The organism is Zooshikella sp. RANM57 (genome assembly GCF_050749885.1).
GTDB lineage: Bacteria > Pseudomonadota > Gammaproteobacteria > Pseudomonadales > Zooshikellaceae > Zooshikella.
Map to the genome: position 1 here is coordinate 229,850 of NZ_JBOIUB010000008.1, position 57,671 is coordinate 287,520.

The 57,671-nt window shown below is 39.1% G+C and carries 42 protein-coding genes (2 of these 42 running past the window's edge); 24 read left to right on the plus strand and 18 right to left on the minus strand.

The window, feature by feature from the left end; translation table 11 throughout:
- Positions 1-534: the start of an FAD-dependent oxidoreductase gene (locus ACQ96U_RS17745; protein WP_431722602.1), read on the minus strand. Its footprint begins 717 nt before the window's first position; the window shows 534 of its 1,251 coding nt (coding positions 1-534); its start codon is at positions 532-534; the stop codon falls past the left edge of the window.
- Positions 535-2,049: 1,515 nt separating this feature from the next.
- Between ACQ96U_RS17745 and ACQ96U_RS17750 the strand changes: the two genes are divergently transcribed.
- Positions 2,050-2,340 carry a MarR family transcriptional regulator gene (locus tag ACQ96U_RS17750; RefSeq protein WP_431722603.1) on the plus strand — a complete coding sequence of 97 codons (291 nt, stop codon included), beginning with the start codon at positions 2,050-2,052 and terminating at the stop codon, positions 2,338-2,340.
- 484 nt (positions 2,341-2,824) lie between these two features.
- Here ACQ96U_RS17750 and ACQ96U_RS17755 read toward each other — a convergent pair whose 3' ends face one another.
- Complete coding sequence (locus tag ACQ96U_RS17755; RefSeq protein WP_431722604.1) at positions 2,825-3,784, minus strand: RsmB/NOP family class I SAM-dependent RNA methyltransferase; 960 nt, start codon at positions 3,782-3,784, stop codon at positions 2,825-2,827.
- Between the two features lie 329 nt (positions 3,785-4,113).
- On the opposite strand from ACQ96U_RS17755, the gene ACQ96U_RS17760 reads away from it, so the two are divergent.
- From ACQ96U_RS17760 to ACQ96U_RS17775, 4 genes are all read left to right on the plus strand, one after another.
- Entirely contained in the window at positions 4,114-5,019 is a 906-nt protein-coding gene (locus ACQ96U_RS17760) for an SdiA-regulated domain-containing protein (RefSeq protein ID WP_431722605.1), read from the plus strand.
- 93 nt (positions 5,020-5,112) lie between these two features.
- Positions 5,113-6,522 (plus strand): carotenoid oxygenase family protein, encoded by a 1,410-nt coding sequence (locus ACQ96U_RS17765; RefSeq protein ID WP_431722606.1) that lies wholly within the window; start codon positions 5,113-5,115, stop codon positions 6,520-6,522.
- 147 nt (positions 6,523-6,669) lie between these two features.
- Positions 6,670-7,521 (plus strand): glutamate racemase, encoded by an 852-nt coding sequence (gene murI, locus ACQ96U_RS17770; protein WP_431722607.1) that lies wholly within the window; start codon positions 6,670-6,672, stop codon positions 7,519-7,521.
- Positions 7,522-7,640: 119 nt separating this feature from the next.
- On the plus strand, positions 7,641-9,140 hold the full coding sequence (locus tag ACQ96U_RS17775; protein WP_431722608.1) for an aldehyde dehydrogenase: 1,500 nt from the start codon (positions 7,641-7,643) through the stop codon (positions 9,138-9,140).
- A gap of 15 nt (positions 9,141-9,155) precedes the next feature.
- Here the strand turns inward: ACQ96U_RS17775 and ACQ96U_RS17780 are convergent, their stop codons facing one another.
- From ACQ96U_RS17780 to alr, 3 genes are all read right to left on the minus strand, one after another.
- Entirely contained in the window at positions 9,156-9,836 is a 681-nt protein-coding gene (locus ACQ96U_RS17780; protein ID WP_431722609.1) for a TIGR00153 family protein, read from the minus strand.
- A gap of 140 nt (positions 9,837-9,976) precedes the next feature.
- Positions 9,977-11,341: an NAD-dependent succinate-semialdehyde dehydrogenase gene (locus tag ACQ96U_RS17785; protein WP_431722610.1), complete on the minus strand. Its 1,365-nt coding sequence runs from the start codon at positions 11,339-11,341 to the stop codon at positions 9,977-9,979.
- Between the two features lie 195 nt (positions 11,342-11,536).
- A complete protein-coding gene (gene alr / locus ACQ96U_RS17790; RefSeq protein ID WP_431722611.1) occupies positions 11,537-12,637 on the minus strand; it encodes an alanine racemase in 1,101 nt (366 codons plus the stop codon).
- 282 nt (positions 12,638-12,919) lie between these two features.
- On the opposite strand from alr, the gene lrp reads away from it, so the two are divergent.
- Complete coding sequence (gene lrp / locus ACQ96U_RS17795) at positions 12,920-13,411, plus strand: leucine-responsive transcriptional regulator Lrp (protein ID WP_431722612.1); 492 nt, start codon at positions 12,920-12,922, stop codon at positions 13,409-13,411.
- 113 nt (positions 13,412-13,524) lie between these two features.
- On the opposite strand, the gene ACQ96U_RS17800 is transcribed toward lrp, so the two are convergent.
- Positions 13,525-13,857, minus strand: a complete 333-nt coding sequence (locus ACQ96U_RS17800) for a PilZ domain-containing protein (protein ID WP_431722613.1) — start codon at positions 13,855-13,857, stop codon at positions 13,525-13,527.
- Between the two features lie 472 nt (positions 13,858-14,329).
- Here ACQ96U_RS17800 and pdhA point away from each other — a divergent pair, with 472 nt between their 5' ends.
- From pdhA to ACQ96U_RS17840, 8 genes are all read left to right on the plus strand, one after another.
- Positions 14,330-15,424 carry a pyruvate dehydrogenase (acetyl-transferring) E1 component subunit alpha gene (pdhA, locus tag ACQ96U_RS17805; protein WP_431722614.1) on the plus strand — a complete coding sequence of 365 codons (1,095 nt, stop codon included), beginning with the start codon at positions 14,330-14,332 and terminating at the stop codon, positions 15,422-15,424.
- 2 nt (positions 15,425-15,426) lie between these two features.
- Positions 15,427-16,416, plus strand: coding sequence for an alpha-ketoacid dehydrogenase subunit beta (locus ACQ96U_RS17810; RefSeq protein ID WP_431722615.1), 990 nt, complete (start codon positions 15,427-15,429; stop codon positions 16,414-16,416).
- Entirely contained in the window at positions 16,413-17,516 is a 1,104-nt protein-coding gene (locus ACQ96U_RS17815; protein ID WP_431722616.1) for a dihydrolipoamide acetyltransferase family protein, read from the plus strand. The genes ACQ96U_RS17810 and ACQ96U_RS17815 overlap by 4 nt, the downstream gene beginning before the upstream one ends.
- 114 nt (positions 17,517-17,630) lie before the next feature.
- Positions 17,631-19,553, plus strand: a complete 1,923-nt coding sequence (locus ACQ96U_RS17820) for a PrkA family serine protein kinase (protein ID WP_431722617.1) — start codon at positions 17,631-17,633, stop codon at positions 19,551-19,553.
- A gap of 24 nt (positions 19,554-19,577) precedes the next feature.
- On the plus strand, positions 19,578-20,852 hold the full coding sequence (locus ACQ96U_RS17825) for a YeaH/YhbH family protein (protein WP_027707365.1): 1,275 nt from the start codon (positions 19,578-19,580) through the stop codon (positions 20,850-20,852).
- Positions 20,849-22,381 carry a SpoVR family protein gene (locus ACQ96U_RS17830; protein WP_431722618.1) on the plus strand — a complete coding sequence of 511 codons (1,533 nt, stop codon included), beginning with the start codon at positions 20,849-20,851 and terminating at the stop codon, positions 22,379-22,381. Before ACQ96U_RS17825 ends, ACQ96U_RS17830 begins: the two co-directional genes overlap by 4 nt.
- 342 nt (positions 22,382-22,723) lie before the next feature.
- Entirely contained in the window at positions 22,724-23,200 is a 477-nt protein-coding gene (locus tag ACQ96U_RS17835; protein WP_431722619.1) for a hypothetical protein, read from the plus strand.
- Between the two features lie 547 nt (positions 23,201-23,747).
- Positions 23,748-24,758, plus strand: a complete 1,011-nt coding sequence (locus ACQ96U_RS17840) for a tryptophan--tRNA ligase (protein ID WP_431722620.1) — start codon at positions 23,748-23,750, stop codon at positions 24,756-24,758.
- 86 nt (positions 24,759-24,844) lie between these two features.
- Here the strand turns inward: ACQ96U_RS17840 and ACQ96U_RS17845 are convergent, their stop codons facing one another.
- From ACQ96U_RS17845 to ACQ96U_RS17860, 4 genes are all read right to left on the minus strand, one after another.
- Entirely contained in the window at positions 24,845-26,635 is a 1,791-nt protein-coding gene (locus ACQ96U_RS17845; protein WP_431722621.1) for an alkaline phosphatase D family protein, read from the minus strand.
- Between the two features lie 202 nt (positions 26,636-26,837).
- Complete coding sequence (locus tag ACQ96U_RS17850) at positions 26,838-27,962, minus strand: ABC transporter permease (RefSeq protein WP_431722622.1); 1,125 nt, start codon at positions 27,960-27,962, stop codon at positions 26,838-26,840.
- Position 27,963: 1 nt separating this feature from the next.
- Complete coding sequence (gene rbbA, locus ACQ96U_RS17855) at positions 27,964-30,705, minus strand: ribosome-associated ATPase/putative transporter RbbA (RefSeq protein ID WP_431722623.1); 2,742 nt, start codon at positions 30,703-30,705, stop codon at positions 27,964-27,966.
- Between the two features lie 49 nt (positions 30,706-30,754).
- A complete protein-coding gene (locus ACQ96U_RS17860) occupies positions 30,755-31,729 on the minus strand; it encodes an HlyD family secretion protein (RefSeq protein ID WP_431722624.1) in 975 nt (324 codons plus the stop codon).
- A gap of 254 nt (positions 31,730-31,983) precedes the next feature.
- Between ACQ96U_RS17860 and ACQ96U_RS17865 the strand changes: the two genes are divergently transcribed.
- The 3 genes from ACQ96U_RS17865 to ACQ96U_RS17875 all read left to right on the plus strand — a co-directional run bounded on the left by ACQ96U_RS17865 (position 31,984) and on the right by ACQ96U_RS17875 (position 37,097).
- Positions 31,984-32,601 carry a DUF924 family protein gene (locus ACQ96U_RS17865; protein ID WP_431722625.1) on the plus strand — a complete coding sequence of 206 codons (618 nt, stop codon included), beginning with the start codon at positions 31,984-31,986 and terminating at the stop codon, positions 32,599-32,601.
- A 206-nt stretch (positions 32,602-32,807) separates the two neighbouring features.
- A complete protein-coding gene (locus ACQ96U_RS17870) occupies positions 32,808-33,845 on the plus strand; it encodes an ABC transporter substrate-binding protein (protein WP_431722626.1) in 1,038 nt (345 codons plus the stop codon).
- Positions 33,846-33,878: 33 nt separating this feature from the next.
- Entirely contained in the window at positions 33,879-37,097 is a 3,219-nt protein-coding gene (locus ACQ96U_RS17875) for an ATP-binding protein (protein WP_431722627.1), read from the plus strand.
- Positions 37,098-37,211: 114 nt separating this feature from the next.
- Here ACQ96U_RS17875 and ACQ96U_RS17880 read toward each other — a convergent pair whose 3' ends face one another.
- The 3 genes from ACQ96U_RS17880 to ACQ96U_RS17890 all read right to left on the minus strand — a co-directional run bounded on the left by ACQ96U_RS17880 (position 37,212) and on the right by ACQ96U_RS17890 (position 42,444).
- Entirely contained in the window at positions 37,212-38,852 is a 1,641-nt protein-coding gene (locus ACQ96U_RS17880) for a Vps62-related protein (RefSeq protein ID WP_431722628.1), read from the minus strand.
- Between the two features lie 231 nt (positions 38,853-39,083).
- Positions 39,084-40,400: a ComEC/Rec2 family competence protein gene (locus tag ACQ96U_RS17885; protein ID WP_431722629.1), complete on the minus strand. Its 1,317-nt coding sequence runs from the start codon at positions 40,398-40,400 to the stop codon at positions 39,084-39,086.
- A gap of 265 nt (positions 40,401-40,665) precedes the next feature.
- Complete coding sequence (locus ACQ96U_RS17890) at positions 40,666-42,444, minus strand: choice-of-anchor I family protein (RefSeq protein WP_431722630.1); 1,779 nt, start codon at positions 42,442-42,444, stop codon at positions 40,666-40,668.
- 458 nt (positions 42,445-42,902) lie between these two features.
- On the opposite strand from ACQ96U_RS17890, the gene ACQ96U_RS17895 reads away from it, so the two are divergent.
- Entirely contained in the window at positions 42,903-43,715 is an 813-nt protein-coding gene (locus tag ACQ96U_RS17895) for an NPP1 family protein (protein ID WP_431722631.1), read from the plus strand.
- A 174-nt stretch (positions 43,716-43,889) separates the two neighbouring features.
- Here ACQ96U_RS17895 and ACQ96U_RS17900 read toward each other — a convergent pair whose 3' ends face one another.
- Genes ACQ96U_RS17900 through ACQ96U_RS17910 form a run of 3 tightly spaced genes read right to left on the minus strand, consistent with a single transcriptional unit; the run spans position 43,890 to position 48,832 of the window.
- Positions 43,890-44,801, minus strand: a complete 912-nt coding sequence (locus ACQ96U_RS17900) for a nucleotidyltransferase domain-containing protein (protein WP_431722632.1) — start codon at positions 44,799-44,801, stop codon at positions 43,890-43,892.
- Between the two features lie 25 nt (positions 44,802-44,826).
- On the minus strand, positions 44,827-46,230 hold the full coding sequence (locus tag ACQ96U_RS17905) for a 3' terminal RNA ribose 2'-O-methyltransferase Hen1 (protein WP_431722633.1): 1,404 nt from the start codon (positions 46,228-46,230) through the stop codon (positions 44,827-44,829).
- A 19-nt stretch (positions 46,231-46,249) separates the two neighbouring features.
- Complete coding sequence (locus ACQ96U_RS17910) at positions 46,250-48,832, minus strand: polynucleotide kinase-phosphatase (protein ID WP_431722634.1); 2,583 nt, start codon at positions 48,830-48,832, stop codon at positions 46,250-46,252.
- Positions 48,833-49,158: 326 nt separating this feature from the next.
- Here ACQ96U_RS17910 and ACQ96U_RS17915 point away from each other — a divergent pair, with 326 nt between their 5' ends.
- On the plus strand, positions 49,159-50,061 hold the full coding sequence (locus ACQ96U_RS17915) for a TIGR01212 family radical SAM protein (protein WP_431722635.1): 903 nt from the start codon (positions 49,159-49,161) through the stop codon (positions 50,059-50,061).
- 42 nt (positions 50,062-50,103) lie between these two features.
- Here ACQ96U_RS17915 and ACQ96U_RS17920 read toward each other — a convergent pair whose 3' ends face one another.
- Positions 50,104-50,370: a hypothetical protein gene (locus ACQ96U_RS17920; protein ID WP_431722636.1), complete on the minus strand. Its 267-nt coding sequence runs from the start codon at positions 50,368-50,370 to the stop codon at positions 50,104-50,106.
- A 182-nt stretch (positions 50,371-50,552) separates the two neighbouring features.
- On the minus strand, positions 50,553-50,924 hold the full coding sequence (locus ACQ96U_RS17925; protein WP_431722637.1) for a Mor transcription activator family protein: 372 nt from the start codon (positions 50,922-50,924) through the stop codon (positions 50,553-50,555).
- A gap of 796 nt (positions 50,925-51,720) precedes the next feature.
- On the opposite strand from ACQ96U_RS17925, the gene ACQ96U_RS17930 reads away from it, so the two are divergent.
- The 5 genes from ACQ96U_RS17930 to potA all read left to right on the plus strand — a co-directional run.
- On the plus strand, positions 51,721-52,359 hold the full coding sequence (locus ACQ96U_RS17930) for a LexA family protein (protein WP_431722638.1): 639 nt from the start codon (positions 51,721-51,723) through the stop codon (positions 52,357-52,359).
- Between the two features lie 482 nt (positions 52,360-52,841).
- Complete coding sequence (locus tag ACQ96U_RS17935; protein ID WP_431722639.1) at positions 52,842-54,470, plus strand: M12 family metallopeptidase; 1,629 nt, start codon at positions 52,842-52,844, stop codon at positions 54,468-54,470.
- A 334-nt stretch (positions 54,471-54,804) separates the two neighbouring features.
- Positions 54,805-56,151, plus strand: coding sequence for a glutamine synthetase family protein (locus ACQ96U_RS17940; protein ID WP_431722640.1), 1,347 nt, complete (start codon positions 54,805-54,807; stop codon positions 56,149-56,151).
- A gap of 234 nt (positions 56,152-56,385) precedes the next feature.
- The gene (locus tag ACQ96U_RS17945; protein WP_431722641.1) at positions 56,386-57,501 is read left to right on the plus strand and encodes an extracellular solute-binding protein; all 1,116 of its coding nucleotides are present in this window, start codon (positions 56,386-56,388) and stop codon (positions 57,499-57,501) included.
- Between the two features lie 111 nt (positions 57,502-57,612).
- Positions 57,613-57,671, plus strand: partial view of a polyamine ABC transporter ATP-binding protein gene (potA, locus tag ACQ96U_RS17950; RefSeq protein WP_431722642.1) — the start only. 1,081 nt of this gene lie beyond the right edge of the window; 59 of the gene's 1,140 nt are visible here — the first part of the coding sequence; it begins with the start codon at positions 57,613-57,615; its stop codon lies off the right edge, out of view.

A 57,671-nucleotide genomic window follows, 5' to 3' on the forward strand; every position in this document is an offset into this window, starting at 1 on the left:
AGACGCACCATCTGCGCCAACTAACAGGTGTGCGGTTAGTTGAGTTGTATCATTTAACGTCACTGTTGGATTTGACTTGTCTAGTGTCAACTGTTGAATTTGAGTGGGGCAGTACAGGTCTAGCGTTGCTTGTTTAGGTATTTGTAAGTGCAGTGCCTGTTGAATAATGTTATTTTCGATAATATAGCCAAGTGCTGATAGCTTAGCCTGGTTGGCAGAGAACAGTGTTTTATTTAGACGATGGTTGTTGATGCTTAACTCATGAGCAGAGAGTTGCTCCCAAACAGCCATTTCTTTGTATGGGCATGCTCTCATGGCAAGGATGTTATGCCATGCCTTAACATGCTTAAGAACACAAATACTGGCTTGGCTGAGGGCTGATACTCGAATATCTGGAGGTAATAGAGGATCAAACGCTGGACATGGATGCTTTTCAACCAGAGCAACTTTGATTCCTTTGTTGCTTAAAGCAAGTGCCAATGTTGTACCGACCATGCCCGCACCAATAATGATAACATCGTATTGTTGTTGCATAATCAACTGTAGTCCTCTCATCAACTGCAAGCGTATTGACAGTATACCTTAGTTAGAGTTGATATTGCTTGAAATATACTTCTGTAATTGACCAGGTATGGTAAAGAAGACATGTGTCTTAAGATTTAAGACGCCTCTAAAAATAGTAATTTTTTTGTGAGAGCAAGGAAGCACTGCACGGAAGACCGCAGTGTATAAGGAATACATGAGGGCTAAGCAACCTTAAGTATTTAATAAGCGCTAGCTGGGGCAAGTGCTTAGGTTGATGAATCTGTACTTAGTCAAATAATTCATGCTTGCCATGAAGTGGTTGCTGCCTTGGGCTCTGGGTGTATATTTCAATATAGCTATAAAGAAGTCAACTGTAGTCTATAATAACTACAGTAAGCACTATATTAACCTTACATTATTTGATATAAGTTGCTCGTTAAAGCCCACCAAGTTACTGTTCTAAAAGCACGTTATTTATAATGAGCGATACTATCCTTAGTTTATACATGTTTGATATTTTCAGTAAAAGTTGACGGGATATCTTTCATTCGTATTAACACGAGAGAGTTGCAATAATTCTAATCAAGACGTTGTGATTATTATTTGACTTAACATGGTCCAGTGTCAGAAGAAGTGATTGTCGAAAAGAACCAATTATTCATATTTTGTATATTGGCACATTGTTTAAATAAATAGTCAAATATGAATAGTTGATAAAAAAAATATTAACAAATGATTTTATGTTGGTAAAGAACTAATAGACTAAGTTGATATGGCGTTTTTTCATGTATAGAGTATACAGCTCTATGGCGCTATTATCAGCATTATTGGTAAGTACTCTGCGTAGAAGATTTCTCTTTTATTTTCCCTATTGTTGGCTCTATAAGTTTGGAAAGGTTTCCAGCCCAGAATGTATATGGCTTGGCTGTGGTTCGATATGATGAGTTGTAAATCTGTTCGGAGCAACGTTGGAAAGATAACCGGCAATATTTACCAATTACTCCTTTTTGAAGCTATACATAAACTGATTTCTAATAAATAATTTGAAATGTAACTAACTTATTGATATAAAAGCAAAAGATTTGATCAAATATTAATGTACAACTAAACATACAGCACAAACTTGGGGTAAAGATTGTTAATTACAGATTGGGTTCACTAGCTGTTTTAACTGATGAATAAAACCGGAAAAGATCAGGTTTTGCTATATAGTTAGGTATTATCTATTTCATTAGGGCCTTAAACGTTGGTAGAAAGTGAGCCTAGCGTTTAGCTATTTTCTTTAACGTGTTATAAATACTGCGTTTAACAACAGTATCTACAGAAATTAACAATTGCTTTCATATTTTTAATCTGAAGTACATTTAACACATTGCAAAAATATACATACTAGACCTTGTCATTAGACTATAATAATTATGTTATTGCTACTGGCATGGACTGTTGTACGTCTAAACCGCGTACATTTCTCCAACGAAGCATTACCTAGTAATACAACATTGACCAATTAGCTGATAGACCACTATGAACACTAAAAAGTTGATTAATCTGTCCAATCAGTACCCACGGCTTACCGTGCGTACGTTAGCGACACTCATGGCTATCGGAGAAAATGAAGGTTGCTCCGTGTCAGAGCTATCGCACTACATGGGTGTCAATGAAAAAAATGTTGCCACCACAATAAGGCGTTTAGAAGAAGGTCGCGCTGGTAATCCGGGTGATAAGTTAATTCGGGTTAAACAGTATCCTGATGATAAGCGCTATAAGTTAATTCATTTAACTGCAAAAGCGAGACGAATTTTAGCTAAACTTTAATAGCTAATAATGCAGGTGATGTAGATCTCCTGCATTTTTTCGTCTACCAATATTCATAATATTTATTTTAACTTGTTACTAATATTAATTAAATTGATTTTACTTGTGTTATTGACTATTTAGTTACTGATAACTTCAAAGGCTATTTTGAATAGGTCGACTTTCTTTCCTGGTTGCTCCATTAGTTGAACATCGTTTTTTTTCCCATTGTTTAGTTTTCTATCCTACACAGCTATTGTGAAAAAATAACGGCACGTGAGGTTTTATTCCTCGCGATACATATTTATTGTAAAGGACATTAACGTTATCTACTTTGCTTATGAGCGATATCCTAAGCTGTGGGTGACGTCTTTCCTGAAATAAATTACAAGTGTTATATATTATAAGTGAGGGTTATTTTACTTGGGAAAGGAGCTGCCAATGAGCCAAACAATAGTTGTTTGACTCATTTACCATTTGCATTATATCTAGCATAGCGCTGAGGTTAACAAGAGGTGTGCTTTCTTAGCTTACAAATAAAGAATCCATCCATGATGTTGTCAGGTAGAATCCTTCGACTGTGTGTTAAAGCATCAGCATATGTCTTATTCTGCCAATGAGTGATACCAGCCATGGTATTGGAAAAAGGTAGCTCGATAGGTTCAAGACTGACACATGAGTTGTATTTTTTGAGGAGATGATTCACTACATGTTCATTTTCTTCAGGGGAAAATGAGCATGTGCAATAAATCATGACTCCACCCACTTTTAAACTTGTAAGGGCTGACTGTAGTAAGCGTTTTTGCTTGTGGGCGACTTCAGAAACTTTTCGAGTTGACCAATGTTCCCAGCTAGAAGCGTCGCGTAGTGAAAACCGGGCTTCAGATGAGCAAGGAGCATCCAGTAATACACGATCAAACATTTCAGGGCACTTATTACCAACAGAACGCCCATCAGCCAAATAGGTTTTCACCATACTGGCACCTTGTTGATCAAGATTTGCTTTAAGCTTAAAAAAGCGATTTTTAACCGCTTCTACTGCAGATAGACGACCTTGGTTTTCCATCATCGCTGCTATTTGTAGTGTCTTCCCACCTGGCGCAGCCGCCAGATCAAGTACAGTTTCCCCAGGCTGAGGTGCTAAAAGGAAAGGGGCAACCATACTGGATAGGTTTTGAATATAAATACGTCCTTGGTAGAAAGCATCTGTTTCTGTGAGTGCTCTTCGCTGATCCGGAGGTATATGAAATGCGGTTGGTAGCCAGGAGACAGGGGTGAGATTGAACTGTGCAGAGCGGAGTTCATCAGTGGTATCCTGAATGCTTCCTTTTAACGTGTTGATACGAAAAGTAGTGGGTTTATCCACACTAAAACTATTCAGCACTTGCTCAAGTTGTGTCTCGTCTAAAAGCAAGGAAAGCTTTTCCAAAAAGGCTGGAGGTAATTCTGTGATAGGACTATGCATTGAATATCCAGTCTGTCAAAAGTAAATCAATTACAGCCTCAGTTAACGATGTTAGCAGATAGATGCTCCCTTCTTTCTTTTCGCTCTTGAAAGTTTACAAATGAATGAAGATAGAGCTGGTTAACACTAATGAGACTGCAAAGTGCTCAGGTGTGGAATTATCTGATTAGCACAATCTCTAAGCAAGCATAGTGAATTGCTACCAAGTTTTATTTTGAAGTAATAGTAAAGAGATGTTTGCAGTGAAACATATACCCATCGTAGAGAGTAATGTTGCCAGTATGCAAGCTCATTGTTGCTGTGTTAGTTGTCAGCAGGAATAAGACATTATGCGGTTGTTAAAGCGAAGTATCATTATTCTATTAGCACTATTTCTATGCTGGACGGGAGAGTATGTATTTGGCTGGGGGTCGAGACTGCAGTCAATCGTGTTATTGCTAACAACATCAACACAAGAGCAACAACAAAGCATATGGTTACCCAGTTATAGTGTTGATATAGAAGCATTACCGCTTAGTGGTGCGGATAAGAATGTTTCAGGCATCACTTACTCATCAAAACAAGACAGCTTGTTTGTCATTGTTAATCAGCCACCAACGGTACTTGAGGTGGATAAGCAGGGTGGGGTTGTCAGAAAGATACCACTTGAAGGTTTCCATGATACGGAAGCGATAGCCTATATTGGTGATGATCAGTTTGCGATCGCAGAAGAACGTGAGCAACGTATTACCTTAGTTGAGATTACTAACGACACTGACAAGATTAAGCGAGACAGCCAGCCACAAATACAGCTTGTTTTTGGACCAAAGACCAATAAAGGCTTTGAGGGGATAGCTGCGGATCAGTCTGCAAATCGTATCATTGTAGTTAAGGAGCGATCTCCATTAAGAATATACGAGATCTTCCGTCTTAAGCACGAAGAAACAGGTAACTTCAGTCTACGGGTTGAAATGCCTGAGAACTTACGCTGGTCTTCTTTGTTTATGGCTGACTTATCTGGTCTGCACTTTGACCATAAAACACGTAACTTGCTGTTACTCAGTGATGAGTCTAAACGGCTGACTGAGGTGAATGCTTCTGGTGAAACTGTTAGCTTGTTGGAGTTACGCCATGGTTATGGCGGTTTGTCCCGTAATATACCTCAAGCTGAGGGGGTGACACTGGATGATGAAGAAAACTTGTATATTGTCAGTGAACCTAATCTGTTATACAGGTTTCGTAAAGTAGTTCAGTAAGCATCAAGTTTGAGGATGTTATCAGTTTTATATATCTAGCACTTAGTGAGGGATTACCAATTCAAAATACGGCTATGGATGGGGACATAAAACATGGAACGTTTTACTTTCACCGGGCACGATGATAACCCTTTTTTACAGGGACCCTATGCGCCTGTTTCTTCTGAATGTGTCTTAACCAACTTCAACATAACGGGTCGAATTCCTGATGACTTAGCAGGTGTTTATTTACGCAACGGACCTAACCCAAAATACAATCCTGCAGGTATTTATCACTGGTTTGATGGTGATGGTATGGTGCATGGCTTTTATTTTCAGAATGGAACGCTAACGTATAAAAATCGCTGGATTAAGACTAAAGGGCTGATAAAGGAGCAGCAGCAGGGGAAAAGCTTGCTGCCGGGTGTTTTTTCAACAGTTAGTCCAACGGAAACAAAAGATACTGCCAATACCGATATCATTGTTTTTAATAAACGTGCCTACGGACTTTGGTATAGAAGTGGAATGCCTTATGCGTTAGACCCTGTAACACTTGAAACGCTGGGAATTGATAGCTTTTCAGACACACTTCATGCCCCCATTTCTGCGCATGCAAAGGTAGATCCTCTACACAATGAGTTAAGAGTATTCAGTGTTAGTATGAAGCCACCCTATTTGTCTTATGGGGTGATTAATGAGGAACATAAGGTCAGCCATTGGACGCCTATTGAACTGCCAGGTTTACGTCTTCCGCATGATATTGCTATTACGACACACTACTCCATAGTTATGGACTTACCTCTTTATTACATACATGCGCCTAAAGGTTTGCGTAGTCATTTCGATCGTTCCTTACCCGCAAGGTTTGGCATTATCCCTCGTTTGGGTAGTACCCAGCATATTCAATGGTTTGAGGCAGAACCCTGTTATATCTATCATGTAATTAATGCGTGGGAGCGGGAGTCAAAAATAGAGATGCTGGTTTGTCGGGTGACAGATCCAGTGCCTCCGTTAGAAGATAAAGCAAGTGATTCGCTGCATAGCATGATCAACTTTCTGGGGAAAACATTAAAAACAGCGCAGTATTACTACTATTGCTTCAATTTAAAGACTGGCTCTGTAGAAGAGCAGCCTCTGGATAGTCGTATTAGTGAATTTCCTGTGATAAATCAACGCTATATGGGGCAGCCAAGTCGCTATTCTTATCATGTTTTACTGGATGACGTGGATTTACCCTTATTTTCAGGTTTGATCAAGTACGACTATTGGGGAGAGTATACTGAGACTGTTATGTGGTCAAAGCCCTATGTAGGGAATGAGCCAGTATTTGCACCAAGAAATAATGCAAATAGTGAAGATGATGGCTATGTTTTGACCATCTTAACAAGTTGTCATCAAGACCAAAGCAAGCTGCTTATCCTTGACGCCAAGAAATTAACAGCACCCCCATTGGCAACGATTGATATTCCAGTTCATATCCCTATAGGGTTTCATGGTTGCTGGGCGGAAATGAGTCAAATTTAGTCAGTATAAGTATGTCAACCCATTGGTATCAGCAATCGCTCAGGCTAAAATGCTTGCTTAAAAATAGCAGGAAGCGCATGAGTAGATAATCCTACGCATATGTGACTTCAGGCTTCTAGTTCATCTTTGTTAGGGTCAGATGTATCTGTGGCTAAAGTTGTAATTTTTGATTCAGGTGTTGGCGGACTCAGTATTTTCAGTGAGCTTGTGAGATTGATGCCTGAAGTCTCTGTTGTTTATGCTTCAGATAATGCTGCTTATCCCTATGGGGATAAGAGTGAGTGCTATTTGAAAACCCGGGTAAAAGCGTGTTTGGATACACTTGTCCAGTATCATCAGCCTGATATGGTTGTTGTTGCCTGTAATACGGCGAGTACCGTTGTGTTACCTGTGCTTCGTGCCCATTTCTCATTACCTGTCGTAGGTGTTGTACCTGCCATTAAAACAGCTGCTCAGGTGACTAAAAATGGTGTTATTGGGTTGTTGGCGACACCTGGCACTGTGACCAGAGCTTACACTGAAGACTTAATTATTCGCTTTGCTAAGCAGTGTGAAGTGATTAAGGTGGGCTCACGTATTTTGGTTGATTTAGCAGAAGCTAAGCTGCGTGGCCAGGCGGTTGACTTGAGCTGTCTTAAACAAGAAATGTTACCTTTTGAACAAGCATCCATTTACCCAGATACAATAGTGCTTGGTTGTACTCACTTTCCTTTATTAGTGGATGAATTACAACAGGTTTCAAGTGTATCAACGCAGTGGGTTGATTCAGGTGCAGCCATTGCGCGTCGTGTTAGAACGCTATTAGAACAACAAAAAAAGCTTAAACCTGAGCATGCTGGTATCTATCAAGCAATGTTTACAGCCAATACTCCAGCCGTGACTCAATTAAAACCTTATTTGTTTCAACTTGGATTTAGTGCTTTAAGTATTTTACCTGTTAATGAGGCATTTACAGTGTTTTCTGAGCCCAAGACGGCGAATGCGGTTACTATTTCCTAAGCTGTAAATTAAATCTTTGCTAACGCCACATTTTTATTCTCTTATAATAAAAATATCCCTATATCGTTGTGATAATGCTTTATTTCAAGGATATTTTTTTAGAAGAAAGGAGAGAACTGATGGCGTTAGGTACGCAAGAAGTGTGGGAGCTGGCTGCTAAGCAACTCAGTATTCCAAATCAAGCATTTATTGGCGGCGAGTTTGTTTCTTCCCAAAGCCAACAAACATTTTCTTGCATAAACCCTGCAAATAATCAGTTACTGACTGAGGTGGCATTATGTGATGTGGCTGATGTGCATAAAGCGGTCACCAGTGCATCAACTGTTTTTCAACAAGGAGACTGGTGTCGTCAATCACCACACCAACGTAAAAAATGTTTATTAAAGCTGGCTGATTTAATAGATAAACATGCCGATACGTTAGCACTACTTGAAACACTGGATATGGGTAAGCCTATAAAAGATAGCCGGTTACTCGATATTCCTTCTGCCGCAACTTGTGTTCGTTGGTATGCTGAAGCAATTGATAAAATATACGGTGAAATTGCGCCAACGGCAGAAGATCAGTTAGGACTTATTACCCGTGAACCTATTGGCGTAGTGACTGCGATCGTCCCCTGGAATTTTCCATTATTAATGGCTTGCTGGAAAATAGCACCTGCATTGGCTGCGGGTAATAGTGTTATTTTAAAACCTTCTGAAAAGTCTCCCCTTACTGCTCTTAAACTCGCTGAATTAGTCACTGAAGCTGATTTTCCACCAGGAGTATTTAATGTGCTACCTGGTTATGGGCATACTGTGGGTAAAGCGCTGGCGTTACATCCACATGTTGATGCATTGGCATTTACTGGCTCCACCACAGTAGCCAAGCAGTTATTAATATACGCTGGGCAGTCCAATATGAAGAGGGTGTGGTTGGAAGCAGGTGGGAAAAGCCCAAATATAGTCTTTGCTGATGCGCCAGACTTAACACATGCAGCAGAAGCTGCGGCGAGTGCTATTTGCTTTAATCAGGGCGAAGTGTGCACTGCCGGTTCAAGGTTATTTGTGGAAAAGTCTATCGCCAGTGAGTTTTTATCATCGGTTCGAGTGGCAATGGATAAGTGGCAGCCAGGTAATCCGCTTGATCCTGAGATAACACTGGGCGCTATTGTTGATGCACAACAACTTAAAAAAATACAGCAATATATCGAGCTAGGTCAAAAGGAAGGTGCAGATCTCTTACAAGGTGGTCAAAGAATACGACAAGAGTTGGGTGGTTTTTTTATACAGCCAGCACTATTTGGTAACGTTGAAAATACAATGCGTATTGCTCAGGATGAAATATTTGGGCCTGTATTGGCAGGAATTACATTTACCGATATTAACGAGCTAGTCTGCCAAGCAAACAATAGCCAATACGGATTAGCGGCAGGGGTATGGACCCGTGATTTAAATAAAGCGCATCTTATTGCGAAGCAATTAAAGGCCGGCTCAGTTTGGATTAACAATTATTTTGGTGGTGATATGACGGCACCTTTTGGTGGATATAAACAGTCTGGAATAGGGCGAGATAAATCATTACATGCGTTTGATAAATACACTGAAATGAAAACCACGTGGTTTTCATTTCAAGGATAAAATCTACTGTTAAATTTACAATTTAACTAACATTACTTCTAAGCACATAGCGATATTTCTGGCTGTACGGGCTAACTCATCTAAGCGGTCAATCATTTGATACAACGTAATGGCATCTAAGGCTGAAAGTTCATTCTCTAAGCTGTGAGTCATACGACGGGAGCTTCTTACTTGAGAGCGAATTTTATCTTCATGCTCTTCAAGTGTGTCTATAATTTTTTTGACAAGCTCTGACTCCTTGCCTCGAAATCCAAGTTCTAGTAGTTCATCTAACTCAGAAACACTTTGGTGCGTTAGTTTAACGGCCTCAATACATAAACTAAGCAAAGCCATAATTGAAGGTTGTAATGAACTGGGAATATTCACTTGCCTGGCAGTTATTCGACCCACAATATCATCAGCTGTATTCGCAGCAGCATCCTGCTGGTAAATAAGATTAAACAAAACCTCTCGGGGAACGGGCGTTAAAATACCAGAGGGCAAGCGTGATAAAATTTCTCGTTTTAAGAGATCTGCTTCGTGCTCTAAATTAACCATCTGTTGTTCGAAGTTTTCAGCTTTTTCCCAATCTCTCTCCATCACACATTGGAAAAATGGCGCAAGTAAATTAACGCAGGATAATACAATGTTCATATGCTGCTGCATTGGACCAAATGCGGACTTGGCAAACAGATCAGAGATGACACTTTTAATCATGAGGCGCTAATCTCCATAACACGCTTTTTTATGAGATTAGCAGTGATCGAGCGATTTAACTTTAGTTTAAGGTGTTAGTGTTTAACATGCTGATTTTAAACAGCTAACACCTATTTTCATGGAAGAGTCACTAAGTGACGCTACTGAATCCAGATCGTTTTAATATTGGTGAATTCTTGTATACCATGCGCTCCAAGCTCTCGCCCGTAGCCTGAATTTTTTATGCCACCAAAGGGTAAAGCACAATGGCTTTTTACAAAACTGTTAATAAAACATGACCCTGCGTCGATACATGAGGCAATCTGTTCAGCTTTATTAATGTCTTTACTCCAAATACTTGCACCTAAACCATAATGGCTTTGGTTGGCAAGCTGAATGGCTTCATCAGAATTTCTCACACGGATGACACTGGCGACTGGTCCAAATAGTTCTTCCTGAAAGGCACTCATATTAGGGCTGACGTTATCAAGTAGTGAAGGGAGATAGAAGTTGCCATCACGATCAGGAATTTGGCAACCAATAACATCCTTAGCGCCTTCATCGAGTGCACAGAGTACTTGGTTGTGTAGATCATTTCTAAGATCTATTCTGGCCAGTGGTGCTAAGGTGGTTTGATCATCGCTAGGGTCACCAATCATGAGTTTTTGCATACGATTAATCAGCCCTTGGATAAAATCATCTGCAACCGAAGGCATGACAAAAAAACGCTTAGCTGCAATACATGTTTGGCCGGCATTCATGCAGCGAGATGTAACTGCAGCGTCTACAGCTTGTTGAAGATCAGCATCATCACAGACAATGAAAGGATCAGAGCCTCCCAGCTCAAGCACTGATTTTTTTAAATGTTGACCTGCTAGCGAGCCCACACTTCGTCCCGCAAATTCACTTCCAGTTAGGGTCACACCACGAATACGTTGATCTTTAATCAGTTCATTGGCTGTTTTTGAATTAACAAGTAGTGATTGCATACAGCCATCAGGGAACCCGGATTCCTGTACAAGTTGTTCAATGGCTTGAGAGCACTGTGGCACATTAGAGGCATGTTTTAACAGAAGTGTATTACCCGCCATCAAGTTGGGTGCTAAGGCACGAAATACCTGCCAAAAGGGATAGTTCCAGGGCATGATGGCTAACAGAGGCCCTAACGGCTGATAGCAGATATAGCTACGCTGTGCTTCTGTGTTGATTGTTTGAGGTGCAAGGTAATTTTCAGCATGCTCTGCATAGTGTTCACATACCCAGGCACATTTTTCTATTTCAGCAATCGCCTCATGATGTAACTTGCCCATTTCTTCAGTAATGACACCTGCGAGCGTCTTTTTACGATGTTTTAGCTGTTCACAAAGCGCCCGCATAGGAGTGGCGCGTTGAGCCATGGTCCGTTTTGACCACATATGAAAGGTCTGCTCTGCCAGTTGCAGTTTTGCTTCCAGTTGACTGGGTTGTAACAGTGAATAAGTGGCGATGACTTCGTTAGAGAAAGGATTAATAGTTTGTATGCTCATAAGAATCTTTTTCTGGTTTATATGATTACCCGCTGTTATGGGAGATATATTACAGATTGGGTCTTTTACAGCGATCTCCATATCGTGCGGTATCCTTTGTGTCGGTGAGAGACTTTTAACTGCAAAGGATACGCTTCACTATAGCTTTACATGCTTATTAATGTACTGGCTGAATACTTTTTATGTTTTAGCCCGTTACTCACCTGTTGTGTTTCCAATGTAGTGGCGGGGGACACGCTGGGTAATTTTAGTTAATAACTCATAGCTGATGGTATTGGCGTGTGCAGCGATCTCATTAACGGATAGCTGAGTACCCCATAGCTCAACGGTATCGCCAATATTAGCTTGAGGACAATGGGTAAGGTCTACAGTGATCATATCCATAGAAACACGCCCTATAATAGGGCAACGAATACCATGAATAACCACAGCCGCTCCTTCTGCGATATAACGTGGGTAGCCATCGCCATAGCCAATGCTGACAACACCCATAGGTAAAGACTTACCAACTTGGAATGAAGCACCATAGCCAACAGTTTCTCCAGCCTCCAAATTTTTTGTAGCAATGAGTTCTGCAGTAAGGGTCATGACTGGCTGTAACGCAGAGGCTTGGGGGTGTGGGTATGCAAAGGGTGATGAACCATACAGCATGATGCCAGGTCGTAACCATTGGTAATGACTATCAGGCATAGTCAATATGGCAGGTGAGTTGGCAAGACTAGCCGGTGGATTGCCTAGCGTTTTAATGGTTTGAGCACAGCAGGCAAGTTGCTTTTTATTCAAAGGATGATCGGGCTCATCAGCACAGGCAAAATGTGATGTACAAATAATGTTTTTAATGTATGGCCGCTGCGTTAGCTCTGTAAAAGCGGTAATGAATTGTTCTGGCGAAAACCCTAAACGATGCATACCTGAGTCAAGTTTCAGCCATACGGTGAGCGCTTTGTTTTGTGGGTGTTTATGTAGAACTTCAATTTGTTGTTGGGAGTGGATCAACGGCTGTAGATTGTAATGACTAATTGCCTCAAGCTCTTCGGCAGAGAAAAAGCCTTCTAGCAGCACAATAGGGCTTTTTATATTGGCTTGTCGGAGTTGAAGCGCTTCTTCAACACTGGCGACTGCAAAGCCATCAGCCTCCGCATCCAGTGCCTTTGCTGCGGCAATCGCACCATGTCCATAAGCATCAGCCTTAATCACAGCAAGTGCTTGGGCGTTATTGGCTGACATTTGCTTTGCATATTGGTAGTTAGCCAGTAAGGCATTGAGATCAATGGTGGCGCGGATTGGGCGAGTCATGCTACTTCACTGTTTTACAGGTTAAAGTCAATACATTAATCCGTTTTGCGTTGAGAGGGAACCCTATGCGAAGGGTTGGTCAATATAAATATGTCGTTGTTGTTATCACTTGTTTTAATATATCAAACAAACACCACATGATACCTATTGTTGTGAGTATAATAACGCTCAGTAATGAAGTCTTCTGGGCCATTTAATGGAGAGAGGCATTATTTAGCCGAGTGAGAATATTAATTGTGGAAGTACGAGTTTCCTTCCCGTTGACTGAAAAGTTTAAACAGAATGCGTAACAAGAAAGAAACAACAAGACAAATCGATCGCATTGATAGAAAAATACTCAAAATATTACAACAAGATGGTCGTATTTCTTATGTGGATTTGGCGGAACAAGTTGGCCTAAGTACAACACCGTGTATGGAGCGGGTGAAGCGCTTAGAAAGAGAAGGTTTTATTCAGGGGTATGCTGCAAAGGTTAATCCACAGTTACTACAAGCTGGATTGTTGGTTTTTGTTGAGATTAGTCTTTATTCTAAGTCGGCAGATATTTTTGATGAATTTCGACGAGCGGTAGTCAAACTACCCCATGTTTTGGAATGCCATTTAGTATCAGGAGACTACGACTATTTAATCAAAGCAAGAATTTCAGAAATGGCATCCTATCGGAAATTACTTGGAGATATCTTATTAAAACTACCTGGAGTAAGAGAGTCAAAAAGCTACATAGTAATGGAAGAAGTAAAAGAAACTTTAATAATACCTGTTTATGATGTTTAAGTGACAGGAATGGATTAAATATTCAAAACTAAAAGGCATAGTTTAGTCTGAACAAGGAGGAGTGGTAATGATAAGTCCACATAAAATATATGGGGTAAGTTTAGGTATTTGGGTTAATAGCCATTGATATAGCTGTCCAAAGTTTTCGAGTTTTGATCATCAATTTGTTCAATATGGAAGCTTGCGCCAAACTTACTGGAAAAATTAGAATTTTGACACCATAAGCATTCTGCCTTTAGGCAGACGGTATCATGCGAAAGCATTGGCTCAGGAATGTGGAGAATCAAGTTGATGGTTTGCTTTGGTTGAAGCTGATGATCGGTCAAAACCATAAAATGATCAATGTTTAAGTCTAGAATTCTACCCAAATACTCTCCAGTATCAGCATTCTCGACTGTGACGGGGTGTCCTTCGCGACGATGTCTTTGGGAGTGCGTTAGAGCCATATGATGAAAGTCCTGTCATTAGTATTATAAAAATAGTTCACCAAAATTTAACTTTAACTTTTTCTTTTCAAAAATCTATCCTTAACCAAACATTCTTTCCAAAAAATAATCTAAAACATTAAGTGCCTAGTAAGAAATAGCAATATAGAATTAACATTTCTTTATTATTTATTTTATTTATTACGTAAGGAGCTAAGCATGGAGGTGGTTACAACATCTCTGCGTATAAGGCTTTAATGTATGTATTTTTCTAGTTTTCTTTATTGATAGTAAGTAGTAACTAAACTTGGTTATTTTAACTGGCAATCAATTTAGTGTTTATTATGAAATTAAAATTTAATAATTTTAACGCAGTTATTAACAATTAATATGGTTTGTCCCAAAAGCAATTTACCCATTTGTTTTTGGGATGATAGCTGATGGTCAGTTATCCACAGACCGTTGGCTTCTTATATAACAAGAGGGCTGGCTTATGAAGCGAAACCCGGCATGTGCCATTGAATATGTGCAGTACTTGAATGAGAAAGCTGAGTTAACAAAACCTATACCTAAGTGGGCTGAACAACCTAACCAGCTTCTTCACTATTATCGTGAAATGGTGATGGCTCGCCATGCAGACCAAAAGGCGATCAGCTTACAGCGTACCGGTAAGCTTGGTACTTATCCTTCAATATTGGGCCAGGAAGCCATTAACGTGGTTATTGGTTCTGTGCTTAATAAAGACGATGTCTTTGTGCCCTATTACCGTGATCATACCGCGATGGTAATGCGTGGCATGAAGCAGGCTGATGTTTATCGCTATTGGGGAGGGGATGAACGCGGCAGTGCGAATCCTGACGTTGGTAAGGACTTACCTTACTGTGTACCCATTGCTACACAAGTTTCACATGCGACAGGTGTTGCTGCAGCTATTAAGATTCGGGGTGAGCAACGTGCTGTACTCTGTACCTGTGGAGATGGCGCCACGTCAAAAGGTGATTTTCTCGAAGCCATCAATTTAGCGGGTGTATGGCAGCTACCTATAGTGTTTCTTATTAATAATAACCAGTGGGCGATATCTGTACCTCGGAAGATTCAGTGTGGCGCACCTACGCTCGCTCAAAAAGGAATTGGTGCAGGTGTTCCAGCGTTGCAAGTCGATGGCAATGATGTCATTGCGCTGCATGAGGTTGTGTCGGAGGCTTTGCAGCGGGCTAGATTACATAAAGGTGCTACAGTCATAGAGGCTATTAGCTATAGGCTTAGTGACCATACGACTGCAGATGACGCAACTCGATATAGAACCAATGAAGAGTTGAGAGATGCTTGGCAAAGAGAGCCCATTAAGCGGTTGCAACATTACCTTCATCAACGAGGAGATTGGGATGAAAGTAAAGAGCAGCGTTTGCAAGCGCAAGTTGCTGATCAGGTACAGCAAGCCGTTGATGAGTATTTACAAACCCCACAACAGTCCATAGATGATCTTTTTCTTTATCACTATGAAGAGCTCCCTACAGGCTTAGCAGAGCAGCTTAGTGAAGCTGATATGGCAAACCAGTTACAAGAAAAAGTAGGGCTGAGGGGGTAATAATGACTGAGCAGAATCGAATTACGCTGGTAGAAGCTGTGAATCAGGCACTCCACTGCGCTATGAGCAAAGATGAAAATGTGGTGGTGCTAGGAGAAGATGTTGCGGTGAATGGAGGTGTATTTCGCGCAACAGTTGGCCTGCGGGATCGTTTTGGTATCAAGCGTGTTATGGATACGCCATTAGCTGAAGCATTGATTGCGGGTGTTAGTATTGGGATGGCATCACAAGGATTAAAGCCAGTCGCTGAGATTCAGTTTCTTGGCTTTATCTACGCAGCAATGGAGCAATTGGTATCGCATGCGGCCAGAATGCGTAATCGTACCCGTGGTCGATTAACATGTCCTATGGTAGTACGTGTACCCTTTGGTGGTGGAATTCATGCCCCAGAACATCACTCGGAAAGTACAGAGGCGCTGTTTGCCCATGTTCCAGGTTTAAGGGTGGTGATTCCCTCTTCGCCACGACGCGCATATGGCTTACTGTTATCTGCAATAGAAAATCCAGACCCTGTGATTTTCATGGAGCCCAAGCGAATATACAGAGCCACTAAGCAAGCTGTGCCTGATGATGGTAAGTCTTTACCTCTCGATACTTGCTTTACTCTACGGCAGGGAACTGACGTGACATTAGTAAGCTGGGGGGCCTCAATATTGGAGACTATGCAAGCGGCAAAACGCCTGGAGGAAAAGGATATCTCGGCAGAGGTCATTGATGTTGCCTGTATAAAACCATTGGATATCGACACCATTCTTTACTCAGTAAAAAAAACAGGTCGCTGTGTTGTTATTCATGAGGCGGCGAGGAGTTTTGGAGTGGGCGCTGAGATTGTAGCTCAGCTTCATGAGCAGGCATTTTTTGACTTGCTAGCACCTGTCAAACGGGTGACAGGTTATGATGTCACGATGCCTTACTATCAAATGGAAAAGCATTACATTCCAACTACTGAGCGCATTATTTCTGCTGTTGAACAAAGCATGGAGCAAGCATGAAATTTTTTAAACTACCAGATTTAGGAGAAGGCATTCCTGAAGCTGAAATAGTAACTTGGCATGTTAAGCCTGGAGACACCATTGAGGAGGATCAGCCACTTGTATCAGTAGAAACAGCAAAAGCTATCGTTGAGGTGCCTTCACCACAGTCGGGACAAATAGCTAAACTCTTTGCAAAAGAGGGGGATGTGGTTCATACCGGAGAACCTTTAGTTGAGTTTGCGAATGTAGAAGAAGATGACACAGGAACCGTCGTTGGCAAAATAGAACAGGCTAGTGACCAAGAAGAGGAAGAACAGTTTTATATAGGTGCGCCACCAGAGTCTCGATCTGAGCAAACACCAAGAGCCGCACCTGCCATCCGTGCATTTGCCAAAAAAATGGGCGTGGATTTACGTCAAGTAACTGGCACTGGGCCAAATCAGCAAATCCTTGCTGCTGACGTTGAAGCGGCAGCGGCTTCGACGGCAATTGGCGGGGAGCCTGTTCGAGGCGTCAGACGACAGATGGCTATTAATATGGCCAAAGCTGATCAGGAAGTCGTACCTGTCACTATTTTTGACGATGCAGACATTGAACATTGGCAAGAAAAGGAAGATATCACTATTCGCTTGGTTTTAGCGATTGGTCATGCATGTGAGGCTGAATCTGGCTTAAATGCTTGGTTTGATGGGGCACGGATGACACGAGTACTCCATAAGCATATTGATTTGGGGGTGGCGGTAGATACCGAAAAAGGGCTTTTTGTACCAGTGTTAAGGAATATTACAGGTCGAAGCCGAGAGGATTTGCGAGAAGGATTAAATAGATTACGTGCTGATGTGAAAGCAAGAACAATCCCTCCATCAGAGCTACAAGGTGCTACACTAACTCTTAGCAACTTTGGCACCATTGCAGGACGATATGCCAGTCCTATAGTTGTTCCTCCAACCGTGTGTATTTTGGGAACAGGTAAAATTCGGCGTGAGCCTGTTGTTGTAGCCGATCAAGTTAGTATTCATAAAATTATACCCCTTTCCTTAACATTCGATCACCGCGCAGTTACTGGGGGAGAAGCGGCGCGATTTCTGCATGCAATAAAAATGCATCTTGAGTCCTGAAAAATCGAAAAACATATATACTTAATTTAAGAACAACATTTCTTTAAAAAACTAGTCTAACGGGTTGAGAAGCTAGGTCATTTCTAATCAGTAGGGTTTCAGTGGGTGAGTGCAATGGATATTTTTGATACTGTAAAAAGCAGGTATATCAATACCCAGCAGGAAGAGATGTCATTACATGAATATCTCGAATTTTGTAAAAAGGATCCTATGGCGTATGCAAATGCAGCTGAGCGCATGTTAAATGCAATTGGTGAGCCTGAATTAGTTGATACGTCATTTGATTCAAGATTGAGTCGAATTTTTTCTAATAAGTTAATAAAAAAATACCCAGCCTTTAAAGAGTTTTATGGCATGGAAGAATCTATTGAACAAATAGTTTCTTACTTTAAACATGCGGCACAAGGTTTGGAAGAGAAGAAACAGATTTTATATCTATTAGGTCCTGTTGGTGGTGGTAAGTCATCACTTGCAGAAAAACTCAAACGTTTAATGGAAAAAGTACCTTTTTATGCCATAAAAGGTTCTCCTGTATTTGAATCTCCTTTGGGATTATTTAATCCTGATGAAGATGGACAAATATTAGAAGAAGAATATGGTATTCCAAAGCGTTATATTAAAGGGACTATGTCTCCATGGGCAGTTAAACGTTTGAAAGAATATGGAGGAGATATTTCTAAATTTAGAGTGGCACGCCTTTATCCTTCTCTTGCACATCAAGTTGCTATCGCAAAAACCGAACCCGGAGATGAAAATAACCAAGACATTTCTAGCCTTGTCGGTAAAGTAGATATTCGACAGTTAGAAGAATACGCACAGAATGATCCTGATGCCTATAGCTTTTCTGGGGGATTGTGTCGATCAAACCAAGGCTTGTTAGAATTTGTGGAAATGTTTAAAGCACCCATTAAAGTGCTGCACCCATTATTAACAGCAACACAGGAAGGTAATTATAATAGTACTGAAGGTATGGGGAGCATTCCTTTCGAAGGAATTATTCTTGCCCACTCAAATGAATCTGAATGGCAAAGTTTTAAAAATAATAAAACAAATGAGGCATTTATAGACCGTGTGTACATTGTTAAAGTGCCTTATTGTTTGCGGGTTACTGAAGAAATTAAAATTTATGAGAAACTATTACTACATAGTTCTCTTCGTGAAGCACCTTGTGCACCTGATACGCTTAGGATGTTGGCACAGTTTTCTGTACTCTCGCGGCTAAAAGAACCAGAAAATTCTAATATTTTTTCAAAGATGCGTGTTTACGATGGACAGAATCTGAAAGACACAGATCCTAATGCTAAATCACTGCAAGAGTATAAAGATGCAGCCGGTGTTGATGAGGGGATGGAAGGGCTATCAACACGTTTTGCATTTAAAATCTTGTCAAAAGTCTTTAACTTTGACCCCAGTGAAGTCGCTGCTAACCCAGTACATTTGCTGTATGTTTTAGAGCAGCAAATTGAACAGCAACAATATCCGCCTGAAGTGCATGAACGTTATTTACGTTTTATTAAAGAGTTCTTAGCACCTAAGTATATTGACTTCTTAAGTAAAGAAATTCAGACAGCATACCTCGAGTCATACAGTGAATATGGTCAAAATATCTTCGATCGTTATGTGACTTATGCTGATTTCTGGATTCAGGACCAAGAGTATCGTGATCCAGAAACAGGAGATATCTTAGATAGGGCTGCTATCAATGATGAGTTAGAGAAAATTGAGAAACCAGCCAGTATTGCAAATCCAAAAGATTTCCGGAATGAAATCGTTAACTTTGTACTTCGTGCTAGAGCAAATAACAAAGGGAAGAATCCATCATGGCTTAGCTATGAAAAAATGCGTACTGTTATTGAGAAAAAGATGTTTTCCAATACAGAAGATTTATTACCTGTTATTTCTTTTAATGCGAAGGCATCAAATGATGATCAACGGAAACATGGTGAATTCGTTAAACGTATGATTGAGCGTGGTTATACTGAGAAGCAAGTAAGGCTATTGTGTGAATGGTATATCCGCGTAAGGAAATCACAATAAAATTAGACCATTACGGGTGCCACCATGACTCATATTATTGACAGACGTTTAAATGGTAAAAATAAAAGTACGGTAAACCGACAGCGTTTTCTAAGGCGTTACAAAAAGCATATCAAGCGTGCTGTAGCCGATGCTGTTAATAAGCGTAGTATTACTGATATTGAAAGCGGTAGCCAGATTACCATCCCTAATAAAGATCTGTCAGAGCCAAACTTTCAACATGGTCGTGGTGGTTTTAATAATATTGTTCATCCTGGCAACAAGGAATTTGTTAAGGGTGATAAAATTAGGCGCCCGGAAGCAGGAGCTGGTCAAGGTCCAGGTAGTGGTAAGGCGAGTAATCAAGGTGAAGGCATGGATGAATTCACCTTTCAGATTAATCATGAAGAATTTCTTGAATATATGTTCGAGGATCTCGAATTACCTAATTTAGTCAAGAAACAATTAAAAGAAACGATTGCATACAAATTCAGACTTGCAGGTTTTTCAAGTAAGGGGACACCAGAAAAACTAAATATTATTCGTTCTTTACGTAGTGCCCACGCAAGGCGAATAGCTCTCAGTGGTTCCGAGCGGAGAGAAATCAGGCAGTTAAAGCGTGAACTGAGGGAAATGGAAGTTAGCCCAGAAGAAGCAGATCAAGAGCGTGTTGAGTTTTTAAGGGAGCGAATTAAAGAACTCAATGCAAAGCTGAAACGTTTGCCTTTTATTGATGAATTTGACTTGAAGTATAATAACTTCATTAAAACACCCGTACCTAGCACAAAAGCCGTTATGTTTTGTGTAATGGATGTCTCTGGTTCAATGACGCAAGAAATAAAAGATATCGCTAAGCGCTTTTTTATATTGTTGTATTTATTTTTGTGCAGAACATACAAAGAAATTGAAGTGGTATTTATTCGGCACCATACATCAGCAAAAGAAGTTGATGAAAATGACTTTTTTTACTCAAGAGAAACGGGTGGTACCATTGTTTCCAGTGCATTGGAATTATCAAGAGATATTATCAGGGAGCGTTATTCTCCCGCACAATGGAATATTTATATTGCCCAGGCCTCTGATGGTGATAATTGGGAGGGTGACTCAAGTATATGTAGTAACATTCTCGTTAATGGCATTATGCCTCTGGTACAGTATTTCGCCTATGTAGAAATTACTGACAGACATCACCAAAATTTATGGCGAGAGTATGAAGCAGTTTATGAAGCCTTTCACGAAACGTTTGCTATGCAGCAAATTAAGACGGTAAGTGATATTTATCCTGTTTTCCGTCGATTATTTGAAAGGAAGGAAGCATGAAAAAAAAGCAACCTATTTCTACGGGGTCAGAGTGGACATTTGAACAAGTTGAGCGGTATGACAAAGAAATTGGCAGGGTTGCTGAGCACTATGGTTTGGACACTTACCCAAATCAAATTGAGATCATTAGCTCTGAGCAGATGATGGATGCTTATGCTTCTACAGGCATGCCACTCATGTACTCTCATTGGACGTTTGGTAAGCATTTTTTACATACCCTACAAAACTATCGTCGTGGTCATATGGGTCTGGCTTATGAGATAGTCATAAATTCAAGCCCATGTATTGCTTACTTAATGGAAGAGAACACCATGACAATGCAAGCATTGGTTATTGCCCATGCCTGTTATGGTCACAACTCATTTTTTAAGGGTAACTATTTATTTAAAACCTGGACTGATGCAACATCAATTGTTGACTATCTGCTTTTCGCAAAAAATTATATAGCTCAATGTGAAGAAAAGTATGGTATTGATGCTGTAGAAGATCTGTTAGATTCATGTCATGCGTTGATGAATTATGGTGTTAATCGCTATAAACGGCCTGCTCCAATTTCAACAGAAGAAGAAAAAGCACGACAAATTGAGCGTGAAGAATATCGGCAGAGACAAATAAATGAATTATGGAATACCATTCCGAAGAATTTAGATAAAGATAAGGATGTAGAAGAAAAGAAATTCCCAGAAGATCCTGAAGAAAATATTTTATATTTTTTCGAAAAGAATGCTCCTTTGCTTGAAACATGGCAGCGGGAAATGATTCGTATTGTGCGTAAAATTGCCCAGTACTTTTATCCACAGCGGCAAACACAAGTCATGAATGAAGGGTGGGCATGTTTTTGGCACTATACATTACTTAACCATTTGTATGATGAAGGTCTGGTAACAGATGGTTTTATCATGGAAATGCTACATTCTCATTCTAATGTTGTCTTTCAGCCCGCTTTTGATGATCCACGTTATAGTGGTATTAACCCCTATACACTGGGTTTTAATATGATGATGGATATCAAGCGTATTTGTGTCGATCCAACTGAAGAAGATAAGCGTTGGTTCCCTGATATAGCAGGATCAAACTGGCTAGAAACATTGAAGTTTGCCATGGAAAACTTCAAAGATGAAAGTTTTATTTTGCAGTTTTTGTCACCCAAAATCATGCGCGACTTGAAGTTATTTGCCATTGCTGATGATGAGAATCTACCTTACCTTGAAGTTTCAGCTATTCACGATGATGAAGGATATCGTTTAGTTCGTGAAGCTTTGGCATCACAGTATAATATTGGTAATCGCGAGCCCAATATTCAGGTTTACAATGTGAATGTGAGAGGTGATCGCTCTTTAACATTAAGGCATTACCAGCACGATCATCGTCCTCTTGGAAAAACAACCGCTGAAATGCTGAAACATGTACATAACTTGTGGGGTTTTGATGTTCACTTAGAGTCGATTAGAGATGATAAAGTGCACAGTAGTTTCCATTGTCCCCCAAAAGAAGTTGAAGAAGAGCGTAGTTTAATTGAACTCACTTAAGTGCTATTTACTAAATAGCACATACTAAGAAGTACCTCGATAATTTTAAAGGCTACTGAATTTTGTGTGATGTGTACAAAGTAGCCTGTTAAAGCTTCAGCTTTTAGACAAAAATACTCCAAGAGACTGTTCTTTTCCTCATTTACACTTGATTGTCGGCTATAGTCGAGCTTAAGCTGTTACTTTGTGACAAATTATGTAATTTGTGGTCTATGTTTTTAGTACCTTTTCATTTTAGATATACCTGATGTGAAGGGTATACGCCCAGCTGTTAAAGAAGTTTGAGAAACTGTGGGTAAGAAAAGCGTTGGATAATATGACCATGTTTGGGGAAATAATGCTATGAAACTGAGTTATGCCATCTATACTGCTGTCATTACAGTGTTGTTGGCAGGTTGTCAGACTGGCACTCAAGTGAAGCCTAAAGATGATGCTGAGACTGTAACGAATCAACCTGAAGCAGTAAATCAGGTACAAGATATCTGGAGCTTTGATCGTACACACATTGTTAAATGGACACTGTGGAGTTATGACAGCGAGGTAGATCTGGCGGCAATATCAAAACTGGAAGAACAAAGTATTCAAGATGCCTTTAATAGTTTCAAAGATGGTGAGTATCGTCAGTGGAAGAATGAGACACTAGGGACTATGGGATTCACTGCTGGAAGTAAATATCAAAATGGTGAAGGATTGAGTTGCCGTAATTACAGTATCACTGTTGAAATAATAAATGATGCAGGACAGGTACAACAATTACAGCGGCCTGCGATTGCTTGCTTTAGTGAAGGTGCATGGGAGTTTGATCGCTCAATTTTATGAAGCTGGTACTGATCAGCTTCATTACTTACGTGAAGTTAATCAATATATTAAGTTGTAAGTCAAAGTAAGCATTTGAAATGCTGGCTAATATTATTATGTGTTTGAATAAAATAACGTTGTTTTACAAGCAGTTATAGGAGCTACTGATTGATAGGTTTGTTTTGAGGAAGAAAAAAGACTAGACCTGTCAGAGAATTGGCGTTATAGTTCGCGAATCTAACAAAAAAGAAGCCCTGACCGATTTGGAGGGGATCAGGGCAATGAAAGTGTACCAATTAGGAGTCAAGCGAGTAACTTAACTGGGTATAAGTATAGATTATCAAGTCAAACAACAAATTCGTACATGTACCCAATTGATTGTGGAAACTACCTATCATACACAAATAATGATTAAAATCCCTTTCTTTTGGTGGCCTTGAGGCCACTTACATTTCTTAAAATCTACGAGTTTTCATTGTAGGCCTCATATATCTTTTTCAGTTTAGGTATAATTCTCTGCCTGAATAAAAGATCGATTTCCAGCAGGTTTCATCAAAAAGAATATGTTATGAAAAAGACCCGTGTTTTAACTGGTATTACGACCTCAGGGACACCACATTTAGGTAATTATGTGGGAGCGATTCGTCCTGCTATAGAAGATAGCCGTAAAGAAAATGTTGAGTCATTTTTCTTCTTAGCGGATTATCATTCGATTATTAAAACTCGAGATCCAATCAGAGTCCATCAATCTACTCGAGAGATTGCGGCTACCTGGTTGGCACTAGGTCTTGATGTTGATCGAGTCACTTTTTATCGACAGTCTGATATTCCTGAAATTACAGAGCTGTGTTGGATCTTGAACTGTATGACTGCAAAGGGTCTGATGAACAGAGCGCATGCTTATAAAGCCGCTGTTCAACAAAACATTGATGATGAAGAAGCTGATCCTGATAAAGGAATAACAATGGGGTTATTCTCTTATCCTGTGCTAATGGCGGCAGATATTTTGATGTTTAATGCACACAGGGTACCTGTTGGTAAAGACCAGATTCAACATTTGGAAATGGCAAGAGATATAGCCGCTCGTATGAATCACCACTATAAGGTTAAGTTTGCCTTGCCTGAAGCCGTTGTGGATGAAAATACGGCCGTATTGAATGGGCTTGATGGGCGAAAAATGAGTAAAAGTTACGATAATGTTATCCCTCTTTTCGCACCAGAGAAAAAGCTGCGTAAGCTTATCATGAAAATTAAAACAAACTGTCTTGAGCCTGGTGAACCAAAAGATCCTGACACCTGTACGTTGTTTCAAATCTTTTCTGCATTTGCGGCACCCAGTGAAGTAGAAGAAAAGCGTCAGCAATACTATAACGGTGCAGGTTGGGGGGAACTGAAGCAACAGTTATTTGAATACCTCAATGAACAGTTACAAGGGCCAAGAGAGCGCTATGAAGCTCTTATGAATGACCCTCAGTATGTAGAAACAGTGTTAAAAGCAGGCGCTGAAAGAGCTCGAGTTGAAGCCAAACCATTTTTACAAAAAATCCGCCATGGTATTGGTATTAGACCAATAGATTAAATATCTTTGCTGAAAAAAGATTTATTATGAAAAACAAAAAAAGGCTGTTGGTTGCAGCCTTTTTTTGTACCGAAATATCAGCTAAATTAGCTGATATTTCGAGTAGATTTTTTAAATAACCAAGGTAGTTCTGTATATTTATGTACATGAGATATAGGTCGTTTAGTCAATCCATTACCTGTGCTTTCTTTGCTAACGCCGTAAACTACCCACTCACAATGATCACGGAAAAACTCCAGTGTAGCATAACCATGATCATTAGCATTAAAGGTCTTAATATGTGGATTATTAATACGAACAGCGCCTTCACTAAACAAACGGAGTAACTCTGGCTTTTTAACTTCGTATTTAAGATGTTGTTCTATACCATCTAAAAATGTTGTTGATGTGACAGATGGCGTCATAAATTCAACACCTACTAAGTTATTATCTAATCCTGTATTAAGCGATTTTTCATAATCAACTTTTAAGTAGGAGGATATATTACAATGTAGATCACCCGTAAGTACCACAAAGTTATCAACATTATAATTTCGAACAAACTCAGCTAATTGGCGGCGTTCATATTGAAAACCATCCCATGAGTCAACTGTAAGTAAAGCTAATTCCTGGCCTAATAAAGTTGCAGCTAACCTTCCCATATAAGTTTGGTTACCTAAAACATTCCATACTGTTTTAGAACTACTTAAATTATTAAAAAGCCACTCTTTTTGTTGGTAACCTAACATAGAATTTTCTGCATCATACTGATCAGTGCAGCCGATTGGAAAATAGCGTTCAAATATCCGATTATTACCACAAGGTGGAGCTGTGCGATAGCTTCGTGTATCTAACATATTAATGGTGACCAAATCACCAAATGTAAAATGACGATAAATACGTAAAAACTGGTGTGGATGTGTCTTATCGTAAGTGAGTGTTGCACGCGTAGGTGTGTATTCAAACCATGCCTGCTGTGCTGATAATTTAAGTGAACGTAATAAATCTACATTATTACCAAATTCACTGTCTTTAGTAAATGGGTGATCAGGTGCACCTAATGTATCTCGAGCATAGTCCCAATAACAATCATTTGCGGTTTCATGATCATCACTGGTCATTATCCAGGTATGTGCTTCTAAACAAGTGGTTAAATGTTCATCCTGTCGATATCGGCGATAAATATGTCTATAGTCATCCAAGCTAGACGCGTAACCCGCCTCGCTCGGTAACTTTATCTTTCTGTCTTCGTATTTATTGGCTTGAAAGCTTTTATCTCCAGTACTTTCGTAAATAAAGTCTCCTAAGTGAACTACAAAATCAATTGAGCTGTCTTTTGCAATAAAGTTATATACACCATAATAACCATTTGTAAAATCTTGGCAGGTTAAGACAGCTATTTTTAAACTTTTTTGAATGCTATGGTCTGATGATGTTGTTCGACATCGGCCAATTTTGCTTGAAGTATTTTTATAAATAAAACGATAATAATAAGTTTGATTAGGCGCAAGCTGCCCATCCAGATCAATTTTTACAGTATAATCTAATAAAGAATTTAATTGTTCAGGGTGCACTTCACCTTGTAAATACAGTGATTCGCAACGATTATCAAGACAAACCTGAAAGACTATTGGTTCATATTCACTGTACTCTGCAGGGTTGACTCTTGTCCAAAGAATGACACCACTGTCCGTTGGATCTCCTGATGCAATAGATTGTGGGAAAATTTTGTTGGCGTTATTGATATTTATAAGGCTATTGTCAGGCAATGGATAATCACTATCGCGAGCAACTAAATTAGTCGGTAGACTTTTTGCTTGACTGGAGCTAATTATATAAGGTGAAGCTAATCCAGCACTCATTAGGCCAATAAACTTGCGACGGTTTAGGGCTGACATACATTTTCCTTTATTATTGTCATTTTGCTTGGTGACCGAAAAGGAAAGTAGCAGCTGAATGTTAATGTTTCTTTAAATAAATATTATTCTTATGTATGGACTGATTTTTTCGCAAGCTGTAGCTGTTCTAAAAATAAAAAGATAATCAATTCGTATATTATGTATTTTTAATGTAATAAAATGAAGAAATGTTAAATTAAATTCATGATAAGTTTTTACCAACTGTTTTTCTTAATCGTTGTAGTGATACTGAAAAGAAAACTATGCCAATAACAATGATCGTGAGTAAGGAACTCCAAACTACAGTTAAGTCTGCCTGACGAAACAAGACTGCACTACTGAATTCAACAAAATGAGTTGATGGGAAGACTTTCATTAGGTATTGAATTGCAAAAGGCATATTATCTAAAGGTGTGATACCTCCAGATAGTACATTCATAACAACAACGATGGGTAGAAACAGTAACCCAAGCTGAGGCATTGAGTTTGCGACTGTACCCAAAAAAATGCCTAATGAGGTTACAGCAAACAAGTAACTGCATGTGCCAATGATAAATAACCCTATTTCACCTCGAATAGGAATAGATAGTGCTTCACCAATAATTAATTTCAAAGATAGAAGTGATGCTACAACAATGACTAGCCCATTTGACCAAATTTTAGCAAGCATAATTTCTGCTGGCGTTAAAGGCATTACTAATAGATGTTCAATAGTGCCATGCTCTCTTTCTCTAATGAGTGCTGCACCCGTTAGTACGATAGCAAGCATACCAATAACATTAATAAACTGGTTTACTGACATAAACCAACTGCTATATAGGTTTTCGTTGAATCTAACTCGAATATTCAAATTGATGAGATCTGGCTCTGAGGCTTCTTGGTTAAAAAATTGCGTAACTTCGTGAGTTATTATTTGATTAATATAATCTAAACCAATGACGGCTTGGCTCATAGCGGTTGCATCGATATAAACTTGAACGTTGGCTTCATTTCCATGAGAAATATTTTGGGAAAACTTGCTGGGTATAAGTAAGACAAAGGTATAAATACCTTGGCTCATCGTTTTGTCAATTTCATTAAACTGGATAATATGTGGTTTTTGAAAGTAAGGTGGTAGAAGAGAAGTAAATAATTGACGGGATAGGGGTGAATTATCTTCATCTACAACAGCTATCGCTGCATTACGCATTTCCAATCCTGTTTCTTTGGCAGGAACATAAATAAAAACAGTAAATGCGAATGTCATAAGAAAAAGCATGACTTTATCTTGACGCAAGCTGGCTATTTCTTTTAGACCCAGCCAAAAAACAGATTGTAGAAACTTCATATTACTGTTCCTGTTTGGGTAAAAATAAAGCACTGAGTAATGTGAATACGATGAAGAAACCAATAATTGCGAGGAAATTTGGTTTGAGATCAGCCCAAGTAGCTGCTTTAGTAAAAATACCCACTGTGATGTTTAGATAATACGCGGCAGGGAAATAGGTTGACATCACTGAAGCACCTCCAGAAAGGGAGGCGACAGGACTTATTAAGCCTGAGAAATTAATTGATGGAATGATAGTAATAATCAAAGTACCAAACAAGGCTGCAACTTGAGTCGTGGTGAATGTTGAAATGAGTAAACCTAAAGCGGTGGTTGCAACAACATATAGTCCAGAACCAATAAATAACAACCAGAAACTACCTTTAACAGGAACCCCAAAAAATAGCCAAGTTACAAGAAACAATGATATAAAGTTAATAAATGAAAGTGAGATGTAAGGCAGTTGTTTCCCCCATAAAAACTCAAGACGGGTAGTGGGGGTTGCATAGTAATTTGTAATAGAGCCTAACTCTTTCTCACGCACCACGGCTACTGCCATAAGCATGGCAGGAATAAAGGTCAGGAGTGTTGCCATAACACCGGGCACAATGGCATAGATACTTTCAATGCTTTGATTATAACGAAAACGAGGTTCAATCTTTAACTGTTGGTAAGTTTGGCGAGGACTGATTTTGCTTAACTGTTGCAGGTAGTTTTGATGAACACCCTGCACGTAACCGCGAATGGTTTCTGCTCTAAATGTCATCGCGCCATCAATCCATATCCCCACTTCGGGAGACTCCTTTTTGAGTATTTGCCGTCCAAATTGGGGAGGGATTTCAATCACCAGCTCAACTTCACCCTTAGCAAGTGCATGTTCAGCTTGTTGGTCATCGTTTACAAAAAGTTGCTGTTGAAAATACTTTGATCCTTCAAATGCTTCTAAGTAGTGGCGGCTGTATTGGGTTTGGTCCCGATCTAATACAGCATACTTCATATGGTTTACATCCATAGAAATACCGTATCCCATAACAATCAATAAAAAAATGGGACCCAGTAATGCAAATAAGAAACGGATAGGATCACGCTGAATTTCCATGGTTTCACGCTGAGCATAAGCCCATAAGCGTTGCCAGGATAATAGAGAGGCTTGTGAGTGTTTACTTAACGTAGATGGAGACGGTTTATTGCTAATATCACTTGATTTGATATGTTGTGCTTTTTGAGGCTCTTCTGTGTGCTCATTTTCTTGTAGATATTGAATAAATGCTGCTTCTAAATTAGCTGCATGCTTTTCCCTGATAAGCATTTCTGTCGTACCAGCTGCCAGCACTTTTCCTGCGTGCATCAGTGAAATTCTATCGCAACGTTCAGCCTCATTCATAAAATGGGTTGAAATAAAAATTGTTACGTTTTCCTTTCGTGATAGTTCTGCCAGTAATTGCCAAAACTGATCTCTGGCTATTGGGTCAACGCCAGAGGTCGGCTCATCAAGGATAAGAATTTTAGGACGATGAATGATGGCAACAGCTAACGACAAACGTTGTTTAATACCAAGTGGTAAGTCTACAGTGAGCTCATCTGCCACATTTGCTAATGACATACGCGAAAGTAATTCATTTATCCGACTTTTCGTTTCATCATGTGACAGTTGAAATAAACGGGCATGTAATAATAAGTTTTGCTGAACAGTAAGTTCTTGGTAAAGAGAAAAGCTCTGGGACATAAAGCCAATGTTTTTGCGATGCGAAAGACTTCTGCTATTCATTGGTTCGCCAAATAACGTAGCTTTACCTTCTGTTGGTGGTAATAAGCCCGTTAGCATTTTCATCGTAGTGGTTTTCCCACAGCCATTAGAGCCAAGAAAACCAAAAATTTCACCTTGATAGATACGAAAATTAACCTGATTAACAGCGGTAAAATCACCAAAACGTTTTGTTAACTGGCTAGCTTCAATTGCAATTGGTTTGCTGTTTTGTTGATAAGAAGGAATGCTTAAAATAGTTTGAGGTGTGTGCTCAGGCTGTAGTGCTTTAAAGGCTTCGTCGAGATTTGCTGTTTGAGTTTGTTGGCAAAGTGCTTCAGGACTTCCTGTTGCTAAAAGTTTGCCATTATAGAGTGCGGCGAGCCAGTCATAACGCTCAGCTTCTTCCATATAAGCCGTTGCAACAAGAATAGTCATATCGGGTGTTCGTGTTTTTATACGGTTAATTAACTCCCAAAACTGCAAACGCGATAATGGATCAACACCTGTTGTAGGCTCATCTAAAATAAGTAAATCGGGATCATGAATCAGTGCACAGCAAAGCCCAAGTTTTTGCTTCATTCCACCTGATAATTTACCTGCAGGGCGATTAGCAAAAGGGGCTAAGCCTGTAGCGGCTAATAATTCCTCAATATGCTGTCTGCGCTGCTGGTGATTCTGGCGAAAAAGCTGGCTAAAAAAACGCAAATTTTCATAAACCGATAATGTTGCATAAAGATTTTTACCAAGACCTTGTGGCATGTAAGCTATACGATGGTATAACTGGCTTCGAACATGGTTAAGCTTGATATCTTGAGAAAATAAGTGAATTTTTCCCTGTTGAATTTTTTTAACACCAGCAATTAAACTTAATAATGTTGACTTGCCAACCCCATCTGGACCAATTAAACCCGCGATAGTCCCTTTGTCGATACTAAGTGAAATGTCAGATAGCGCTAACTGTTGCTTATAATAATGGGTGACTTGATTGACTGATACGACTTCATCTGGCTTATTCATGAGAGAGCCTTTATTTCATCGCGATAAAGAGCACTTTGTAAGACAGCATTCAAAGAATATCGGACCACTTTACTTCAGGATTGAGCTTTATATAGGCCATACCAGGCATACCTGGTTTGATTAGATCAATATGGTCTTTTAAAAAAGCGTCGTTTACACTGACTTTAATTCTAAAGCGCAACTTACTGCGTTCTTCTCGGGTTTCTACAACTTTTGGGGTAAACTGAGCCAGAGGGGAAATAAAACTGACCTTAGCAGGGATGTGTAAATCATGGACTGCATCTAAAACAATACGTGCATCACTACCAACAATCACCTTTCCGGCATCTGTCTCACTTAAGAAGACAGTCATATAAACATCCGACAAGTCAATTATGGTTAAAATTTTACTGCCACTTGCAACGATTTCTCCAGGCTCTGCAATGCGATAGAGCACTCTCCCTGAAACAGGAGAAGTAATGCTACTGTCTTCTAAATCGGCTTTAAGACGCTCAGCAGAAGCTTGTGCCGCCTGTATTGAGGCATCAGCCACTTCGACCATGGCTTCTGCAGCGGCACAGGCTGCTTGAGTGGTTTCCACTTTAAGTTGAGCGGTGTCTAAATCATCTTCCGAGGCAAAATTGCGCTGAATAAGGTCTTGTGTTCTTTGCAGTTGTTTTTTGGCGTATTTACACTCGCTGTTCCGCTCTTCAACGATTGCCATGGCTCGTTGGCGTTCGACCTTTGCTTTTAGTACTTGAGACTCTGCTTGTTTAAGTTGAGCTTCAAGTGTTTTGGTATCCATTTTGACAACGAGCTGATTTTTAACAACTTGGTCTCCCTCTTTGGCTGTAACTTGTTCTATACGGCCAGGAAGCTTGCTGGCAATATGAACATCATTGGCTTCTAAGCGACCATTACCCATTGCAAAATAGGCAGGAGCACTTGCATAGTAGAAGGAATAATAGGTCAAACCTAATACACCACTCAGTACCAGCAAGCCAAAAAGCCAGTATAGAATAGGTGACTTTTTGCTAGTATTCATCGAATTGACCACCTAATAGTCCGTTATAACATACTAACGATATGTGCTTTATCCTGTATATCTGTTATTTATATATCCTTCGTGCAGAATATACCTATAACGAATGACTTAGTAGAGGCTACGTCAATTAATTAAAGAAACCAGTTATAAATGACGAAAGTGAAGAGCGTTGTATACAAATACAAAAAGTCATTCGCAAGCTGTGTACTAATGCCAAACAAGTCGTCTATTTACTACTATCTGGAGTGATATGCATGAAAGAAAAGCAACCTAATGAAGTGGTTACTACTTGGTTTGGTGCACTAGATTCAGAGGGTACTGTCACTTCAGAGATACGTAGCAAATGGTTTAATGCAACAGCTGAACATGATGATGAATTAAGCAGCATGTTTGAATCATGGGTATTTGCAGCTGCGGATGGCAAGCTTAATAACTGGGAGGAAAGTGCAGAGGGGCGATTAGCGCTAATCATTTTGTTAGACCAAATCCCAAGAAATATTTACCGCTCAACAGCGAATGCATTTAAATATGACACAATTGCTCTTAACCATGCTAAACAGGCTGTACTGACAGGACAGCATAAACAGCTTCCATACTTAATGCGTGTTTTCTGTTATATGCCATTTGAACACTCCGAAAGTCTGCTTGATCAACAACAGGCTGTGCGACTGTTCAAAGAGATTGCTGATGAAGTTGAGTCTTCATCTCCTTTATACTCTCAGTTACACTCATTCTATGACTATGCGGTGCAACACTTAGCGATCATTGAGCAATTTGGTCGATTTCCTCACCGAAATAAAACGCTAGGGCGTTTGTCTAGTCCAGAAGAAACAATATACTTGGCAGAGCAAGGTACAAATTTTGGACAATAAATCTGTATATCTCTCAGCCACGTTTGATGGATAAATATCAATGCCATCTAATGTTGAGCAATTACAATAGCGGTTTGATCGATGATGTACGGCAACTAAAGTGTAAGTATCATAGTATCAATGCATTAGCTAACATTTTCATAGTCACAGCGGCGGTTTTAAGTGAACTCAATCAAATCATGATATTTATCAGGTTGATCGTTTTTATGTTAGGTAAAAGCCAGCAGAAAAATAGTAAGACAAATAGATTGAAGTGTACTTGGTGGTTTTGTTTACTCCTTGTTTTAGCTGAATCAGTAATAGCTCAAGAAAGGGAAAGTCATGTTGTTGTTTACTCTGTTACAAGTTTTAGTAACGAAGTAAGTAAAGCATTTAGAAAAAAGACTGGAATTAAAGCGCATATTTATAGAATGAATGGCAGTGGTGCAACACTAGCAAGGTTAGAAGGCGAGCGAGATCATCCCAAAGCAGATGTTTGGATAGGTGGTAGTATAGGTGCTCATGCGCAAGCTGCTTATAGCAGCTTGCTTCAGTGTTATCGCCCAAACAATTATGAAGAGCTTGACCCCGAATTTCGTAACCCATTGGGCAATAACTGTGTGACAGGGCTTTATACTGGGGTCTTAGGTTTTATAGTAAACAAAGATATATTAAAGGAAAATAAGCTGCCTGTTCCTCGCACTTGGCAATCACTTCTTGAAAGTCAGTACCATGGCTTAGTGGGTATGAAAAGCCCAATGGTATCAGGAACAGCCTATACGACAGTAGCAACATTAGTTCAAATGATGGGTGAAGAAGTTGCTTTTAACTATCTCAAAAAGCTTCATAATAACCTTGCGGGGTATATAAACTCACACTCAAGACTTACCTCTCAAGGACGCTTAGCGATAACGATAACCTTCCTGCATGAATGGGTTGAAGAGAAACATAAGTTTCCTAGAAAAAATATAGAAATTATTGTACCTGAAGAAGGAACAGGACATGAAATAGGTGGACTCAGTTTAATTAAAAAGGGGCCAAATCCAATTGCAGCAAAAAAACTAATAGATTTTATTCTCTCTGAAGAAGGGCAAAAACTATTTATCAAGTCAAACTATCAAAAACCCGTTCATTTAAAAATGCAAAAGTACTCTAAAGCACCTGAAATTGATATTAATAAATTAATAGACTATGATTTTGCATGGGCAGGGAAAAATCGCCGTAGGCTGATTGAGCTTTATAAAAAAAGAGTGTTAAGAAACTAGAACAGTCGTCCTTTACTTAAATGATTTATTAATATGTTGCGAGATTTTTTCAATAACTTAAGCTTGAAGAATAAGCTTACTTTTACCTATTTGGTAATTAGTATAGCACCTTTTATCATCATTTCCTTTCTAATGCTGAGCTACTTTACAAAGAATCTAGAACAGCAAGCATTTAATCAGCTATCATCATTAAGGGATGTCAAAAAAAGTCACTTGGATGAGTACATTAAACAAGTCCAAGATCAAATACAATATCTTGTTGGTAACATTGATAGTAAGTTTGATAGTACAAGTAATACTTATATGTTAAATTATTTGGCTAGTTTTAGGGAAGATATAAAGCCTTTAGCAGAAGCTGATAAAGATGATTATAATGTCTTACAGAAGTTGTTTATAGTCGGTACGGAATCTGAGAAAACTGACATAAAGGCAAATAGAGATTATTATGATTATACGCATGAAGATATTCATCCTTTCTTAAAAAAAATAGTCGATCAGTTTGGCTTTGATAATTTATATTTGGTTACCAATAATGGAAATATTGTTTATTCTGTAATTAAAGAAAAAAGTTTTGGTCAAAACTTAGTGAGTGGGGAATATTCTAATACTGGTTTAGGAAAAGCGTTTAAAAGCGCAAAGCAGGCTGTAAATAAACATATAGAGAATAATATTATATTTATAGATTTTGATAAAATTGACTCCAAAATATCATCATTTATTTCTGTGCCACTTTATGAATATCGTAAGTTTCAAGGGGCTGTAATCTTTCAGTTACCTTTTGAAAAAGTTGACAAAGTAATGTCTGCCAGGACTGGGCTGGGTAGTACGGGTGAAACATATCTTGTTGGACAAGATCATTTCATGAGATCTAATGGATATCGCGCGCCTGATAGGTATTCACTTGAATCAACCGTTTCTGGTAATAGTACTTCTTCAGTATCAACAGTGGCTGTTAATGAAGCATTGAACGGTAAAACGGATATCTTAGTTACAACATCTTATTTAGATGATGAGGTATTAAGCGCTTATACTCCTATCAATGTATTTAATATGCGTTGGGCGCTTGTTGCAGAAGTTACCACTAAAGAGGCATTTGCAACGATTAAACAATTGCAACAACTTGCTATTTTAATAGCAGTTGTTGTCATTGGCGTGATTTTTTTAATTGGTTATTTAACTGCAAGCACTATTGCTAAGCCTATCCTTGCGTTAACCACTATTGCAGAAAAAATAGCAGGAGGAAACTTACAGCAAGCAATAAATATACAGCGTAAGGACGAAATTGGTAGTTTAGCGAGTAGTTTTGCTACAATGAGAGAGGCAGTTGCAGATAAAATACATAAAATTGAGCAGCAAAACATAGAACTTAAAAAGCTTGATGAGTTTAAAAATGATTTGCTAGCCAATACAACTCATGAGTTAAAGACACCATTAAATGGTATTATTGGTTTGGCTGAGTCGCTGGTTGGCCGTGTACCAGACCGCTATAATAAAACATTAGTTAATATTATCAATAGTGGTCGCAGGTTATCTAACTTAGTCAATGATATTCTTGATGTAGCAAAGCTTAAACAAAAACAAATTCAATTAAAAACACAACCATTAAACCTTCGCCAAATTGTTGACTTAGATATTTCAATATCTGCTTCGTTAATTGGTAAAAAACCAGTTTCTTTAGTTAACTTGGTGCCCAATACCATTTGTGTTTGTGCTGATCAACATCGACTGCAGCAAATATTTCAAAACTTGATTGGCAATGCCATTAAATTTACCAATAGTGGCGAAGTTAAAATATTTGCTAAGCCTAGTAAAAATATTGTAGAAATCATTGTCAGTGATACTGGGATTGGTATTAATCCAGAAGATCAAATGCGTATTTTTGATGCTTTTGAACAAACTGACTCTGGCGCTAATCGTAGTTATGGTGGTACTGGTTTAGGTTTGGCGATAACCAAGCAACTTGTGGAGCTTCATGGTGGAAATATTCGAGTAGAATCTACACCAGCAAAAGGAACACGTTTTATTTTTACTCTTTCTATCAGTGATGAGTTACCAAAAATTAATCATGATTTAGCACAATATCAGGAGTCAAGCCTAGAGGCTCCTGTTGAGTTTAGTGAGATACTTGAATCTCCCCAAATAAACCAAGGTCAAGTAAAAGACTTTGTTATATTAGCGGTGGATGACGAACCGATTAACCTGGATATTATTTTAAATCACTTAAGTGAAAGTAGTCTTCAGGTTATTCCTGCCCATTCTGGGGAAGAAGCGTTAATCTGTGTTAGGGAGAAAAAACCAGACCTTGTGTTATTAGATGTTATGATGCCAGAAATGGATGGATATGAAGTTTGCCAAATATTACGTGAGGAGTTTACAAGTTATGATTTGCCCATCATCTTTCTAACGGCTCGTAATCAGTTGAGAGATCTAGTACATGGTTTTAATATGGGGGGTAATGATTACTTAACTAAACCATTCTTTAAAGATGAACTGTTAGCTAGGGTTAAAATTCAATTAGAGCTACTAACGCATCGCAAGCGTATGAGCCAGTTGCATCAGTTTTCAAATAATATTTGTGAGTTTAAGTCTCATGAAGAAATGGTGATGGCGACTTATAAGTTACTGGTTAATGACCCCTTAATAGATGATGCAGCTACATTTTTTGAAGGGAAAACGCTCAGTAATAGTGCATCAACTGACAACTTGCTAGCTCGTTATCCATCATGCTTAGAACAAGAAGCAGAATTCATTGAGACTAGTCATAAGTCAGTTGCGATGTTTGTTAAAATATCTAGTTATTACACATTAGCTGCGTCTTTTCCAAAGTCTTCCTCTGAAGAGTGGATACGTAACATAGCACTACAAACACAAAGAAGCGTTGAGCAAATACGTCGTATAAGCGCAAACCCAGATAATGCACTTATCCAAAAGCATATCACACCCATTCTACATAGCATTCTCTATATCAAGGTTGAAAAAAACTATTGTGTTGTGGTTAAACTGATCAACGATGATATAAAGGAAGAAATTATCCGAATTCCACTTAAGAAGATTCTTTTTTTCATCGAGAGTGAACTTTTATTTCAGGTTCACCGATCCTATATAGTCAGCCCTAGTAGAATAAAATCCATTAGTAGCAGCCAGCTAACTATTTATCTGGAGTTTGATCAGCAAGTTCCATTAGCAAAGAAATACTTACCTGAGCTTAAAAAACACTATCCAGAAAAATTTAAAGGTGCTTTGCTGGTGTAGCATTTCTGATCTGTAAAATGTTTAACCCTCTTAACTACTAGGTAACTAAGAGGGTATATCGGAGACAGTTTAACCTACTTTATACTATCTATTGTGTATAACTCAGTGGATGGTTTAAAACTCATTATTGTTCCAATCGCCTTTAGTACCAATGTTGGTTGGACCACCTTGGTTTTCTTTATAGAATTTAGAGAATAGGGCAGCACCAATTGAAGCAGCAGGAGAACCTCCTATGAAAGGACCAAAGAAGTCTCTTGCTACTTTTTCAGCTTGTTCAATGGTCATATGAACATCTTTGACAGGTCCCCATCTGAATTCCATTTTTGCCCAGTCAACAGGGCTGTAGTTTACAATATGGTATTTACCATCTTCGTAACTGTTAAAACGATTGCCTCTAGCTGTGTAGTTCTTTAGATCAACATCAAGGTGTCCAATACACTGCCCAAAGATTTCCTGTATACACTTATGCATAACTCTATGATTATTATCACTCTGGTTAGCATAGCTAGCATGCCCATTTTTTGAAGAATAAATAACGATGTGGGTGCCATCCCATTCAAGTTGATTAGGTGCTCTTTTTTCTCCGTAATTATGCTGAGAGAAATAGACTGAAGTGAGAGACTTATTACTATTATCAAAACGAAGTGTTACATGTTCCCAGTCACCTGTATGTTCACCAAATGGCTTTAGTTCACCAGTATGATTATAAATCTCTCCGAAACGCACTTTAGCAGTACCTGGACCATTGTATGCGTAAAAATACCAAAACTGGATGTCTGTATAACCAGGGATAGTATCCTTAATGTGAACGATGGCTTTTGCCGCATTTAGGTCGCCAGGTCTAGAGGCACTATCATTAGCGGGTTCTAGCCAGATATTATTGTTAACATCGCTATTAATGTTACCTGCAGCTTTTATGTAGTCATAATTGGCTTTAAAAGTATCCGTTGTGGTTTTTATTTTATTGCCTTTAGAGTTAACCAGATAAGCTTGATTGATGTATCTAAAAGGTGAGTCTAGTTTATATCTTTCATCTGGGTGCAAGTATAAAATGGGACCATGCTTTTTAACCAACTCCGTCACTTCTGCCTGCGATAGTTTAGCTGCTAATATTGAAGCTTTTTTAAGTACGTTAAATAGTGAACTTCCACCAGGAGCAGAGTGACTATTATTCCCCACAAAAGAATTAACACTGATTCCATTTGAGTCTTTTGCTACAATTTTCCAAGAACCAAAGTCATCATCAGCACCTGTGCCACTATCATCCCAAATCCAACCCCCTAGCTTTCCTGAAACAACAAGATCGCTTTTGACACAGCGCACCTCATCCAAGGAAGGTTGACCATGGTGTCGACTAACAACGGTACCTAAGCATTTGTAGCCATTGGGTGGATTTGGTTGCCAAAAAGAACCGTCCCAGTCTGCCCCTGAACCTGAGTCTTTCCAAATTCTTGAATAGCTGACGGGTCTAACGAGTGAGCCTGGCACCAATTCCTTCACTACAACAGATGCTTCAGTAGGATGGCCATATCCACCATGCCCATAATGACCTAGCCGATAAAATCCTGCTGGCGGTTTAGGGCTATAATAGCTGCCATCATGATCTCCTCCAGAGCCTTTGTCCCACCATACCAAGTCATATTCGTTGACGTACTTTATTTCTAAGGAGTTAGCTGTTGGGTCATTATTAGCGTAACCTGTGGCTGCTGTACTAATACAGGCGACAAGAGCAGTAAACGTAAGTATTTTGTTCATAAAATTTATCCCTATTTTATGAGGTCCGATAATTAACCTGAAAATGAAGCTTACTTTAGAAAAACGTTATTATCGCTTTTCGATATGTTTACCACTCTATCCTGCGGACTAGGGTAAATCTAATAGTTTGGGATTAAGTCATTGGTTTTGGGATAAAACAAAAGCTTGCTGGGATAACGTATGAGTCTAATGGGATAAGACTGGCAGGGTATCGTTATCACAGTCAGCAAATTATCTCGACTCAAATGGCCCAAACACTGCAGTTACTTTCCGTTCGATTGTTGAATCATCTAATAGAATAACTTGGTATTTTTTTCCTGCTTCATAGACTCTAACAACAATATGTCCTTGGGTTGAAGTGTAAGCTTTGCTTACTTTAGAACCAATGACATTCTTCGTTGCGGCTAACAAGTTGTTTGCACAAATATAACGCTTTCCAGGATAAAGTGATGTTGATGAGATACGGCTTAATACTTCATCATTGGGGTGATCAGATGACCAGCTTTGCTGAATCCAGACTTTAGGGCGAATAGTTCGAACAAAGAAGGTGCTTTGAGAGTCACTATTACCATGATGATTCAGCGTAGCAACATCGACAGGACCAATAACAGGGGCTACTTTAGCTTCTTCACTGGAAAAGTTAGGAGAAGCGTAGTCATCATTACCTGAAATATCACCTCCAGTATAATAGTCAAATGCTCCATAACTGATACGCAGGCCAATACTGAGATTGTTTTCACCTGGTATTTTATCATCATCAAACAGTGAAAATGTCGTATTGTACCATCCTGTCCATGCCTTTCCATTGCCATGAATATTAGCAACGGAGAATGCAGGGTAATTATTGGGGTGATTTTTCAGCTTGATTTGCTGTTTAGAGCCGACATCAATTCTTTGTACTTGCATACCTTGTGTCTTATGACAATCAATAAATTGCCAATAAGCTTTCATGGTTTTTATAAAAGACTGATCATCAAAGTCTTGAGAAGAATACATTTTCTTCTTGTAAGCTTCCGACAACATGGATTCAGGTAATGAATAACCAGGATAGGCTCTATCAATCAAAGTTTTTATAGGAATAGACTCGGCAACTTCTGTTATACCAGAAACTTGGAAGTCACCTAGCTTAGAACGTTTTGAGGTTTCATCAATTTCACGCATATGATCTTCGTGAAAATGTGTGATCAAAGCATAATCTAAGTTGGCTGTCTCCTTTTTTGGATGAAACTGACGTATGTAGTCAATAATCCACTCTCCAGCTGTCTTTGAATCATCTGGTACAAGCTTTGCGTTTCTTGCTGTTAAGGTTCGAGGTCGAGACTCAGAGATATCCCCTGCATCAATTAATAATGTCGTACTGTCAGGAAAGACAATAAATGCGGCATCACCACGCCCTGTATTAATATGATGAATATCTAAATAACCAGTTTGCCATTTTGGTAAATCATTACCTACTAAGCTTGAATTTATGGTTTTAGCTATTATTTTTGATGAAAAAATAATCAGTATGCTGCTGATAATATAAAGAAAATTACGTGCACAAGTCATTTCAAAATACTTCTTATCCCTAACAGGGGTTATGTTATCCCAAATAGGTTATTATGGGAGAAAATAATATTATTTCTCCCATTTTTGTTTTGTGTATAAAATTTTTCTTATTCAAAAAAGACTAAAATTTGTGTTATACCCTTCACGAATGATTTCTAGGTTTTGTTATCTTCACTCCTCACCCCAATCACCTATTAATATAGGATCATGGGGCTTCATCACTCGATGGCCGCACCTAAAAACCATTCGTATTGGGTATAAAAAACTAAAAATTAATTTGGTAAACAGAGGTAGTACCGCTTACTTCGTTACCAACGGAAAGAAAATGTTGCCCATTGCGCTGGAAGTATTCTATTGATTCTGGACCAAGATCTCCGGCTTTAGGGTTATAAATGCCGTTATCGCACTCACCATTATTAACTTTGGTGCATACACTCTCATTGTAGTTCCGATGGTTAACATAAGTAATGAACTTAACCATTGCAGGATCAGAAATATCGTAAACCATGATGCCCCCTTGGCGTTCTAAACCAATAAATGCGTAGTGGCGGCCATTAATATAAGCGACTTCAATAGCCTCTGGTTCGACACCTTTATCATCACTACGGTCATCACCGCTATCATTGTTGTCATTAGTGCTATTAAAGTGTTGTTTTTCGCTGGTTAGAACAATTTTTGCAAAGTCATCACCACTATCATAAACAAGCTGACCATGTTCATCCCAAATGGAAAAAGAACGAGCGCCAAATAATTTTACTGGTTTGTTTGCAGGTATTTTTTTATTAGGTTTAACCAGCTTGAGTCGGCCAAGTTTTTTCTTATCTTTAAGTGATTTTGCTAAAGGGTGGTCTTTCGCGATATTCAGTTCTTTGCCACGTATTTCATCTGAGTGAGCAATACAAAAACCTTGTTTAGTGGTGTAGTCATTTGTGCCTTTGAAATCGTCACTGTCCCAAAAGTAGCCTAATTGATCACATATATGTTGAGTGGTGGTAAAACCATACTCTCTTCCATCACCCTCGTTGGCCGTTACAATATACGTTTTTCCATTAACCGTATAACTGGCAATACTGTCAGGCATATATAGGCTTTCAAGCTGTGGGTAGTATTTAAGATGACCAGCGACGTTGTCTTTATTAGATGCATCTAACCCATAAGATGCCCATGATTTACCTCCAAGGCCAAAAATAGTATCAATTCGGGCAGATTTTACATCAATTTTAGCCAGTGCATTGTTTTCCTGTAATGAAGCAAAAAGCTTTCCGTTGGTAGTAAATGTTAAATACTCTGGTTCAAGGTCTTGAGCAACTGTAGCATTCGGGCCAGAAATACGAACAGTGTTTGGTAGCTCATGATGGCGAGAATTGCCTGCATTAAATGCTTTAAAGTTTATTTGCTTGACCTCAGCATTTAATGCTCCATGGCTTAAGTCAACAAGGGTAATACTACCCTCAGGGTCTACTTGATAGTTTGAACTTGGTTCCCCTTCATTTGCAGTAGCAATATAGCGACCGTCTTTTGAAAAGCTGACCATATCAGGTAGCGAACCAGCAGGAAACGTATTAATCAATGCTAGAGTATCTGAGCGATATAAACCTATAATGCCATGTGCTTGCTTATTTTCATTTTCGATAGCAACGGCAATAAGCCCTTGATGCGTTGCAACACTATTTGCCGCACCAATTTTAATGCCAGCATGCTTACCTGCTGATTGTAGATTAATCGCGCCTGTAGAATAAGGCTTGCCTTGATCATTTAAGCTTATGATATCTACTTGCTTGGCCTGGGCATTGACTACATAAAGTTTGTCTGTACAACTATCATAGCTGACAATTTCTGCTGCTGAGGTAGCAAAATCAGCATCCGCGATTGATGTTCCTATTAACGTTAAACCACTAACAGGTGCTGTACTTTGTGCTGAAGGTTGAGATGCATGACACTCAATTTCTGGTTTTTTGATCTGCTGTGAGTCATTTGAAACGCATGCACCAATGTATGTACTTGTTAGGCATATTGTTAGTATGGACTGTAGTTGTGTTTTCACAAAAGTTGGTTCCTTGTAACGAAGGTGATAAAAGAATAATACTATTATGTAATTAAATTGTTACATGCTGACTTATATTTACTGGTACTATTCGTTTTTTTATTTTTTAGGTTTGATTAAGTAATCGGTTGTAATAATTATTGTTACTTTGAATTATTTACAATAACCGTATAAATGATAAAAAGTAATGACTGCTATTTTGGCTTAATGAAACTGTAAATGTATTTGTGCTATTACAATAAAAATGATTGAGTAAGTGTGGCATAAATAAGTTATTAAAAGATATACATGTTGATACCCTTTATAACTTGTTTGTAAATATACCTATAATATAGTTTAGTCATTGAAACGATAACATAATTGTTATCAACAAACGTACCATTAATTTTATTTTTTTATAAGAATAATAACTACAGCCCTTTGAATTATAGCTCATCGTTTACAAAGGAACCTTTTAAATGAGGATTAAAGCTACATCATATATTTCTGTTGCAATGAGTGCGTTGTTAGTGACAATGACGCATGCGGATGACTTTAATAAGCTTGATCAAGCAGTCCCTGCTAATAATATTATAAACACTCAAGAGCCTGTTTTTGACTTTGATACCGATGGCTGTCTTCCTGCAGCAGGTATAAGTCGAGATGGACGAAAAAACCCAGGATTAAAAAATTCGGGTGGGCTTGCAGAAGGTTGTGATGATAATAATTTTCTAAATACTTCAAATACACTTCATCGATATGCTTGCACAACTTCAGGAAAGGATCAGTTTTGTGGTCATTTTTACGCATTATATTTTGAAAAAGATCAGGTGGCTGCGTGGATAGATGTTTTTGGTCATCGCCATGATTGGGAGCATGTCGCTATTTGGACGACCAACGGTAAAATCACCTATGCAAGTTACAGCGCACATGGAAAATTATATACAAAGCCAGCTTCAAACGTACCTTTTGAAGGGACTCATGTGAAGTTTGTTTATCATAAAGATGGTATTTCTACACATGCAATGCGTTTTGCAAAGTCGAATGAAATTGCTGAAAATCCCTATGGTCAATTTGTGACACCCACTATAGTGAGTTGGTACGAATTAATGGGGGATGGTATTGTTAATCGAGAAATGCGCAATAAATTAAATAGCTTTGATTATGGTAAAGCGACCATTCCTTTAAAAGATAGTAACTTCAGAACAAGGTTAAATGATAACCGACCTGATGGGTATCCACTTTTCTCAGAACAGGATATTGAAGCGTCGAATCCAAATCATAAGGGATAATCTTTTAATATATTAATACCCTAATTTTTGTGCCAGCCTTTTAGTAAACCCCACCCCTTACCAAGGAGAGGGAGGAGTTCGTGCAAGCAGCAGACAACTTTTGTTTCGAAGCACCATCAGTTCCTCCCCTTTGTTGAAGGGGGAGGTTAGGAGGGGGTTAAAAAGCTAGCAGATTTATTTTATTCGCTGCTGATACTGATTTATAAGCAGTTGTATTTGTTCCAGCGTGGCTTCGGCTAAACCTGGTTGGCTAATACATTCACTAAGGCTGCCATAATGCATTTCCAGACATTCTAGTAATAGTTGTCGAATAGCATTTTGATCAGCTTTAAAGGGTAACTCGCTTTGTTCGTAACATTGTTCTAAATGCTGTTCTTTTTTAATAAAAAATTCTTCAACTTGTTGTATTTCCCACTCACCACGCCGAATTGTTTTTAATTGTTCTTTATGAAGGGTTAAGTCCATATCTTGTTCGATAAGAAGTTGTTCTACCTCTAAGAGTAAGCGGACAACGTGATAGGCAAATTTAACATCGTAACCATACTGCTCAACCATTTTGGCTCGTTTGCCTTCGGGTTGTTTAGTTTTCATTTTATGCATTTGTGCATAAGCGTAACCTTTAAATTTTGCCCAACACCCTTTGTGTAAAAACAGTTTGCGTCGTTCTCGAACACGTTCGCCCACGGCTGTACTATGTAAAATACAGTTTCTTGGAACATACAAGCTATCCACTATATTTGGGTTGTTATCCATAAGTAAGCGGAAATATTTAGCAATAGAATAGATGGTAATATCGTATTCTCGACCGCGTCCACCTAATGCGGATGAATCATAAATATGGTGTTGCTGATACTGTTGAAACTTAGGTTGTGCTAAGTCAAAACCAGGAATTTCGCCTCGTAAATGAGGAAATATGTCTGATTTAGGTGGAATCGCGAATCCATATACATCCATATCTGAACTATCATTTGAAACACCATAGGCCATGGAGCCCATGATGACTTCGTAATGTACTGCGTCACTTAAAAATGGAGGAATACCCGGCAGCAGGTTTTTTTTCATTAATTGCTGGGTTGTACTGCTCATAAGCTGACTCTTCGCTATGGGTAAATTATGTACTACGTGTAAATACGGCCATTTGTGTTGGATGACCGTAGTTTTGGTCATTGGCGCCAATGCCTTCGAGTGTTACCTGATAATCATAGTTATCCACAATGCGCTGACACCATGTTGTGAATTCTGCTCGTGTCCACTCAAAGCGATGATCACTATGTCTTCGTTGGGTTTCTGTTAAACCAAATACTACATTATATTCCTGATTAGGGGTGGTGATGATAACCAGTTTGGGTTGTGCAATGTTAAAGACATTTTCAATAAATGCTTCCAGTCGGTCTTCATCCATATGTTCAATCATTTCTATACAGCAAATGCCCTCAAATGAAGTCCAACGGGAATCACTGTAGAATGCAGAACCATGCCAAAGCTGTATACGATGCTGTTGTCTTTCGGACCAATGTTCTAGGCGAAGTCGGCTACTGGCACGATCTAGTGCTTGGGATGAAACATCAACACCAATAATAGATTTAAATTGCGCATGGCTTGCCAGTAACTTCATTAATTTTCCTTCGCCACAACCTAAATCAAGAATGGATTGGACCTGATGGGCAAGTAAGGTATCCATTACTTTTTGCTGGCGTTGTTGATTTAATGTTAGTGATTTTTCAAGTTCGGCTTCAGCTAAATCGGCTTTTTCCTCTGCATCAATTTGTTCTGGTGCCAATGCAGCTAACGCAATTTGAGCATAATGTTTTTTATGCTTTAAATAACGTAATGATATAAATTCTTTAGCGGGATGTTGCGCTAACCAATCACCCCCGCGTAATAATAATTTTTCAATTTCGTCGGCACTTACCCAGTAGTGTTTGTCGTTATCAAGCACGGGCATTAAAACATACAAATGAGAGAGTAAATCGACTAAACGACATTTGTTTTTTAATGTGACCTGATAATAATGACTATGACCCCACTCTGAAAATTGATTATCGAGGGCAATGGGTTCTGCAAAAATTTCATAACCAAGTGGAGAAAACAACTTTTCTAAAACGGGTTGTCCTCCTCGACAGGGTAATACCGGAATATGAACTGTTAAAGGAAGTTTGCAGTCCACTAACGCTTCACGTTCTTTGCAGCGACCTCCTATGGCAGAACGAAAGGCTCTAGCCAAGGCCACACTCATAAATGAATTAGCCGTATAGGGTCGATCATTTAAATAATGAGTAAGCTGTTTGGATGACATCGGTCCACGAAATGTCCGGACTAAGCCAATAGCATCCACCTCAAGTAAAAGAGCGACCTGGCATTGGTTTTCATCATACTGAGGATAGAAGACATGCGCTGTACTGTGACTTAATGAAAAGCTGTGGATACGATCTGGATGCTTATGCAGCAGGTAACTCAAGTCTGTCGGATTAATATTGTTTTCAGGATCATTTTGTAAGGATAAGGTTAATAACATTGTAAATGCTCCAACAGGCTTATAAACGTGGGTCAACGGGTTCTGCAGACAATGCAATCACACCTAAAATACATTCATGCACACGCCGTAAAGGCTCTTGACCCACAAAGCGTTGTAAGGCTGCTAGTCCTAATGAAAACTCTTTAATTGCAAGACGACGTTTTTTACCTAATCCTCGTTTTTTTAAACGCGCTAAATTTTCAGGTGCATCATAGTTGGGACCGTAAATTAAACGCAGATACTCTTTGCCGCGTACTTTCAATGCAGGTTGAGCTAAGCCCACATTGGTGTGGCAGACAAAGTCCATGGGTTTGATCACAATACCTTCTGATCCCTTTTCGAGTAGGCTCTGCCACCATTGGCTGACTGCTTGGCATTCATGTTCTTCTACAGGATGAATAATACGATAATCAGTCGCTTGAATAAGGCCTTTACTGGCTTTAGCCAGATCACTGATATGCGTCATGTGCCATTGGTGGTTTTTATCGGTATGCATTGCACCTTCACTGGCCATAATATGGAAAGGCGCCAGCTTTAGCTGATTCACTTCAGTTACTGACCAGCAATATTGTTGATAAGCTTGTCTAAAGCCACTGATATGCTGATGGTGTGTTGCAATGCGTTGGTTTAAGTCATTTAAATCAACACCTCTTAATGCTGCTTGCTCAAGGAGCAGATTGGCAACAGGTAAAACATTATTTCCTGCACAACCAACGGCTGCATATTGCTGACGGATTAATTCTGATGCTTTAAATGACCAGGGCATCAGCTCACAATCAAGGGTCAACCAGTCAGTCTTGAGTGTATCCCACAGGCCTACGTCTGTGACGGCTTGTTGTACCTCAAGTAAAAATGCTTGCTCTAAAGTGTCATCATTAAAAAATCGCCGTCCTGTCCGTGTATAACAACAGCCAATAGCTTCACTTTGAATACCAAATACCCGACGAGAGACATCGGGTGTTTTACAAATTTGCACAATCGCACGCGATCCCATGTGCTTTTCCTGGCAAATTACAGTTTCCACTTCCATCTGTTGGAAATAATCCAACGCTTGTTGTGGATCCTCTAATAATTCAGCTTCTTCACTCGCATGCGCTGGTGACATGGTAGGGGGCAGGTAGTTTATCCACTTAGGATTAATGGTAAATCGGCTAAGGGTTTCTAGCGCGGCAGCCGCGTACTGCTCTTCAATACAAATTTTGTTACGCAGAGGAGTGGTAATAAAACGCTTACCCTGTACATCACTGATGTTCAGTACATCATCATGACGATGTTGAAGGGAGCGTGTATCTTGCTCTTCAAATAAAGGACGAGAAGGTTCGTAATAAACCTGTGACGCTGGAACACTGACAAGCTCTCGTTCCGGATAGCGTAGCGCTGTTAGCTTGCCACCAAATACACATCCGGTATCAATACAGATCGTATTATTGAAGAACTCAGGCTCAATAGTGGGGGTGTGTCCATAGACCACAAGGGCTTTACCCCGGTAGTCATTGGCCCACTCATAACGAACAGGTAAGCCATACTCATCAGTTTCTCCAGTGGTTTCACCATAGAGGGCAAAAGCACGTACAGTCCCAGAGGCTCGTCCTTGATAGTGTTCTTTCATGCCTGCGTGAGCAGCCACTAAACGACCATTGTCCAGTACATAGTGGCTTATTAAGCCATCTAAAAAGCTGGAAACCTGTTGTATAAATGCTTCTGGTTCGTTTTCTAATTGGGCCAGTGTTTGCTCCAAACCATGATTTACTTTTACTTGCCGGCCTTCCAGCTTACGTTTGAGCTTGTCATCATGGTTGCCACTTACACACAGCGCATGTCCTTGGTGAACCATTGACATGACTAAGCGCAAAACCTCAGGGTTTTTTGGGCCACGATCAACAAGGTCTCCGACAAAAATAGCTTTGCGTTGAGCGGGGGGAGTAATTGAATAAGGATAAACAGGATCTGCAGTATTTTGATCCACATGATATCCCAGCTTTGTTAGGAGCGTGACTAACTCATCAAAGCAACCGTGGATATCACCAATAATGTCAAAGGGACCTGTCTCGTTTCGTTTATCAGTCCACAGCGGAATGCGTTTGAAACTAACCCGATTGATCTCTTCTTCACTTTTTAAAATATGGACCTGTGAAAAACCTTCCCGTTTAAGTTGGCGCATTGAACGCCTCAACTGACGGGCTTGATTACGAATAACATGAGGACCAAAATCACGGTCTGGACGCGTTTTGTTACGTTCTAGACAGGTGGATTCAGCAATATCCAAAACAATAGCCTGGGCAAAACAATGCTGTTTGCGAGCGACTCGAAGTAAAGAGCGTCGCGCTGATTCTTGAACGTTTGTAGCGTCGACTACCGTCAGCAGTCCACGACGTAATCTACGCTCTGCAATGAGGTGAAGTACATCAAAGGCATCTGCAGAGGCATCTTGTGCATTTTCATCATCAGAGACGAGGCCTCGGCAAACATCTGAGGATAATATTTCTGTCGATAAAAAATGTTTGCGAGCAAAGGTACTTTTTCCTGCACCTGAAGTGCCTACCAGTAAAATTAACGAAACTTCAGGTATTTGTATTTCTTTTTCTGTCATTATTGTGGTCATTAGCGAATTATCATTTATTAAACATCTTGAGCACGGCCTAACCCACTCTGTGAACGTTAGGTGCTATTACTAACTGTGTAAAAGTATTGTCGCCAGTTAAAAGTGTAAGCATGATACAGCTAATTCTATGCCATATTTGTAACTTATTGATATTCAATGAGTTATTAGTTTTTAGGTCTCTTTAATATAAGCTTAATTCTATCTAGTTAAATAAAATATTACCTATTTAGATAGTCTATTCAAAATGCTTTAGGTCAAACTAAATTTTACGGTTCTCTGTATCATAGCGTCTTTTTATTTGGCTTTGGTGCCTTTGGAAAAACTACATGCAGTTAGATCAGTACGTTTATACGTTTGGCCAGTATCTACGTCAGCGTTTTAATGAGAAGGTTCATAAACTATCAATTCATGCCGGGTTTACCTGTCCAAACCGTGACGGCACCTTGGGCATTGGTGGTTGTACATTTTGTAATAATGCTTCCTTTAATAGTGAAGTAAAGACCAATAAAAACATAAGCGAACAGTTAAGCTCGGCAAAAGTAAATGTGCGAGCTAAAAAATATTTAGCCTATTTTCAAGCTTATACGAATACCTATGCTGAAGTGTCCGCGCTACAGCAAATGTATGAAGAAGCATTACGGAGCAATAATATTGTTGGCCTATGTGTTGGAACACGTCCAGATTGTCTGCCTGAAAGTGTTTTGTCATTACTTTCCAGTTATCAACAACAAGGTTATGAGGTTTGGCTAGAGCTTGGCTTACAAACTGCAAATGACGATACTTTAATACGCATTAATCGAGGACATAATTTCGCCGCTTATGTGGACGCGGTGAAACGAATACAACAGTATAAGCTTAATATTTGTACGCATTTGATCGTGGGGTTGCCAGGTGAATCTGCACAAACGAGCTTTGATACGTTGTCTAAAGTGATTGACTTAGGCTGCGAAGGATTAAAGTTGCATCCTTTAATGGTGGTTAAGGGAAGTCAAATGGCAAAACAATGGAAAAATGGATTGTTATCAACACTAACTGCAGATGAATATGCAGCGATTGCCGCAGAAATGATCCGCCAAACACCGAAAGATATCGTATTTCATCGCGTATCCGCGACGGCAAAGCGGCCAACTTTATTAGCACCAGAGTGGTGTAATAATCGCTGGCCAGTGATTAATCAAATTGTTAAACATCTCAATGAAAAAGGAGGTCAAGGTAGTGGATTAATTTAATATTATTTCATTTTTGAAATACACTGAGTTGAGTGGATTAAGCTATGGACGGATGAGCCGATCCGTTTTATCGTTCAGTGAACGAATATCATTTTTCATATCTTCTGTGATTTCATTCACTCTATTTTTTTCAAGCGCAATAAGCTCAGTAATATGCTGGATATTTTGGCTATTTTGATCAATTCGCTTGTCAATGGTTCCCCCCCAAACGAATAGTGAAATAATAACGGTCACGGTACTGATGATGTGCGTCATGTTGACGGTTTTATCAAGCTGCCAGTGTCCATGCGGTATAATATGTGGCTGCATGTTTTTCTCCAAATAGTCTTACAATTTTCGCTAATACCTAAGTACTTCATTATAGGTGTAGTCGTTAGCAGAGTAGTCAAAACTGAAAGTGATTTGTAGGTGAAAAATTTCAATTTTTTCATGCATGATGTTAGTTGTCAGTCATAGCATGACTGACAACATTGATTTAGGGCTGGAAGAGGTTAGTGTTTTTTGTGGCTTGCGAATAGAATATTGTAGACATGACGCCGTGTAATACCAAATGTTAATGCTAGTTTATCAATGGGATAACCATCATCATGATATTTTTTAATCAGTGCATTACGTGAGCGTATAAAAATGGATTTACGAGGTAGCTCAACAGTTTCACCTGAAAAATGTTCACTGAGAAGTTTTGCGCTTTCATGGCCAATTGCCAGTGAAATAGGGTGATCAGGACTTGTATCATGAGGTATGTAAACCCGGGCTCCTCCTAAACGTTGTGCTAACGTAAGAGTGGCATCTAGTCCTATGATAGTGGCAGCGCTTTTTAGAAAGCCTGGTAGTTCAGTTTCGTATATATTTTGTGTGTTCATTTGTTATTCCTAGTAAGATAGTCTTCTGTAATATGTAAACTCGCTGAGAACTTTTATAAGCTGTTCTTTGTACTGCTACCTCCTCAAGGAAGTGCAAGTGCGAGATTTGATTCCTCTATGGGAAAGAAGTACGCCATCTTGTGAACTCTTCGAAATATTATGTTCAATAGGTCATTTTGTTTTTTTGTGAAGAGCACTGAATGGTTCTAAAAATTCTTATAGGGAAAAATATACCTATTATTGCAGGCAAAAGTGTATTAATTCACATCTGTGTGTTACAGCACTTTATGTATACAAACTAGGTATTACTATTAGGTCAAAATTTTTTATAGTTCAATTCATTTGTATTACTTATATGTGTTCATTTTTAAGTTGTTTAATACGTTAATTCAAAACATGATTATTCCTCCTGTGTTTTAAACAATTATTAAAGGAAAGTGTTGACTAGCTAAAGGTTAAACGTTTGTTTTCTTCTAGCCGTTTATACTCGTTGCTAAGAGTGTACTTGGTTTAGATAGGCTCCATGTCATGTAAGTATGTTTCTTACCTCCTTGAGTACCATTATAAGTCTTCAATTTTACAACTAAAAGTTGTTATAATCAACTGGAAGTTGTTCATCATGATTGTCACAAAATCGACATGTGGTGTACTATGCACGCACTCTAATAAGGGCTTGATTTTGCTTTAGAGGCGTGAGTATGAAGTGATTGTAGTCGTGAGCTTAGCAAGCAATAGCATTGATACAGAAAGAGATTCATGAAGAATACGTATTGAACATTTTTTAGGCAATATGATTATGATTGGCGATAGAGTGAAACTGGCCCGGGAACATTTTTCCCTGACACAAGATGAGTTAGCAAGTACGATTAATATTTCTCAAACTGCAATTTATAAGATTGAGGATGGCTTAACTCAAAACCCCCGATGTCTAGGTAAGCTTGCCGAAGTCCTGAGGGTTTCTCCTGAGTGGCTACAGTTTGGCATCAATCCACCGGCCTGGCTTAAAGAGTCTCAACATACTACAGAGGCTATTAATGATATTGAGACAGGTTACCCACTCCTAAGCTGGGTTCAGGCGGGGGCATGGCAGCCTATTGATGAAGTTGAACTGTATGAGGCAAAACGTCTGTGCTGCCCAGTTAAATGCAGTGTGGATACCTTTGTTCTGAGAGTGCAAGGGATCAGTATGGAACCTATGTTTCACGAAGATGACTTAATCTTTGTTGATCCGAATGTTGAGTGCCGAAGTGGCTCGTTTATTATTGCTCGTTTAGATGACCATAATGAAGCTACGTTTAAGCAGTTGATTATTGAGGGGGGACAACGGTATTTGAAACCACTGAACCCTGATTGGCCAGAGAAAATAATCCCATTGAAGGGAAGCTCATGTTCAGTTGTAGGTACAGTCATCTTTGCTGGTCGAGCATTTGCTTAAAACTATAAGTTGTATTTTGTGTGTAATAGTTTTTGTAGATAGTGACGGCAAATTTATTATTGCTGCGATAGGAATATGCCTATAGCTAATTTTTATTAGTAAGTTTATACGACATTAAAACTTCATTAAGAGGAGGATATTGTAAGCTAGTCGAACAGATAATAAAAAAAATAATTTTAAATAGAATAACTATAAATAGTTATTTAGTCTAAAAACTATGCCAGCAAGATATAACAATTCGCTTTAGTTGTCTTGTTATCAATTGCAACATAACAATTTTACTTAATTAAATCCTATCTATACTGATACCTGTCGAAGAAGTAATTCGACTTTATACATTTATATCCTTTGTGAATCAATTTTAGGGTTTACTATAAACTTAAGAATTATGAAATTTTAAATGTTTTCTATATAGATGATTGCAGCAATGTAGTAAGCGAGTAAGGTTTTAATAAGGATTAAATTAAACAGGGAGACAGTTTATGTTGCCTAAAACATTGAAACGCTATCTGCGTTTTATTCTTCCAGCTATCTTTATTCTCTTTTCATCTTCGTTATTTGCGTTTGAGCGAAATGAGTTAGTACTGCAAAATGCACCTACCGCAACATCGTTTATTAAAGGAACAGATGAAACGGTCACTTATCATATTGTTGATGGTTTAGCGATTTACGGTGGTGATATTATCCTTGGTGAGCATGAAGATATTCAAAAAAATGGTATTGTGCCATGGATTGTTAAACCCTGGTCTAATGCTGAAGATGCGCAATCAGGTGCGCCTTCAACCAATACCAGGCTTCGTTGGCCAAATGGTGTTTTATATTACTCATTTAATAGCAGTTATCCATCTCAATATCGTCAAAGAGTAAGGGATGCCTTAACGTATGTTGAAGGTCTGACCAATGTTAAATTTGTCGAAAATAGCCAGCAACGAAATAGAGTCGTTGTCGAAAATGGTTCTGGTTGCTGGTCTTATGTTGGTATGCTTGGAGGAGCCCAAAGATTATCGTTAAGTACCAACGGCTGTGTTATTCGAGCAATTGTGGGTCACGAATTTATGCATGCTTTAGGGATTTATCACGAGCAATCGCGTAAAGATAGAGATCAGTATGTCACTATTCATTGGAATAATATTCAGAGTGGTATGGAGGGTAATTTTCAAAAACAATCAGATACTGATACTTCTGCTACTCCCTATGATTATTACTCTGTTATGCACTATCATGCTTGGGCATTTGCGAAAAACAGCAGCCAGCCTACTATTTCACCTAAAGACCCCAATATTCCGTTAGAAGATTTAGGTAATTATGATGGTTTAACAAAATATGATGCAAAAACGATTAATTGGATGTATCCAAGTGATACCAATGAAAAACCAAAAATAGAAATGAAGGTCAGTAGTGCCGAAATTAAGAAAAATCAGGTTTATGATTTAGTGGTTGATTTTTATGACGATGGTGGTGTGGATAACTTAAAAATTGGTGCGCAGTCAGATAACCTTGCTTTGCTGCCTGATAGTAATATCTTAATTGATAAAGGCGATACGCCAAGTCAGCGCTTAATAGTGATGGCACCGGCTAAAGATATGATTGGTGTAGCTAACGTGACTATAAGAGCATCAGATGAACAGGGGGAAGAGACTACAGCCATTTTTAAATTGACTGTGAAGGATGATGATCCTGGACCAGATAAAAAATATATCATGATTGTCTCTGCTTTAGGTGCATGTGTCACACTAGAAAAATCCGATGATGGAAATAAATATCCAGTGAAACCTGTATACTGCCAAGCAGATAAAAATCAGCTATGGTCGGTAGAAACTAATGGATTTATACGTTCAAAAATGGATAAAGATGTTTGTTTGCAGGTATCAGAAATAAATCGAGGTCAGATTGTTTTTGCTGCGAAATGTGTAGAAGATGATAGTAACCGTTGGGCTGTTGAAAATGAGTTTATTCGTAACCTGGCGAATAGAAGCTTAGTATTGGATTATTTTATCAGCTCTTTAGAGTTCGGATTATGGGATTTTCACGGCGGCAATAATCAAAAGTGGATCTTAGTTAAGAAAGAGCAACTTTATCGCCTACCTTTGCTACTCCCAAATGTGTTCTGATCGGAACTTGCTTTTGTAGCTGTAAAAATGCGTACAACTAAATGATAATGAAAAATTTGAAACCAGCCTCTTATGGCTGGTTTTTTTGTTAGCTGTTTTTTCTACATTAACTTTTGTTGGGGCAGTGGTTGGATAAAAATACATTTAAATTTGTCTAACAAAAACAGTTTATGAGACTGGTAAGTCAATAGGGGTGTGTATCTGTATTTTTCTTATTTGCTTGGAGATATAGAACAGGCATGTAATAAGTCTTTGGATTATTTGTTCACTGCACTTTGAAGTAGATTAAGCTAAGTTATAAGTGTTATGTATTCTAATAAAATAGGCTTGAAGTATGGAATCCGTCATTCAATGGTTAAAGAAAAATAAAATAACGGAAGTTGAGTGTCTTATATCAGATTTTACTGGTATTGCTCGTGGAAAAATTATGCCTGCTGATAAGTTCTGTAAAGAGCAAGGGATTCGTCTGCCTGAAAGTGTGTTAATTCAAACGGTAACAGGAGACTACCTTGATGAGGAGCCTTATTACGATGTCATCGATCCTGCGGAAGTCGATGTGCGTCTTCGTCCAGATGAGTCTGCTGTTTACCTCGTGCCATGGGCGCTGGAGCCAACAGCTCAGATCATCCATGATGTCTATGATAAAAAGGGTAACCCTATAGAGTTATCACCGCGTAATTTATTAAAAAAAGTACTCAAGCTTTACTATCGCAAAGGCTGGCAACCCATTGTAGCGCCAGAACTGGAGTTTTATCTTACACAAATTAATGTCAATCCTGACCACCCATTACAACCACCTGTAGGTCGCTCTGGTCGTCAGGAAACGGGTAGACAGTCTTACAGCATTGATGCTGTAAATGAGTTTGACCCTCTGTTTGAAGATATTTATGACTTCTGTGAAGCTCAACAGTTAGATGTGGATACACTCATCCATGAAGAGGGGACGGCACAGATGGAAATCAATTTCCGTCATGGTAGTCCACTTGAGCTAGCAGATCAGGTTTTTCTGTTCAAACGCACGGTGCGTGAAGTGGCTTTAAAACACAATATGACGGCTACCTTTATGGCTAAGCCAATATCGGATGAGCCTGGTAGTGCAATGCATGTGCATCAAAGTATTCATGAGCAGAAAACATCACTAAATATCTTCACGGGTGCTAATGGAGAAAATACAGATTATTTTTATGGCTATATTGCTGGCTTACAAAAGTATATGCCTTCTGCTATGCCTTTATTTGCACCGAATGTGAATTCTTATCGACGCTTTTTGCCTGGAGAGTCTGCACCCGTTAATGTTGAGTGGGGCGTTGATAATCGTACTGTGGCATTACGTGTTCCTGATTCTGATGGGGAAAGTAAACGTGTTGAAAACCGCTTACCTGGGGCTGATGCAAACCCTTATTTAGCCATTGCTGGGTCGTTGTTATGTGGCTATATGGGCATGACTGAAGGCTTACATCCTACCGCACCCTTTGAAGGAAGTGCTTATCATTCAGAAAGTATGCGTTTACCTTTGAGTCTTGAGCATGCCCTGATGATGTTGGAGGACTGCCAGCCACTGTGTGAGATGTTAGGTAAAAAGTTTGTCAGGGCTTATATCGCGGTTAAAGAAGCAGAAAGCGAAAACTTTAAGAGGATTATTAGTTCTTGGGAGCGTAAATATTTACTAATGACAGTTTAAGTATTTGTTTAATGTATGTTAACGAACCATGATGAAATGTTATGCTGTGGTAATACTCTTTACACACGACACTGGGGGTGAGTTGCGTCAGTAACTTAACATTAGCAATTAAAAGCAATGAGTCTTTTCGTACTCTACACTGAGGTTACAAAGCAAAGCGAGCCTTCCCCTAAATGGTGTGTTACGAGTAAACACTTTGAGGTTTGTGTTCATTCAACCAGATAAGGACGGCTGATGGTCAAGAAGTTAGTGTCATGGGGAGTGATTTGTAGCGTTACAGTATTACAAAGCCTTAGCCTTTTTGCTGCAGAGCAGCAAAAGTCAAGGTTACACGTATATAACTGGAATGATTATATTGCAGAAAACACGATTTCTGTCTTTGAAGAGCGAACGGGTGTAAAAGTTATATATGATGTATACGACAGCAATGAAGTGCTAGAAGCCAAAGTATTAGCAGGGGGCTCAGGCTTTGATATTGTTGTGCCTTCAGATAACCCTTTCTTTGCAAATCAAATCAAGGCATCAGCTTATCAGCCTTTGGATAAGTCGAAGCTCCCTAATTGGAAAAAGTTAGATCCTTCCTTACTGGAAAAAGTGGCCGAAAGCGCTGATCCAGGTAATAAATATGGAATTCCTTATCTGTGGGGCACAACAGGTATTGGTTATAACCCCCAAAAAGTTCAGGAAGTGTTAGGGAAGGACGTGCCTGTAGATAGCTGGGGTCTGGTGTTTAACCCCAAATATATGAAAAAACTGGCGCATTGTGGTGTAAGTTTTTTAGATGCACCTTTAGAAATCCTTCCTGCTGCATTAAAATACCTCAGCCTTGATCCCAATAGCACAAATAAGGCTGATTATATCAAGGCAACCGAACTTCTTCTGGCTGTTCGTCCCTATGTAACCTACTTTCACTCATCAAAATATATTGCTGATCTGGCAAATGGTGACACCTGTGTGGCTATAGGTTTTTCTGGTGATATTTTGCAAGCACGGGATAGAGCAGAAGAAGCTAATAATGGGATAAACATTCAGTATGTTATTCCTAAAGAGGGGGCACAGTTGTGGTTTGATATGCTCGCAATCCCAGCCGATGCCAAGCATGTTGATGAAGCCTATGCTTTTTTGAATTATTTGCTTGAGCCTGAAGCCATTGCTCAAATCACAAATTATGTGTCTTATGCCAACCCCAATTTGGTGGCGAATGAATACGTAGATGAAGAAATTAAGAATGACCCTGGGATATACCCTCCTCCCGCGATCAGAAAAAACTTATATAAGACGGTCGTCTTACCCAAAAAAATCAACCGTATTATTACTCGGTCTTGGACGAGAGTGAAATCGGGACGCTGATGTGTCTCCTGCTTAATAACAAGTAAGCATAGGGAGACACGTTTAGGGGGAGAGCCAGCACAGCTCTCCTTTCTTAATTTTGGATGTAGTAATCCAGCAATGGAGAGTTCAATGTCTATTGCATCTGGTAACACATATACCAATGGTAACCATGCCCAGCGCAACGAAGT

Excerpts from the sequence above, each read along its gene's own strand:
- ACQ96U_RS17750 (WP_431722603.1), top strand. The coding sequence starts at position 2,050 with ATGAACACTAAAAAGTTGATTAATCTGTCCAATCAGTACCCACGGCTT.
- ACQ96U_RS17755 (WP_431722604.1), bottom strand. The coding sequence starts at position 3,784 with ATGCATAGTCCTATCACAGAATTACCTCCAGCCTTTTTGGAAAAGCTT.
- ACQ96U_RS17760 (WP_431722605.1), top strand. The coding sequence starts at position 4,114 with ATGCGGTTGTTAAAGCGAAGTATCATTATTCTATTAGCACTATTTCTA.
- ACQ96U_RS17765 (WP_431722606.1), top strand. The coding sequence starts at position 5,113 with ATGGAACGTTTTACTTTCACCGGGCACGATGATAACCCTTTTTTACAG.
- ACQ96U_RS17775 (WP_431722608.1), top strand. The coding sequence starts at position 7,641 with ATGGCGTTAGGTACGCAAGAAGTGTGGGAGCTGGCTGCTAAGCAACTC.
- ACQ96U_RS17780 (WP_431722609.1), bottom strand. The coding sequence starts at position 9,836 with ATGATTAAAAGTGTCATCTCTGATCTGTTTGCCAAGTCCGCATTTGGT.
- ACQ96U_RS17785 (WP_431722610.1), bottom strand. The coding sequence starts at position 11,341 with ATGAGCATACAAACTATTAATCCTTTCTCTAACGAAGTCATCGCCACT.
- alr (WP_431722611.1), bottom strand. The coding sequence starts at position 12,637 with ATGACTCGCCCAATCCGCGCCACCATTGATCTCAATGCCTTACTGGCT.
- lrp (WP_431722612.1), top strand. The coding sequence starts at position 12,920 with ATGCGTAACAAGAAAGAAACAACAAGACAAATCGATCGCATTGATAGA.
- ACQ96U_RS17800 (WP_431722613.1), bottom strand. The coding sequence starts at position 13,857 with ATGGCTCTAACGCACTCCCAAAGACATCGTCGCGAAGGACACCCCGTC.
- pdhA (WP_431722614.1), top strand. The coding sequence starts at position 14,330 with ATGAAGCGAAACCCGGCATGTGCCATTGAATATGTGCAGTACTTGAAT.
- ACQ96U_RS17810 (WP_431722615.1), top strand. The coding sequence starts at position 15,427 with ATGACTGAGCAGAATCGAATTACGCTGGTAGAAGCTGTGAATCAGGCA.
- ACQ96U_RS17815 (WP_431722616.1), top strand. The coding sequence starts at position 16,413 with ATGAAATTTTTTAAACTACCAGATTTAGGAGAAGGCATTCCTGAAGCT.
- ACQ96U_RS17820 (WP_431722617.1), top strand. The coding sequence starts at position 17,631 with ATGGATATTTTTGATACTGTAAAAAGCAGGTATATCAATACCCAGCAG.
- ACQ96U_RS17825 (WP_027707365.1), top strand. The coding sequence starts at position 19,578 with ATGACTCATATTATTGACAGACGTTTAAATGGTAAAAATAAAAGTACG.
- ACQ96U_RS17830 (WP_431722618.1), top strand. The coding sequence starts at position 20,849 with ATGAAAAAAAAGCAACCTATTTCTACGGGGTCAGAGTGGACATTTGAA.
- ACQ96U_RS17835 (WP_431722619.1), top strand. The coding sequence starts at position 22,724 with ATGAAACTGAGTTATGCCATCTATACTGCTGTCATTACAGTGTTGTTG.
- ACQ96U_RS17840 (WP_431722620.1), top strand. The coding sequence starts at position 23,748 with ATGAAAAAGACCCGTGTTTTAACTGGTATTACGACCTCAGGGACACCA.
- ACQ96U_RS17845 (WP_431722621.1), bottom strand. The coding sequence starts at position 26,635 with ATGTCAGCCCTAAACCGTCGCAAGTTTATTGGCCTAATGAGTGCTGGA.
- ACQ96U_RS17850 (WP_431722622.1), bottom strand. The coding sequence starts at position 27,962 with ATGAAGTTTCTACAATCTGTTTTTTGGCTGGGTCTAAAAGAAATAGCC.
- rbbA (WP_431722623.1), bottom strand. The coding sequence starts at position 30,705 with ATGAATAAGCCAGATGAAGTCGTATCAGTCAATCAAGTCACCCATTAT.
- ACQ96U_RS17860 (WP_431722624.1), bottom strand. The coding sequence starts at position 31,729 with ATGAATACTAGCAAAAAGTCACCTATTCTATACTGGCTTTTTGGCTTG.
- ACQ96U_RS17865 (WP_431722625.1), top strand. The coding sequence starts at position 31,984 with ATGAAAGAAAAGCAACCTAATGAAGTGGTTACTACTTGGTTTGGTGCA.
- ACQ96U_RS17870 (WP_431722626.1), top strand. The coding sequence starts at position 32,808 with ATGTTAGGTAAAAGCCAGCAGAAAAATAGTAAGACAAATAGATTGAAG.
- ACQ96U_RS17875 (WP_431722627.1), top strand. The coding sequence starts at position 33,879 with ATGTTGCGAGATTTTTTCAATAACTTAAGCTTGAAGAATAAGCTTACT.
- ACQ96U_RS17880 (WP_431722628.1), bottom strand. The coding sequence starts at position 38,852 with ATGAACAAAATACTTACGTTTACTGCTCTTGTCGCCTGTATTAGTACA.
- ACQ96U_RS17885 (WP_431722629.1), bottom strand. The coding sequence starts at position 40,400 with ATGACTTGTGCACGTAATTTTCTTTATATTATCAGCAGCATACTGATT.
- ACQ96U_RS17895 (WP_431722631.1), top strand. The coding sequence starts at position 42,903 with ATGAGGATTAAAGCTACATCATATATTTCTGTTGCAATGAGTGCGTTG.
- ACQ96U_RS17900 (WP_431722632.1), bottom strand. The coding sequence starts at position 44,801 with ATGAGCAGTACAACCCAGCAATTAATGAAAAAAAACCTGCTGCCGGGT.
- ACQ96U_RS17905 (WP_431722633.1), bottom strand. The coding sequence starts at position 46,230 with ATGTTATTAACCTTATCCTTACAAAATGATCCTGAAAACAATATTAAT.
- ACQ96U_RS17910 (WP_431722634.1), bottom strand. The coding sequence starts at position 48,832 with ATGACCACAATAATGACAGAAAAAGAAATACAAATACCTGAAGTTTCG.
- ACQ96U_RS17915 (WP_431722635.1), top strand. The coding sequence starts at position 49,159 with ATGCAGTTAGATCAGTACGTTTATACGTTTGGCCAGTATCTACGTCAG.
- ACQ96U_RS17920 (WP_431722636.1), bottom strand. The coding sequence starts at position 50,370 with ATGCAGCCACATATTATACCGCATGGACACTGGCAGCTTGATAAAACC.
- ACQ96U_RS17925 (WP_431722637.1), bottom strand. The coding sequence starts at position 50,924 with ATGAACACACAAAATATATACGAAACTGAACTACCAGGCTTTCTAAAA.
- ACQ96U_RS17930 (WP_431722638.1), top strand. The coding sequence starts at position 51,721 with ATGATTGGCGATAGAGTGAAACTGGCCCGGGAACATTTTTCCCTGACA.
- ACQ96U_RS17935 (WP_431722639.1), top strand. The coding sequence starts at position 52,842 with ATGTTGCCTAAAACATTGAAACGCTATCTGCGTTTTATTCTTCCAGCT.
- ACQ96U_RS17940 (WP_431722640.1), top strand. The coding sequence starts at position 54,805 with ATGGAATCCGTCATTCAATGGTTAAAGAAAAATAAAATAACGGAAGTT.
- ACQ96U_RS17945 (WP_431722641.1), top strand. The coding sequence starts at position 56,386 with ATGGTCAAGAAGTTAGTGTCATGGGGAGTGATTTGTAGCGTTACAGTA.